The sequence below is a fragment of the Pseudomonas sp. LBUM1669 genome, from assembly GCF_059695705.1.
This window is the reverse complement of the sequence record NZ_CP166784.1, coordinates 3,056,344-3,112,615: the sequence shown is the minus strand read 5'-3', so window position 1 is coordinate 3,112,615 and position 56,272 is coordinate 3,056,344. Positions and strand designations below refer to the sequence as shown.

The window sequence follows — 56,272 nt, the reverse complement described above, 5'->3', positions numbered from 1 at the left end:
GACGTTCGGCACCACCGACAGGTTCATGTACAGCGTCTGCCCCTGACTATCCACCGCCAAGGTGTTGACCCACGGGATGCCCTGAAGCGTGTGCACCGAGGCCTGCAAATCCTTGAGGCTGGTGGCCTGATTCATGGCGAACCACTGCTGCAACACCCGGTCATTTTCCAGGTTGGCATCGCGCAGGCTGTAGGCGTACTGATTGTCCCAGTCGAGTTTGCCGGGCCACTGCACGATCGGACCGAACTGCGAGCTGTAGACCACATGGGACACTGCTTGGGTCTGGCCGTCGGGCTGTTTCACGTTCACCGTCACGGTCTGCTTGTTCATCGGCAGCGACTGGCCGTCGAGCAGATAACGGGTCGAATCCTTGGGATCAAGTTGCAGGCGATACAGGGTGAAGTGCTTGGACGTGTCCACCGTATGGGTCCACGCCAGGTGCTGGTTGAAACCGATATTGATCATCGGCAGCCCCGGCAACGCCGCGCCCATCACATCCAGCTTGCCGGGAATGGTCAGGTGCATCTGGTAGAAGCGCATCCCGCCGATCCACGGGAAATGCGGGTTGGCCAGCAGCATGCCGCGACCATTGAACGAACGCTCGCTGCCGACTGCCACTGCATTGCTGCCACGATCCAGCGCGAACCGCTGCATGCGCGTGGCCGCCAGCTGAAACGACGACCCTTCGCCCACTGCCTGAGCAACGGCCTTGGGTGGCGCAGCCCCCGCCAGCGCTTCGGCGAACTGCCCTACTCCACCTTCGACTAACAGGCGGCGGGTCAACTTGACCAGGTCCTGCGAGGTGATGTCACGTACCCATTCACCCTGGCACTGCTGCGGCAAACCTTGTGCACGGCGCTCGGCCAGCGCGCGGTTGTACCCGGCGACATAACCTTCGACCAGATCACGCACTGGCGGGGTTTGCGCCTTCCAGAACCCGGCAACGGCTTCAGGGGTATTGAGCCAGGTGAAAAACAGGTCGCTGACCTGATTTTCGCGTTCCTCGACCGTCAACTGGTCCGGGCCGAAATAGCGTGAGCGCTCGCCATTGACGGTGACAACCTCATTGGCCAGCAAGCACAGGTTGTCCTGAGCGTAGGCGTAACCGATGCCATAGCCGAGCCCACGCTCGTTTTCGGCACGAATATGCGGCACACCAAAACTGGTGCGGCGAATGTCGGCGCTGGCCTGCTCCGGCGCACTGCGTGCATTTGCCGCAAGACTCAGTCCCACCAACATGCCCGCAAGGCTCAACCTGGTTAATTGCCTGGAAATAATCACGCTCGCTCCTGATCGAAAAGACAAACACCCTGCGTCAAACACGCATCGCGCCTTCCCCTAGGAACGAAACCCACAACAAAAATTTAGGCCGCAAAAGGCACTTTATCCCGCCTTCTCACAGGGCGATGACATGACGGTGACGAATTTTCTACATTCGAGCCTTCATTATTTGCGGTGCTCATACGTCTTATTGAATGAGAGCACCCATCACATTTCCTGGCCGGCTCGGAAAAGGAGTTTTTGCATGTACAACTCGCAACTGCCAATGGACGGTAGTCACGCGCCAAAAGGCTCAGCCATGGGCTCTGGTGTTTTCAGTCAACGAGGCGAGCGCAATGGCAACGAGCGGATCAGATTGCTGCTCAAGAGCTATGGTCTGCGAACCAGCCTGATTCGCCTCAAGGTTATCGACGCCTTGCTGACCGCCGCCGAAAGTGAGCGCAGCCTGGGTGTTCGCGGCGTGCACAGCCATTTGCTGGACCTGGATATTCCCCTGTCCTTCCTCAGTGTGCGAGAAGTGTTGAAACGCCTGTGCAGTGAAGGCGTGATCACGCTCAATGCGGACAAAAGCTACAGCCTGCATCCGCACGCTGTAACCCTGCTTCACCGCGACTGATCAGCTCCAGGTGCGTCGTTCAAGGCTTGACCTTGCGACGCATCACGCCATTGATCACCACCACGATCACCGCCACGCCGATGGCGATGTACTGAAACAGCTTCTCACTGATGACGCCTGCGTTTTGCAGATACGAAAGGCCGAACATGATCCCCAATACCACCAGGGAGATCAGAATCGAGTATTTCAAACGTTGCGACTGAGTCATTGCGAATTCCTGAACCTGAAAAATGTGTCCGGTTTGTATCCGAAAGCATGCCAAGCCCCTACCTTTGTGCGGGAATGGGACGCTGCAAACGGGGTCTCATGTTACAGCCGATGAAGAGATTTGGCTTTATTGCGGCGATAACCATGAGGATCTTCAAATGTTCCGTCGAATCACACGGTTGATTCCCTTGCTCGCGCTGCTGACGCTGAGCGGCTGCATCGTTTTCCCCCACGGCGGCTGGCACGGCAACCACCATTATGATCGCGGCGGACCGGGTTATTACCAGCATCGATAACGTATGACGCGTAAGTAGTTGAACATCCACTTGTAGGAAAAACGCATATCCCGTTCACGGTTTAACCAATGCCCGCCCCGTCGCGGGCATTTTTCGTACATACACTTTCACTTATTTTTTACTGCCCGTACCCCATCGAAACCTGGCGAAAACTATTGAAGCTTTCAGTCTTAATAGACCGTTTGAGGTATTCATACTTGCTTGATTAAGCTTGGCGCATCGCAATAAGACCCGCTATTTAACTTCACGAAGAAGAACAGGGATGCCATGCACCAACCGCTCATAAACATCAGCCCCTATCAGGTATTAGGCTTTTGCTTTGCCATCACTTTTTTTGAACTTCTGACGTATATGGCCAGCGACATGATCATGCCGGCCATGTTGACCGTCACTCATGATTTGAATGCCAGCGGGAGACATGTCCCCTACGCCTTCAATCTCTATCTGGCGGGCGGCATACTTCTGCAATGGCTTATTGGTCCGCTGTCGGATCAGTTCGGTCGCCGGCCGATGTTGCTCATGGGTTGTGCGGTATTCGCCCTGGCCTGTGCCGCCATGTTCAGCGTGCAAAGCATCTATGCGTTCAACGGCTTGCGGCTGATTCAGGGCATGGGGCTGGGGTTTGTCATCGCGGTCAGCTATCCAGCCTTGCAAGAAGTGTTCTGCGAAGCCGACGCGGTAAAAATCATGGCGTTGCTGGGCAACGTTGCATTGCTCTCTCCACTGCTGGGGCCGTTGCTCGGCAGTCTGCTGCTGGAATGGCTCACTTGGCGGGAGCTGTTTTTACTGCTGGGCATTAGCGGTCTGTTGGTGTGGCTCGGGCTTTACCTGTTCATGCCGGAAACCGTGGGCACCTTGCGTCATGACGGCCAGCGACTGGCGGCGGTGCCGTTCGAATGGCGCGGCACCGTGCGCCGTTATGCCGCGTTGCTCGGCAACCCGCGATTCCTCAGCGCCTCTGTCGCGCTGGGGGTCATGAGCCTGCCATTGATTGCCTGGATCGGGCTGGCGCCGCTCCTGCTGATTCACAATCAGGGGCTTTCACCCTTGCAGTACGGCCTGTGGCAGATCCCGGTGTTTGCGGCCGTCATTCTCGGCAACCTGATACTCAATCGATTGATCGCCGACACTGAATTGCCGCAACTGATTCGATACGCGTTGTGGCCATTTTGCGGTGGGCTCATCGCCTTGCTCGCCAGCAGTTTCTACGGTGCGCCCACGCCTTTGCTGATCAGCGTCCTGGCCCTTTACGCCATTGGCCTTGGCATGAGCAACGCCGCACTGTACCGGCTTGCGCTGTTTTCAAGCGACGACAGCAAAGGCCTGGTCTCAGCCATGATCGGCATGATTTCAATCGCTGTCATGGGCGGTGGCGGCTCACTGATTGCGGCGGCTGGCGCCGGTGAAAGCCACGAATCCTTCGCCCTGATGGCGGGTATCGCAGGGCTCATGTGCCTGCTGCCCCTGCGCCTGTTTCTGCGGCGCTCCCACCTCCCGCTTGCTGCCTGACTCCACCCGATAGGTCCATTGATGATCCATTTACCCCACACCGATGCGCTTTGCGCGTTAACGCAACCCTATTGCCTGGATTCCGTGCCTGAAGGCCTGTTCGACAGGGCCATGGGGGAAATCAGCCTGTTTCATTGTCAGCACACGCCTGGCTACGAGCGCTGGCTCAACAGCAACGGGCTCGTCGCACAAGACCTGGAGACGCTGGATGACTGGTCAAGACTGCCACCGATTTTCGCTCACTATTTCAAACGTCACCCGTTGTTCGGCTCCACGGGTGAAGGTGCGCTGGAACTGACATCGTCCGGCACCAGCGGCCAGAAAAGTCGCCTGCGTTATGACCATCGCAGCATGGCCGCCGCCCAAGGCATGGTGAGCCACATTTTTCGCCATTACGGCTGGGACACTCCGGACAGTCCCTGCAACTACTTGCTGCTGAGCTATGAACCCAAGGCTGCGATCACCTTGGGCACCGCCTACACCGACCAGTTTCTGTGCAGCTATGCGCCGGTCAACCGCATCGCCTATGGATTACGCCTGACGGGCAACGGTCACGCGTTCGATGTGTTTGGGGTGATCCGCGCCTTGCAGGAATTCGCCGAAGAAGGTTTGCCGGTGCGAATTCTCGGCTTCCCGGCGTTCCTCTCCCACGCGTTGCAGCACATGGAAGACACCGGCGTCGCGAATCTCAAGCTACCGGCCGAGTCACTGGTGTTTCTCGGGGGCGGTTGGAAAACCCAGGCCGCACAGGAAATTCCTTTGTCGCAACTGTATGAACGCATCCACCGTCAATTGGGCATCGATCTATCCCGCTGCCGGGACGGTTACGGCGCTGTCGAGCATGCCGTGCCCTACATCCAGTGTGCCCGGCAGCATTTCCATGTGCCGGTTTACTCGAAGGTCTTCGTGCGCAATCCGTCCGATTTCTCTGTCCAGCCCTACGGCCGACGCGGCTTGCTGGAGTTCGTGTCGCCGTACATTTCTTCCAGTCCTGCGCACGCCGTGGTCATGGGGGACCTGGCAACGCTGCACCCCGGTGCCAGCTGCGGATGCGGCTTGCAGACTGACTGGTTTGAACTGCATGGACGCGCCGGTACGACCGCCAGCCGAAGCTGCGCAATGGCCGCGTCTGAACTGATTGGAGGAGCCTGATATGTACTTGATCAATGGTGAACTGCGAGACGATGTCACTCTCGAGACAGCCCTCGAGCAACTGCACCCACAATTGCCACGGCTGCTGAATGCACCGATCGACAGCGACACCGTCATCGACGCAGCGGCCCGATTTGCCCTGCAATTACAAGCTGGCAGGCTGGATGTGGCCCTCGACAACGATCAACGATTGGGGCTTGTGGACTTCTGCCAGCGCAGCAACCTCATCACCAAACTTGAACGTGAGCTGGGTGTGCAACCGCGTTCGTTGCGGCGTATCGATTACCGGCAAGCCTGTTTTGAAAGCTGGCATCCGCTGGGGCTGGTGGTACACATCACGCCGGGCAATGCGCCGATGCTCGCGTTCTGCGCGGTCCTGGAAAGCCTGTTGGCCGGCAACATCAACTGGTTGCGCCCCAGTTCCAGCGATGAAGGATTGACCGCCCGGTTACTCGCGGCGCTGGTGCATTGCGACACCAGTGGCAAGCTGACTGATTACATCGCGGTGCTGCCGGTCAGCACGGCTCAGATAGCGCAACTTTGCACCCGCGCAGATGGCGTCGCCGCTTGGGGCGGTGAACAAGCACTCAAGGCGATTCGTCAGCAGATCCCGGCCGGGTGTCGCTGGATCGATTGGGGCCACAGGATCAGCTTCGCCTACCTGTCGCCCGACGCGGCGAGTGCGTCGACGCTGGACTCTTTGGTGGATGAAGTGTGCAGTCTGGATCAACAAGCGTGTTCCAGCCCGCAATGGCTGTTGGTGGACAGCAACGATCCGGCGGTTTTGCTGGACCTGGGTGAACGTCTGGCCGAAGCCTTTACACGTCGCGCCTCACATTGGCCGGCGCTGGTTCCTACAGACCAGGAGGCTTCGGAAATCACCACCCGCACCGCCATGGCGAGGCTGGAACACAGCTTTGCACAGCAGACCGGTCAAGTCTGGACCGGCCCGGGATGGCGCGTCATCTGGGATCACCACCAGACGCTCGCGCCCTCGCCGCTGTTTCGTACACTGCTGCTCAAACCGGTGCCGCAACACCTGATCATCGAGACGCTATTGCCTTGGCGCACCGTCCTGCAAAGCTGCGCGTTGATGTGTTCTCCAGCGCAGACACCCGGGCTGGTGCGCACACTGGTCAATGCCGGCGTCACGCGTATTGCCCCGTGCGGGCTGATTCATGACGGCTACCCCGGGGAACCCCATGACGGCGTCTACGCGCTGTCGCGCTTCAGTCGCCGCCTCTCGGTGAGTCTGTCGCCTGAGGCAGTGCCTGGCCGGGCAACGCTCGACGCGCTGCCAACCGCTGCGGATACATGCCATGAGCCGATCATGGACAAAAACACCTTCATGACCCAGCCGATCAACGCCATGGCACAGCTGTTTTTCCGCTCTGGGGGAAGCAGTGGCACGCCGGCCCTGGCCGGGTTCAGCTATCAGGACTTTCAACGGCAGATGCGCGCGGCGGCTGACGGCCTTTTCGCCGCCGGTCTCGACCCGTCAACGGATCGGGTGATGAACCTGTTTTACGGCGGCAGCCTGTATGGGGGCTTCTCCAGCTTCACCAAGGTCCTGGAATTGATGGGCGTTACGCATTTCCCCATGGGGGCGCCGCACGATGATGACTTCAGCGAAATGGCCCGAATGATCGTGGATCATCGCGTCACCGTGCTAATCGGCATGCCGAGTACGTTGCATCGCTTGTTTTCCAACGAACAGAGCCAGCTTCGCGCGTACTCGGGCATCAGCAAAGTGTTCCTCGGCGGTGAGCACCCGGGCCAGGCCAGCCTGCGCCTGATGGAAAGCTGCGGAGTCTCGACGATTCGCTCCGCGATTTATGGTTCGGTCGACGCCGGCCCGCTGGGGCATGCCTGCACGGCAACGGCAGACGGCATCTTTCATTTGATGTGCGATACCCAGCATCTGGAAATCGTGCATCTCGAACACGATTTTCCGGTGCAAGCCAATGAGATCGGCCGGCTGCTGTTCACCTCCCGGGCCCGGCAAGGCCAGGCCGTGCGCCGGTATGACGTTGGAGACACCGGTCGCTGGATAACCGGAGCCTGCCCTTGCGGGCTCGACTCGCCGCGATTCGAATTGCTGCAGCGCCACGGCAAGTTGATACGGATGGGCACGGAATTCATTTCACCGTCGTCGCTGCGGGACAGCCTCGGCCTGCCTGTTCAATTTGTGCTGGACCACGCCTGTGATGGCAGCGAGCGGCTGAAGGTTTTAGTGAACCTGGAGGCCGAAAAGGCTTATGAAAAGTTATTGACCCACGCCGCACTGACCAATGCCGTGAACGCCGCGCTTATCACGGTAGAAGTTCACGAGTGTGCTGAATCCCGATTCACTAGAAACAAACACAGCGGAAAAACACCATTGGTTATCGACAACAGAAAATAAACATATCGATAGTCTTCAAACCGTAGAAACACCTGATAAAAAAGAGAACCCAGTGAACACAACTTATTCGCTTGAACAACTCTTGCCTTACATAAGGCAACACTCAAACTTTTATCGCAAACTCCTGCAACACTTACCGGCCGAAGGTATTACTTTAAAAGACCTGCCGCTGACCAACGCGGCCGACTATTGGGCTGACAGTAACGACCTGACTGAATGGCCCGTGCTGACGGGCCAGATCAATAACGGATTGGTGTTCAAGACCGGGGGATCGACCAGCCACGGCAAACTGTCGGTTTACTCCCAGAATGAATGGCAAACGCTGGTCAGTACCTTTGGAGCCAGTATTTCCTCTCAACTGGAGAACGGCGACCGCGTCGCCAACCTGTTCTTTTCAGGCGATCTCTATGCCAGCTTTCTGTTCATTCACGACTCGTTGGCGCACGTCAACCGGTCCATCTGTGAGTTTCCGTTCACCGGCGAAGTCAGCATGGATGTCCTGGCGGATGCGCTGGATCAACACCGGATCAACGTGCTGGTCGGCGTACCCGCGCAGTTGCTGCGCTTTGCAGCTTACCTGGCCCAGCATCGACGAGTGCTGTGTGGGGTTGATACGTTGCTGTACGGAGGCGAAAGCCTGTTCGGCCAGCAGTTGGCCATCCTTACGCAGGTATTTCCCAACGTGCGCATCGCCTCAATCGGCTACGCCAGTGTCGATGCGGGCTTGATCGGAGCGACCTGCCGAGACTGTGCCCTGGGAGAGCATCGGGTGTTTGAACCCCAAACCGTGCTGGAAATCGTCGATGAACTGACCGGTGAAGTCATCGAAGAGTGCGATCGCACCGGATTGTTGGTGGTGACCAACCTGACACGCCGTCTCATGCCACTGCTGCGCTATCCCGTAGGCGACCGCGCCTGCTGGCGTGAGCCGGGCACAACCCCGATGCGCAAATTCGCCCTCAAGGGACGTAGTGCCCATAGTCAGCGGGTTCGTGTGGGGTCGGCGTCGTTGTTGATCGATGAAATGCTGCAAATCGTCCAGCGCGTTGCGGGCACCGACCAATGGCAATTGCGCATCGAACATGACGGATACAAGGACATCGTCAGTGTTAAATGGGTGCCTGACGCTAACGCCGTGGCCACCGCACCGCTATGCCAGGCGCTGTATAAAGCGCTTGTGGCCCATTACCCTGAGCTCGAGCATCTGAATCGCGAAGGGCTGCTGGAGTTGCGAGTGCTGTCCTGCGCCGTTACCGACCTGAAGCTGCACCCGCGCTCTGGCAAACAGATGCGGGTCCTGGATTTGCGCACTTATGACGCGCAATCGCCGGAGACTGCGTGATGTCTCATCTTATTTTTCGTCGCTACCGCCCTTCCGACGCCCGCGCCGTGAGCCAGTTGTTTCGCGAGGTTTATGGCGATCATTACGTTCAACCGGATGTTTACCTGCCGCACATGATCAGCCAGCACACCGCCGACGGCCGCTGGAAGTCGATGCTGGCGGTGGATGATGTGCGCGTTCTGGGGCATGCCGCGTTGTGCCATGAATCGTCCTCGCAGAACGCGGAACTGGCCCTCAGCGTGGTGCATCCCGCCGCGCAGGGGCAAAGTATCGCGACCCGCCTGGGCCGGGAGTTACTGTTGCAGGCCGGGCCACTGGGCTTCAACAGCGTCTTGATCAAGCAAGTGACCCACCATCCGTACACGCAACGCATGGCCGCAAATATCGGCTTCCACAGCACGGGGGTGCTGCCCGACTACGTTCCTTCGCCCTTCGCCGAACCGCACCCGGAAACCATTGTGATGGGTTGCCACGTTGTCGAAGGGCATGCGCGCCCTCTCCCCGACATTCCCTGGCCCGAACGCTACCGGGGGTTTATGCAGCACCTGAGTTGGCTGTTTGGAACCCATCCGGAAATGGCCACACAACCGTCGATACCCTTGCAGATCAAGCAACACCATCACCGCTTCGACATGGTCATTCACCGCTTGACCAAACGTCTGCTCGAGCAGATCCGGCAATTGCCCGGTCACTGGATGATCTCTGCCCAACTTGCGTTGTCGCGAGACTTCGCCGAGGACTTGCGCAGTTTGACGACGCTTGGCTTCACCTTCACCGGGTTGATGCCCGCTCCCGGCAGTCATGGATGGTTCGCCCTGTTTCATCGAGGGGTGCGGCCTCGGTCTCTCAATCTGCATTGCCCCTACATGCAACAGTTGCACGACGACTTGCAGCGAAACACCGAAGTACTGGGCAACGCTCGCTCAGCCGCTTGAGTCTTTTCGGTAAAACTCATTGCCCGGCTGCGCGCAAAGCTCCACCAGCCAGTCGACAAATACCCTCACCCGCCGGGACAACTGGCGGTGTGGGGGATAGAGCGCCGTCAGCGGCATCCCGGGGGGCGGCGTCGCTTTCAATACTTCGCACAAACGCCCTTCCTTCAATTGGCGGGCGACGTGGTAGTACGGCGTCTGGATCAGTCCGTAACCCGCCTCACAAGCGGCCAGGTAACCGTCGGCACTGTTGACGGACACGTGCTTGGGCAGATCGATCAGTTGGACCTGCCCGTCGACCACGCACTCCAGCCCGTAGCGCTTACCGGTGGTGCTGGAGAAATACTCCACCATTTGATGGCTCTCAAGGTCAGCCAGATTTTGCGGGGTTCCATGACGCGCCAAGTATTCGGCGCTGGCGCAGGTGATCTGGTCGAGCATGACCAGCGGCCGCGCCACCAGTGAATCATCCAGCGCCGCCCCCCCGCGCAGCACACAATCGACGCCTTCACGAATCAGGTCGACAGGTTGGTCATTCAAACCGATATCCAGTTCGATCAACGGATAGCGGCGGGTGAACTGCGGCAATGCCGGGATCACGATCAAACGCCCGATCCCGGACGGCATGTCCACTCGCAGCAGGCCTTTGGGGTTGTGGCGGGCGGCGGAAAACACCGCTTCGGTTTCCTCCAGATCGGCCAGCAACCGCACGCAACGTGGGTAATAGGCTGCGCCGTCGAGGGTCAGGCTGATCTGCCGCGTGGTCCGTTGCAGCAGTTGCACGCCAAGGTGAGCCTCAAGTTGCTTGATCAGGATGGTCACCGAAGCGCGGGGCAATTGCAGGCTGTCCGCCGCTTTGGCAAAGCCGCCCAGTTCGACGATTCGGGTGAACACGCGCATGGCGTTAAAACGGTCCATTGTCAGGCGTTCCGGTTAATTATTTAGAAATTGCAAACAGTGATAGCAGTTTTAGCCGGTTTATCTTGGTTCTGTCGAGGTCAACACTAGGGCTTACACCACAGGGAGTTGATTTCATGCAAACACGTCAATTGGGCAAAAACGGTCCGCAGGTTTCTGCCATCGGTCTGGGCTGCATGGGCATGACCGATTTCTATACGACCGGTGTCGATACCCGCGAAGCCACCGCCACCCTGCATCGGGCGCTGGAGTTGGGGATCAACCTGCTCGACACTGCTGACATGTACGGTCCGCACACCAATGAAGAGCTGATCGGCAAGGCCATCGTCGGCAAGCGCAATCAGGTGTTCCTGGCCAGTAAATTCGGCATCGTCCGCGATCCGTCCAACCCCGGCGCCCGGGGCGTCAACGGCCGACCGGAGTACATTCGCGCGTCTATCGACGGCACGCTCAAGCGCCTGGGCGTTGAAACACTGGACTTGTATTACCAGCACCGGATCGATCCGCAGGTGGCCATCGAGGAAACCGTCGGCGCCATGGCCGAGTTGGTCAAAGCCGGCAAGGTGCGTTACCTGGGGCTGAGTGAGGCATCAGTGGCCACGCTGGAACGGGCGCACAAGGTTCATCCGATCAGCGCCCTGCAAAGTGAGTATTCGCTGTGGAGCCGCGACCAGGAAGAGAACGGTTGCCTGGCCGCGTGCCAGCGTCTGGGCATTGCCTTCGTCCCTTACAGCCCATTGGGTCGGGGCTTTCTGACGGGTGCACTGAAAAGCCCGGATGACTTTGCCGCCGACGATTACCGTCGCTTCAGCCCGCGCTTTGAAGGGGAAAATTTCGCGAAAAATCTGTTACTGGTGCAGCAGGTACAAGCCTTGGCAGCCGACAAAGGTATGACGGCGGGCCAATTGGCGTTGGCCTGGGTGTTGACGCAAGGTGACTACCTGATCCCGATTCCTGGGACCAAACAGCGTAAATACCTTGAAGAGAACGTTGCTGCACTGGAGGTCAAGCTGAGCCGCGACGAATTGCACACCCTGGAAGCGATCTTCCCGGCCAATGCGACCGCAGGCTTGCGTTACCCGGAGGAAGTCATGAAGTTGCTTCACCGGTAACCGAAGCCGGCCCACTCGGGACGTGAGTGGGCCAGCTAAAAACGTCAGGCCTTGGCGTTGACGCCCTTGTCGGTAGGCACCGACGTGCCATTGCCCTTGCCGTAAGTGTGCAGGTTCTGCAGAACGTAAATCGCCGTCTTGTATTCCGGGATCAGCCCTATGGCGTACTTGTCGCCCTTGATGCTGTTGTTCTGGATGGTGTCGAGTTGCGTGGCGAAATACTCCAGCGCATTGAATTTTGCATCCGGGTCGTTCTGCACCCCGAACCGGTTAAATTTGTCACCGGCATTCATCAGTGTCATCGCCGTAATATCGGAAATCAGACCTCGACCTCTGAGGAAGGCACTGAGATTGCCCAATTGTTTGGCCGAGACATTTTCCGGATCGAAACCTTTTACGTTTCGGTGGATTTTCTGCTCATCCATTTTCGCAGTATTAAGCGCGTTTGGATTGGTCCCCACCAGTGCCAGCATCTGCTTGACCCTGGCGCTGTGGGTGACAGGTTTGCCCCCGCCCGTATCCTGAACCAGCAACCCTGCCTTGGGCGTCCAGGCCCCTGTATAGCCGATAGTCATGAATGAACTCCCGACTGCGTGACCATAAAAAATTCCTTGTTTAGTCCAGTTTTAGAGCGGGCAAGTATCAGCGTGGCAACTAGCCATACCAACAATTATTTCCAGTTTTTACAATTTTTGTACATATTAGATACAAAGCACCAAGTGCCTTGTTTCATGGGTCTACACAGACTTTTTAAAAGTGGTTTAGACAACTAATCAGCCTCTTTGTACGTCTTGGTTAGTTTATTTGTATCAACATCGACACTGTTCGCCCCCTGACCGCTCGTCACCCCGCCCCTTTCTAGCACGCCAGTACCTAAAGCTCGCCCCTTGCAAGCCGATAGCTCTTCGAAGCGCCGATTTTCATACAGAAAAACCACAATAAGAACGCTGCACAAGGACCGGTACCATGCCCGCATTCCGCACCATCCAGGCTCGCTACACGCTGTTTCTGGTCCTGTTCATCCTGCTGTTATTCGTCCTGACAGTCGTCGGCATCAGCCAGTTGGTCGCCCCCAAGCTTCGTCACACCGAAGAACAGGTGGCCCTCAACCGCATCGCCGAAGTGGCCGAGCAAATTCAGGGCGAACTGAACAAGGTTCAGGCGCAACAGCGCAGCATCACCCAGACCATTCCGTTGCTCGACAGCGCCGCCATCGACACGGTGCTGCCAGGCCTGGTCGATCAGTACGGCGAGTTGAAAGTGTTCGGTGGCGGTATCTGGCCGTTACCCGGCCAGCGTGAGGCCGCACGCAACAAGTTCAGCACCTTCTGGCACCGCGACGCCTCGGGCAAGCTGGCGGTCAATACGTTCTGGAACAGCGATGCCGCCCCCAACTATTACGACCAGACCTGGTACAAGGGCGGCATGCAAACCCCGCGCGGCCAATGCGCCTGGGCGGCAGCCTATAAAGATGACGCCAGCGCCGAGCCACGGACCAACTGCGCCATGGCCATTCAGAAAAATGGCGCGGCGTATGGCGTCTCGACCATCGACGTGACGCTGGGCTTCTTCAATGACTTGATCGCGCGCAAGGAAAAAGACCTCGGCGCCGAAATGCTGATCGTTGAAGCCGACGGCAAGATCATCAGCAACAGCTCGCGGATCAGTGGGCCGATCGTGCTGAAGAACATCAGTGAACTGGCCGGCAACTCGCCATTTGCCAGTCAAGTGAAGGCCGGCCTGCAAAACCGTGATCAGTCGCAGCGGGTCGAGTTCGACAACAACGGTGAAGCCAACACCTTCTTCATGCGCCCGATCGAAGGCACACCGTGGTTCCTCGCCACGGCCCTTCCGACCAAGCTGATCACCGCCCAGCGTGACGATGTGCTCAGCACACTGAGCCTGCTGCAAATCCCGATGGTGATCCTGCTGGTGTTGCTGCAGATCTACGCGATTCGCCAATTGATTCAGCGGATGAAAATCCTCAAAGCCAACATCGACGCCCTGTCCGCGGGCGATGCCGACCTGACCAAGCGCATCACCATCCGCGCCGAAGACGAACTGGGCGCCATCGGGCACTCGGTCAACGCCTTCATCATTTACTTGCAGAACATGATCGGCGAAGTCACCCAGGCCACCGGCGCCATGGCATCCAGCCTGGACAACCTGCAACGGACCTCCGCCCACACCAGCCAGATTCTGGTGCGTCATGCGTCTGAAACCGATCAGACGGTCACGGCGATCACCGAGATGAGTTCGACCGCCGAAAGCGTCGCACAGAACGCCGCCGAAACGGCGGCCTTCACCCAGCGCGCCAACGAGAACGCCGACCGTTCACGGGTCGTGGTCGGTGAAGCGTCCAGCAGCGTGATCGCCCTGATCGATGAAGTGGCAAGCGCCACCCATAAGGTCGAAAGCATGCAGGAGGATGCGCAACGCATCACCGAGATTCTCGGGGTGATTGGCGCCATTGCCGGGCAAACCAACTTGCTGGCGCTCAACGCCGCGATCGAAGCGGCCCGGGCCGGTGAGCAAGGTCGCGGTTTCGCGGTCGTCGCCGATGAAGTCCGCGCCCTCGCCGCCCGCACGCAAGCCAGCACTTCGCAAATCAATGAAATGCTCAAGCGCCTGACCCAAGGCGTGAGTTCGTCAGTGACCGCCATGGAAAATACCCAGGCCAGTTGCCAGTCTGCCGCCGATGCCACGGCGCGGGTCAACACGGGCCTGGATGAAATGGCCGGCTCGGTCAGCCACATCAACAGCCTGAGCACGCAGATCGCCACCGCCGCCGAGCAGCAAAGTGCGGTGACCGAAGAGATCAACCGCAGCATGGTGCAGATCCGCCACATGGTGGATGAACTGGTGAAAAGCGGCCAGGCCAGCGAGCTCAATACCCAACAACTGCTGCAAGCCAATGCGCGTGTCAGCTCGATCATGGGGCGGTTCAAGGTTCGTTGACTGTTGCTGAATGACACAAACTCCCTGTGGCCGGGGAGTTTGGTCTGGTGAGGAGCTTTTGTGGCGAGGGGACTTGCCCCGTTCGGCCGCGCAGCAGTCGTCGATTGTTATGGGGCCGCTTCGCAGCCCAACGGGGGCAAGCCCCCTCGCCACAATGGTTCAGCGTTGGCAGTATTACTTCGAAACAATCTCTTGCCTAGACGTTAGCTAAACTGGTCAAAATGCATCTTTTTTTGGCCACAATCCAGAGACGAGCCCCCCATGCGAACCCACCTGCGTCTGGTCGCCCTGAGCGCCCTATTCATCTCTTCCCTGGCACAGGCCGCCGACCTGGTCCCGATCGAAGTCCACCGTGACGCCAACTGCGGTTGCTGCAAAAAATGGATCAGCCACCTGGAGGCCAACGGCTTCAAGGTTGAAGACCGCGTCGAATCCAACATGAGTGAATTCAAGCAACAGCACGGCGTGCCGCCGCGCCTGGCGTCCTGTCACACCGGTCTGATCAACGGCAAGTTCGTCGAAGGCCATGTTCCAGCAGATCAAGTCCTGGCCTTGAGCAAACGCGATGACTTGCTGGGTGTCGCGGCGCCGGGCATGCCCATGGGTTCGCCCGGCATGGAAATGGACGGCATGAGCGATGCCTATCAAGTGATCGGCCTGAAAAAGGACGGCACTGACGTGGTGGTGGCGGACTACCCGGCCCATTGATCGGCGGCGCCTACATCGGGCTGTTTTTCGCGGCATTCGGTGCCGCGACCCTGCTGCCGTTGCAATCCGAAGCACTGCTCGTCGGGCTGTTGCTCAGCGAGCAGTATTGGCTATGGTTGCTGCTGGCCGTCGCAACGCTGGGCAACGTCCTCGGTTCAGTGGTGAATTGGTGGCTTGGCTGTCGCATCGAGCGGTTTCGCGACCGGCGCTGGTTTCCGGTCAGCCCGCGCCATCTGGAACAGGCCCGAAAACACTATCAACGCTACGGTCATTGGTCATTGCTGCTGAGTTGGGTGCCGATCATCGGTGACCCGCTGACGCTGGTGGCCGGCGTCATGCGCGAGCCGCTGGGGCGGTTTTTGCTGATCGTGACCCTCGCCAAAGGTGCTCGTTATGGCGTGCTGACTCTGGCAACGCTGGGCTGGATCGGTTGAACGATCGGCGGCGGCGATTGCCTGTGTTTAATGTCGCCCTAATCATGTCGATCCAGCATCGGCGGGTTTCCTATGGAGTTCACCCATGTCCCTTGCCCTTTCCCGTTGGCTGTCCTGCCTGTTTCTGACCGCTGCACTGCCTGTTCTGGCGCATGCCGAAGGCCCGGAATACGGACCGGAACTCCAAGGGTTCGAGTACCCCTACACGGTCAAGCACTTCGCGTTCGAGTCCCAGGGCAAATCCCTGCAGATGGGTTACATGGACGTCGCCGCCCACGGCAAGGCCAACGGGCGCAGCGTGGTGTTGATGCACGGCAAAAACTTCTGCGGCGCCACCTGGGACAGTTCGATCAAAGCCCTGAGCGAAGCCGGTTACCGGGTCATCGCGCCGGACCAGATCGGTTTCTGCACCTCCAGTAAACCAGACAACTATCAGTACACGTTCCAGCAACTGGCGACCAATACCCAGCAACTGCTCAAAGCCCTTGGCATCCAGAAGTCCAGCGTGCTCGGGCACTCCACCGGCGGCATGCTTGCCACGCGCTATGCGCTGCAATACCCCGATCAGGTCGAGCAACTGGCGCTGGTCAATCCCATTGGCCTGGAAGACTGGAAAGCCCTCGGCGTGCCGTATCGCACTGTCGATCAATGGTACGAGCGCGAACTGAAGCTCAGCGCCGACGGCATCCGCACCTATGAACGCAACACCTATTACGGTGGCCGCTGGAAGCCTGAATTTGATCGCTGGGTCGATATGCTTGCCGGCCTGAACAAAGGCCCGGGGCACACGCAAGTGGCCTGGAACTCGGCGTTGATCTACGACATGATCTTCACCCAGCCGGTGTATTACGAATTCAAGGACCTGAAGATGCCGACGCTGTTGCTGATCGGCACGTCCGACACCACGGCCATCGGCAGTGACATTGCCTCCCCGGAGGTCAAGGCGAAGCTCGGTCATTACGACGTGCTCGGCAAGCAAGTGGCAAAACTGATTCCGCAGTCCACACTGGTTGAATTTCCCGGCATGGGTCACGCGCCGCAGATGGAAGAACCGGCGATATTCCACCAGGCATTGCTCGACTGGCTGAACAAAACCAATCCAGTGCGTTAATGAGGTAGCTGATGGCGGTGCAGATTGCGGTGATCGATGATTGGCAGGACGTGGCCCGTGACGTGGTCGACTGGTCCGTGCTGGACAGCCTCGGCGAGGTGAGTTTTATACATGATTACCCCGCCGACAACACAACCCTGGCCAAGCGTCTGGGCAAGTTCGAGGTGATCTGCGTGATGCGCGAACGCACTCGCTTCGATGAAGACCTTCTGCGCCAGTTGCCGACACTCAAACTGCTGGTCACCGGCGGCATGCGCAATGCCGCGCTGGACCTCAAGGCCGCTGCGGCACTGGGCATCCAGGTCAGTGGCACCGACAGCTACAAACACGCCGCTCCGGAACTGACCTGGGCGTTGATCATGGCGGCGACCCGCAACCTCGTGGTCGAAGCCAATGCCTTGCGCGCCGGAAAATGGCAGCAAGGCCTGGGTGGCGACTTGCACGGCAAGACGCTGGCAATCCTCGGCCTTGGCAGCATCGGCAAACGTGTCGCGCAGTTTGGTCAGGTGTTCGGGATGCGGGTGATCGCGTGGAGCGAAAACCTGACAGCTGAACGTGCCGCTGAAGTGGGCGTGACCTATGTCAGCAAGCAGGAACTGTTCGAGCAGGCCGATGTGCTGTCGGTTCATCTGGTGCTCAGTGATCGCAGCCGGGGGCTGGTCGACGCCCGGGCGCTGGACTGGATGAAACCCTCGGCGCTGCTGGTCAACACCGCCCGCGGGCCGATTGTCGATGAAGCTGCGCTGATCAAGGCGTTGCAGAAGAACCGGCTGGCGGGGGCGGCGCTGGATGTGTTCGACGTGGAGCCATTGCCGGTGAATCATCCGTTCAGAACGCTGGACAATGTGTTGGCGACGCCGCATGTCGGGTATGTCAGTCAACAGAACTACCATCAGTTCTTTTCACAGATGATCGAGAACATTCAAGCGTGGTCGGCGGGTGAGCCGATTCGTCTTCTGAGCTAGGACCGCAGCGCCGTTCTCGCACTCGATCGATATTGATCTGTTAGTCAATACTGAACGCGAAAACCACGTATCCTCTGCGCCCGTTTCACGTCCAACCTCGCGAGGGCAGTTTGTCTAAAGGTATCGCTTTATCGGTCTCGGCCTCAGTGCTATTTGCCGTCATGTATTACTACACCTCGCTGCTCACGCCCTTGAGCGGCGTGGAGATTTTCGGCTGGCGCATGCTGCTGACTGTGCCGTGCATGACCGTGTTCATGGTGGTTTCCGGCGAATGGAAACGAGTGCTCGAGATTTTTCGGCGCATCGCCGGGAATCGGAAACTGATCGCCGGCCTGATCGCCTCCTCGGCCTTGCTCGGCGTGCAGCTTTGGCTGTTCATGTGGGCGCCGCTCAACGGCTACAGCCTGGATGTGTCGCTCGGCTATTTCCTGTTGCCGCTGACCATGGTGCTGACCGGGCGGATCGCCTATGGCGAGCGCCTCTCGTATCTGCAAAAAATCGCCGTGGTGCTGGCCTGCCTCGGTGTGATCAACGAGGTGTATCAGGTCGGGGGTTTTTCCTGGGCAACCTTGCTGGTCTGCATCGGCTATCCCCTGTATTTCATCCTGCGCAAGCGCCTGGCCGCCGACAACCTTGGTGGTTTATGGCTGGACATGGCGTTGACGCTGCCGGTGGCGTTCTGGTTTGTGCAGAGTGGCGAACAGGGTTTCGGCGTGTTTGATCAACACCCGTGGTTGTCGCTGCTGATCCCGATACTCGGGGTGATCAGCGCGTCGGCGCTGGTGGTCTACATCATCGCCAGCCGGTTGTTGCCGTTCAGTCTGTTCGGGCTGTTGAGTTATGTAGAACCGGTGTTGCTGCTGGGCGTTGCGTTGCTGCTTGGGGAAAGCATCAAGCCCGGGGAGTGGCTGACCTACATTCCGATCTGGCTGGCGGTGGTGGTGCTGGTGTTTGAAGGGTTCAAACACCTGGTTCGGCATCGCAAACCTTAAGCCCCACACAAAACCAAATGTAGGAGTGAGCCTGCTCGCGATAGCGCCTTCACATTCAACATCAATGTTGACTGAAAGGTAGCTATCGCGAGCAGGCTCACTCCTACAGGTTTAGCGGTGTAGCGGCTTACTCGGTAGCGAGTACGCCACGACGAACCTGATCCCGCTCGATAGATTCGAACAGTGCCTTGAAGTTGCCTTCGCCGAAACCATCGTCGCCTTTACGCTGGATGAATTCGAAGAATACCGGGCCCATCAGGGTTTCCGAGAAAATCTGCAGCAGCAGACGCTTGTCGCCCGACTCGGACGAACCGTCCAGCAGAATCCCCCGCGATTGCAGTTGATCGACCGGCTCGCCGTGGTTCGGCAGGCGGCCTTCGAGCATTTCGTAGTAGGTTTCCGGTGGCGCGGTCATGAAGCGCATACCGATGCTTTTCAGGTGATCCCAGGTCTTGATCAGGTCATCGCTGAGGAAGGCCACGTGCTGGATGCCCTCACCGTTGAACTGCATCAGGAACTCTTCGATCTGCCCGGCGCCCTTGGACGATTCTTCGTTCAGCGGGATACGGATCATGCCGTCCGGGGCGGTCATGGCCTTGGAGGTCAGGCCGGTGTATTCGCCCTTGATGTCGAAGTAACGGATCTCACGGAAGTTGAACAGCTTCTCGTAGAAGTTGGCCCAGTACGCCATGCGACCGCGATACACGTTGTGGGTCAGGTGATCAATGATTTTCAGACCGGCGCCGACCGGATTGCGGTCAACACCTTCGATGAACACGAAATCGATGTCGTAGATGGAGCTGCCTTCACCAAAACGGTCGATCAGGTACAGCGGTGCGCCACCGATGCCTTTGATCGCCGGCAGGTTCAGTTCCATCGGGCCGGTTTCGATGTGGATCGGCTGGGCACCGATTTCCAGCGCACGCTTGTAGGCCAGTTGCGAATCCTTGACGCGGAACGCCATGCCGCACACCGACGGGCCGTGCTCGGCCGCGAAGTACGAAGCAACACTGTGCGGTTCGTTGTTGAGGATCAGGTTGATCTGGCCCTGGCGATACAGGTGCACATCTTTTGAACGGTGGGTCGCGACCTTGGTGAAGCCCATGATCTCGAAGATCGGCTCCAGGGTGTTCGGGGTCGGCGATGCGAGCTCGATGAACTCAAAGCCCATCAGGCCCATTGGGTTTTCGTATAAATCTGCCATTTTGGCGCCTCATCATTTTTTAGAATTAACGGATCGTTAGTTGCTAAGAATGCTGAAGCCGGCGGGTGGCGCGCAGGAGATGCCCCGCACGCTGCGGGCGAGGAAGTCACCGTAGATCAATTGAAACCCAAAACTTTTCATTGTCGACCCAAGGCTGATGCGGGCGAGGCTTCTGCTGACAGAAGACGATTATTATTGTATGCGTAACCCGATTCTACACAGCGTAAATAGGTTTGTCCGCCTTCTGTATCAAATCCCCTTTTTCCCTGCTCGCGCAAGGGGTTTGTTGCACAGGTAAATCCCTGAAAGAATCAGCCCTCCTCCCAGGCACATCACCAGCGTCAACTGCTCGTCCAACAACAACGCGCCGAGGATCACCGCGGTCAGCGGATTCAGGGCAATAAACACCCCCGAACGCGTTGCCCCGATGCGGCGAATGCCATCGTAATAACCGATGTAGGCCAGCGCCGAGCCCAATACGCCCAGGTACATCAGGCTCAACCATTGCTGCGGACCGAGACTGATGAGCGCGCTGACACTAAGTTCACCCCGTACTGCACTGGTCACCCACAGCATCAGCGTGCCGAGCAGAATCGAATACGTCACGGTCTGCACCGGCCCCAGAGAGTGATTCAGCTCTTTGGAGAATAACGAGTAAATCCCCCAGCCGAGCACGCAGCCGAAAATCAGCAGGTCGCCGACCCAGGCGTCGGCATTGTCGGCCAGCAGCTGCGGATTTCGACTGACGATCACCAGACTCGCCCCGACGATGCACACCGCAATTCCGATAACCTTTGCCCGACTCAAGCGCTCCTTGAACAGCAGCCACGACGCCAGTCCGATCACGGCGGGGTTCAGCGCCACAATCAATGACGCACGCGATGCATTGATGTAATGCAGTCCATAAAAGAAGCACAAGTTGTAGAAGAAAATGCCGAAGAACCCCAGCAGCGCCAGTTGCAGCCACTGCCTGGCGCTCGGTTTCGCCAGTGGCACGCGGGCCAGCAGCAAAAACAGCAGCAATGCCACGCTGGCCAGAAGGAATCTCAGGCTGGCGGCGAACAATGGGCTGAGGCTGTCCGCGAGAAACCGGCCGGCCACAAACGTCCCGCCCCAGATCATGGTGACAGCAGCGAGTTTCAGGTAAACCGGCACGTCCGAAGAGGTTGTTTGCGCATAAGCAGTCATAAGGCGTCAGGGCTTCAATCCAGAAAAGATGACGTATCATTCGACTAATGCATGATCATCGTAAAATGAGTAATGACTCATGACCCTGACACAACTCGAGATTTTCTCGCTGGTCGCCGAACTGCGAGGTTTCACGGCGGCGGCCAACCGGCTGGGGATTACCCAATCGGCGGTGTCTCACGCCCTGAAGTCGCTGGAACAGGAATTGGGTGTCGAGTTATTCCGGCGCCATCAGTCACAAGTCGAACCGAGCGACATCGGTCTACAGCTCTTATCGCGCGCCCGGGCAATGCTCGGGCTGGCCAACACCTTGCGCCAGGAAGCGGCCGATGCTCGCGGGATGAAGCGTGGCACCCTGCGCATCGGCTCGTTCGGCCCGACCTCGTCGATCAAACTGCTGCCACAGATCCTGCAGCACTACCGCGCCACTCACCCCGGTATCGAAGTGCACATCGACGAAGGTCCGGACCGGCAGATTATCCAGTGGCTGGAAGAGCGACGAATCGATATCGGCTTCGTGGTGCTGCCTGAAGAACGCTTCGATACCTTCACGCTGATCGAAGACCGGATGGTCGCGCTGCTGCCCTCCGATCATCTGCTGGCGGGTCGCGACAGCTTGAGCCTGAGCGACTTGTGTCACGACCCGTTCGTGCTGACCGAAGCCGGGTCTTCGGAGCTGGTTTCACGGCTGTTCAGTGCGGCCCGGCTGACACCGAACATCCGTTATCGCTGCTCGCAGTTGCTCAGCACCCTCGACACCGTAGGCCGTGGTGACGCCGTGACCGTGGTCGCCGAAGGCTCATTGCCCGACGACAACGACAGCCGCTATGTGAAAAAACCGCTGTCACCCGCCGTCAATCGGCAGGTCGGTCTGGCAGTGCTCGACCAGCGTCAATCGTCGCCCGCAACGCTGGCGTTTATCCAGCTGGCTACAAGCCTTGATTATCGTTGAGCGGCATAAGTATCAACGGCCATCTATCATGCCCACTACTTGAACTCTTTTTGGGAGGCGTGCCGTTGTCCTCCCAGCATTTGAGAGCCGTATCCCATCGTCACAGGCTTTGCGAATGCCACTGAACGCCAAAACCCGCCACAAACGCGGTAAACGAATGGCAATAACCGTTTTGAGCGGGTTACTCCCGGTGCTGCTGGGAGTTGTCATCCTCTATATGCAGGCTGAGCGTGCGCTCAAGCAAAGCACTGAGCTGACGTCCGAAGAAGCCATCCGCCAATTCGAACTGATGCTCGACAATACCGCCCAGGCCGCACGCGAACTGCTGCCGCTGGCCGGCCAGACCTGTTACAACGTCAAACTGGCCTTGCGCGAACAGGTCACACGCCGACCGTTCGTGCGCTCGACGAACCTGGTATGGGATAACAACCTCTATTGCAGTTCGCTGTTCGGTGATTTTCAGGAGACGGTCAATCCGGGCGACTACACCCAGGGCAAGTTGTGGTTGATGAACGGCAACCCAGTGACGCCCGGCACCGCGTTGCTAGTGTATCGGCTAAGTGAAGGCAATCGGGGGGCGCTGACCACCCTGGACGGTTATCACTTAAGCAACGTGTTGCGACTGATTGGGCGCAAGACATGGCTGTTGCTGCAAGTCGGCCCTGTCTGGTTATCGGCCGACGGCAAGGTTCACGAAGGCTCCCTGCCTACCCTTCCCGTGGCCGAAAGCACGCAGACGTCCACGCGCTATGCCTTTACGGTCGCGGCCGGTTTCCCCGAGGGTGAAACCTGGCGCTACATGAGCAGCGAATACCCGTCGCTGTTCAGTTTGCTGATCTTCTTCGGAGTGGTCTCGGGCGCAATCGGACATGTCCTGCAAATGCGCTCGTCGTCCCCCAGCCATGAAATGCAGCGCGCACTGGAGGCCGCCGAGTTCATTCCGTATTTTCAGCCCGTGGTGCACGGCGATACCAAAACGTGGTCCGGGGCCGAGGTGTTGATGCGCTGGAATCATCCAAAGGAAGGCCTGGTGCGCCCGGACCTGTTCATTCCTTTTGCCGAGCATTCCGGGTTGATCGTGCCGATGACCCGCGCCCTGATGCGGCAGACCTCTGCGCTGTTGGCGCCTGCCGCTGCCTCGTTCGACGGACCGTTTCACATCGGCATCAACATCACCGCCAGCCATTGCAAGGACCTGGACCTGGTCCAGGACTGCCGGGAGTTTCTCAGTGCCTTCGCGCCCGGTGCCATCCACCTGGTGCTGGAGTTGACCGAGCGTGAACTGATCGAGCCGACGGCCATCACGCACCAATTGTTCGAGCAGCTCCACGCCTTGGGCGTGATGATCGCTATCGATGACTTTGGCACGGGTCACTCAAGCCTCGGTTACCTGCGCCAGTTCAATGTGGACTTCCTGAAAATCGATCAGAGCTTTGTCGCTATGATCGGCGTTGACGCACTTTCCCGGCACATTCTGGACAGCATTATCGAACTCTCGGCCAAGCTTGATCTGGGGATCGTGGCTGAAGGCGTGGAAACCGAGGAGCAAAGTGACTATCTGGCTGCCCAGGGTGTGAACTTCCTGCAAGGTTATTTATTTGGTCGACCGATGCCCGGCGCAGAGTTCATTAATGCATTAAGGCACCATTAACCAGCGGTTTTAAGCGCCGAGGCAACGAAGCGGCGCACCAAATTGAATCAAAAGACTACTGTAGTTACATGAAGAAAAAGACAGGATTTACTCTTGGCCAATTAACTACTACAATTTTTCATGCCTGTGCACAATTGGCAGGTGAGCCACTATCACCGAGTCGCTTCAAGGCTCTTGGCTTATAGCTTTGTTTGCGGTTGGTATCAGCCAAACACACTATTGGAGTAATGAATTTGTCCAGACTCGCTGAATTTCGTGCCGCTGAAAAGGCCCTTCAAGAACAGCTCAAGCAGCTGGAATCGCTGAAGAATGATGCCGGGCTCAAGAAAGAAATCGAATTCGAAGAAAAGCTCCAGGGGCTGATGAAAACCTACGGCAAAAGCCTGCGCGACATCATCGCCATCCTCGATCCGAACCCGGCAAAATCCGGTCTGTCGGCAGCAGCTCCTAAAACCCGCCGCGCTCGCGTGGTCAAGGTTTATCACAACCCGCACACTGGTGAGCTGATTGAAACCAAGGGCGGCAACCACCGTGGCCTGAAAGCCTGGAAGGAACAGTACGGTGCCGCTACCGTAGATTCCTGGCTGCGAGGCTAAGCAATCGCGGTGATAAAACAAGCCCTGCCAACGCAGGGCTTTTTTATGGACGACCTCTAAATGCAACCAGGGGAGTCGTTTAATTCGCTACTTGTCGACTAAACTTTATGCTTAATCCGTTTGGGTATCTAAAGACTTCAGATCGCGCTGAAATCTGCAGTCACGTAAACCCTCAACTAAAGTTTTAAGCTGTTACGAGCCGCCACAATTTCATCCTCACTTGCCTTATAAGCCTCAGCCTGCCCCGCGTAGGAAAAAACATAAGCCTTATCGGCGTCCACCGCCGCGACCAATGTTTGCGACAGCACATGTCGACCATTCTGTGTAATCGTGCAGGTAGTTTCCAATCCTGATAAGCGGCTCAAGGTCGCCGGATGAATTTTGTTGCAGACACTTTGATAGCCTCCTTGAAAAAAGTCCTTCTGCACCGACTTGCGCATCTCCAGCAACACGCCCTCCAGATTGACCTGATGACCGCTTTCTACTTGAGTCATGGTCAACTCCATCACCATTACCGGCGTGCCACCCTGGTCGACTTTCACCGCGCGCTGCCGGGATACCCCTGGTTTGGCATCATCTTGCGGAACGGCTTCGACCTCCCAGCCATTCGGCCAGGTCACCACCGGTGCATCAGCATGGGCGCTGGTAACAACTGACAGCAGATAGAACAGCAGGAAAGTCGATTTACAGAATCGGATCATTGCAATGAGCACTCACGGATTGAACCGTAAAGTCTGAGCCTCACCCGCCCGTCAGGCAATAGCCCACTCTTTGCGTTTGGTGATGTCCCAGCCCTTGCGTATCATTGTCGCCATTCGTTAGCCCCACTTATTTTCCGGAGGGCCCATGAGCCTGCACGAATTGAACACTTTCCCCGGCGTGACTGCTCAACCTGACACCGCCACCCAGAAGTTCGTCTTCAACCACACCATGCTGCGGGTCAAGGACATCACCAAGTCCCTGGATTTCTACACGCGCATCCTGGGTTTCTCGCTGGTGGAAAAACGCGACTTCCCGGAAGCTGAATTCAGTCTGTATTTTCTGGCGCTGGTGGATAAAAACCAGATTCCGGCCGATGCTGCCGCCCGTACCGAATGGATGAATTCGATCCCTGGCATTCTCGAACTGACCCACAACCACGGCACCGAAAACGACGCGGATTTCGCCTATCACAACGGCAACACCGACCCGCGCGGCTTCGGCCATATCTGCATCTCCGTGCCGGACATCCGTGCGGCTTGCGAACGTTTCGAAGCGTTGGGCTGCGATTTCCAGAAGCGCCTGAACGACGGGCGCATGAAGAGCCTGGCGTTCATCAAGGACCCGGATGCTTACTGGGTTGAAATCATTCAGCCAGCTCCGCTCTAACTCCACCACTAATCCCCCTTGTGGGAGCGAGCCTGCTCGCGATGGTTTCGGTAAATTCAAAATGGATGTGACTGACCGTCCGCTATCGCGAGCAGGCTCGCTCCCACACTGGGAATTTGTGAAGCACAAAAAACCCCATGATCGCTCATGGGTTTTTTGTGTTTTCAGCGTTGGCGTTTAAGCCGGCGCGGAGGTGCGGATCAGGTGATCGAATGCGCTCAGCGAAGCCTTGGCGCCCTCGCCTACTGCAATCACGATCTGCTTGTACGGCACGGTGGTGACGTCACCGGCAGCGAACACGCCCGGCATCGACGTTTCACCCCGGGCATCGACGATGATCTCGCCGCGAGGCGACAGCTCGATGGTGCCTTTGAGCCAATCGGTGTTGGGCAGCAAACCGATCTGCACGAAGATCCCTTCCAGCTCTACGTTACGCAGCTCATCAGACTGACGATCCTTGTAGCGCAGGCCATTGACCTTCTGACCGTCGCCCAACACTTCAGTGGTTTGCGCACTGGCGATCACGGTGACGTTCGGCAGGCTGTGCAACTTGCGTTGCAAGACCGCATCGGCGCGCAACTGCACGTCGAACTCCAGCAGCGTGACGTGGGACACGATGCCCGCCAGATCGATGGCCGCTTCGACGCCGGAGTTGCCACCGCCAATCACCGCCACGCGCTTGCCTTTGAACAGCGGGCCGTCACAGTGCGGGCAGTACGCCACGCCTTTGTTGCGGTATTGCTGCTCGCCCGGGACGTTCATTTCACGCCACCGCGCACCGGTCGCGAGGATCACGGTTTTGGCTTTCAGGGTCGCGCCGCTGGCGAAGTGAATCTCGTGAAGCTCGCCGCGCTTGCCCGGCACCAATTTGTCGGCGCGCTGCAGGTTCATGATGTCGACGTCGTATTGCTTGACGTGTTCTTCCAGCGCCACCGCCAGTTTCGGGCCTTCGGTTTCCTGCACGGAGATGAAGTTCTCGATGGCCATGGTGTCGAGCACCTGCCCACCAAAACGTTCAGCTGCCACACCGGTGCGAATGCCTTTACGAGCAGCGTAGATCGCTGCCGAAGCACCGGCCGGGCCACCACCGACGACCAATACGTCAAAAGCTTCCTTGGCGCTGATTTTCTCGGCTTGACGCTCGATGCCGCTGGTGTCGATCTTGGCGAGGATTTCTTCAAGGCCCATGCGGCCCTGGCCGAAGTTCACGCCGTTAAGGTAAATGCTTGGCACGGCCATGATCTGACGATCATCGACTTCGGCCTGGAACAACGCGCCGTCGATGGCGACGTGGCGGATGTTCGGGTTCAGCACCGCCATCAGGTTCAGCGCCTGGACTACGTCCGGGCAGTTCTGGCAGGACAGCGAGAAGTACGTCTCGAAGCTGAACTCGCCCTTGAGAGAACGGATCTGTTCGATCACTTCAGCACTGGCCTTCGAAGGGTGGCCGCCCACTTGCAGCAGGGCCAGCACCAACGAAGTGAATTCATGGCCCATCGGGATGCCAGCAAAACGCAGGCTGATAGCGGCACCCGGGCGGTTGATCGAGAACGATGGTTTACGTGCATCGTCACCGTTATCGAGCAACGTAATCTGGTTGGAAAGACTGGCAACGTCTTTGAGTAACGCGAGCATTTCCTGGGATTTCGCACCGTCGTCGAGGGAGGCAATGATCTCGATCGGCTGGGTGACCCGTTCCAGGTATGACTTCAACTGGGCTTTAAGATTGGCGTCCAACATACGGGCGATTTCCTTTTTGAATTCGTAAAAAAAACGCCCGAGCGAATCTCGCCCGGGCGTTTTTGAGGGCGGTTGCAGCTTACTGAGGTGCGGAAACCCGCCCTGATGATGCTTTCACAGACTTAGATCTTGCCGACCAGGTCCAGGGACGGAGCCAGAGTGGCCTCGCCTTCTTTCCACTTGGCTGGGCACACCTGGCCTGGGTGAGCAGCGACGTACTGGGCAGCCTTGATTTTGCGCAGCAGCTCGGAAGCGTCACGGCCAACGCCGCCATCGTTCAGTTCAACGATTTTGATCTGGCCTTCTGGGTTGATCACGAAGGTGCCACGGTCTGCCAGGCCAGCGTCTTCAATCAGCACGTCGAAGTTGCGGGAGATCGCGTGAGTCGGGTCGCCGATCATGGTGTACTGGATTTTGCCGATGGCTGGCGAAGTGTTGTGCCAGGCAGCGTGGGCAAAGTGGGTGTCGGTGGAAACGCTGTAGATCTCGACGCCCAGTTTCTGGAACGCGTCGTAGTTGTCAGCCAGGTCTTCCAGTTCGGTCGGGCAAACGAAGGTGAAGTCGGCCGGGTAGAAGAACACGACAGACCACTTGCCTTTCAGATCAGCGTCCGACACTTTTACGAAGTCGCCATTTTTGAAGGCGTCAGCTTTGAACGGTTTAACTTGGCTGTTGATGATAGGCATCGATGACTCTCCGTCAGGGTTGAAAAGTTTGGTTGAGAAGTTGATGGGGTGAATCCTACCCACTCGATCGCCGCCTGGCTCATTGGCAAAGCTCATGCTGCTGATTGGTTTTCGCTATTAGCGGACAGTATTAATAGAAGAAAACGTTATCTAGCGCGCCAAAGGCTTTTCAGCGACTCGGGCCATCCCGAGAAACGGGCTCACTTCAACATAGCGCATGGCAGACTTCACATCCTTCCAACCCACATAACTCATCAACGATTTCAGGTCCCAACCACTCTGATGAGCCCAACTGGCAAAACCGCGTCGCAGGGAATGGCTGGTGTAGTGGTCGGCCGAAATGCCGGCACGTTCCAGGGCCTGGCGCAGCAAAGGGATCACGCTATTGGCGTGCAATCCCTCCTCGCTTAAATGACCCCAGCGGTCGATTCCGCGAAACACCGGCCCACGGACCAGCGCAGCTTCCGTGATCCATTGGATGTAGGCGTTCACCGGGCAGAGGCGCTGCAGGGCGGGAGTCTGGTAAGTCTTGCCGAGGTTCTCGCGATCGCTCTTGCTGCGTGGCAGGTAGAGGGTGATGCCCGAGCCGGCGCTCGCCTGCACGTGTTCGATCTGCACGCGACACAACTCATCGCTGCGAAAGCCACGCCAGAAGCCCAGCAAGATGAGCGCAGTGTCACGTCTGGCGCGAAGCAATCCCGGCTGATCGTTTTTCTCCCTGGCTGTTTGCGCCTCCTGCTCCAGCCACGCAACCACTTGCTCCAGATGCTGCAGTTGCAATGGCTCGGCCTGTTTCTCCTGGGCCGGGTGCAGCGCACGGATGCCCTTGAAGACCTTGCGCACCACCGGCGACTTGGTGGGATCGGCGAAACCCTGGCTGTTATGCCACTGCGCCAGCGCTGACAAACGCAGCTTCAGCGTATTGATCGCCAGCACGCCCGCATGGGCCACCAGGTAACGCGCCACGCTGTCACTCGTCGCAGGCAGGAAACCACCCCAATTGACTTCGAAATGCTCGATGGCCGCCCGGTAGCTGCGACGCGTGTTGTCGCGGGTGGCGGCTTGCAGGTAGCGATCCAGATCGGTCATGGGCTTATCTCTCGAAAATGTACCTCTTTGGTGAAGTAAAACCTGTAACACGGCGTATCACGCGGGGTAATACCAGTATATCCCGCATCAACAATTTACATTTTTTATCTTCCTATTCATGATGGTACACTGCGTACTTTTGTGGCATGTACCACAGTACGAAATCGTAGGAGAACACATGGCTCGTGGCGGCGTAAATAAAGCGGTAGTGCAGGCGGCACGTTTGGCAATCCTTGCCCGTGGCGAAAACCCCAGCATCGATGCAGTACGGATCGAGATGGGCAATACCGGCTCAAAAACCACCATTCACCGCTATCTGAAGGAGCTGGATGACGGCAGCGAACGCGCCGAAGCGCCTTCAGAACCCATTGATGACGAGCTGGCAGGCTTGGTCTCGCGTCTGGCGCAGCGCCTCAAGGAGCAAGCGCAAGAACCCATCGACCAGGCACGTGCGCAGTTCGATCAGCAACGAAAGGCGCTGGAAATCCAGCTGACCGAAGCCCGGCAAGCCAACACTGAACTGCACCAGCAATACGAGATTCAAAGCCTGGCACTCACCCAGGAGTCCGAAGCGCTGCAAGAAACTCGCTCCATCCTGCAAGCCGAGCAAACCCGCAACGCCGGACTGAACCAGGCATTGGCCGATTTCGAATTACGCTTGCAAGACAAGGATGAGCAGATCCGCTCACTGGAAGAAAAGCACCTGCACGCGCGCGATGCCCTGGAACACTACCGCAACGCAGTCAAAGAACAACGCGAGCAGGAGCACAGCCGCCACGAAGGTCAGGTGCAGCAGATTCAGATGGAATTGCGCCAGGCCCAGCAAAGCGCATTGGTTCGTCAGGACGAAATCACTCAATTGCACCGCGACAACGAGCGCTTGCTCACCGAAAACCGTGGAACACTGCGTGAACTGGGACTATTGCAAGAGCAACTCAAACACACCCACAGCCGCCAGGATCAACTGCTGGAGCAGGTCAACCGCATCGACAGCGAACGCACCCTCCTCCAGGAGCGTTTACGTGCCGCGCTGCTGGAAAGTCAGTCGCTCAAGCAAAGCGTCGACGAGCAGTCGCAGTTAAACAAAGCGCTGGAAATCGATTTGCTCAAGACTCAGGCGAACCTCGATGAAAGCCTGCGCCTGGCCGCTGTCATTGCAACAGCGCCAGACGCATCAGAGAGCGAAAAGAACGATTAACCGGCTACCGGTGTGCGCATGGTGACGAACTCTTCGGCGGCTGTAGGATGCACGCCGATGGTTTCGTCGAAATCGCGCTTGGTCGCGCCAGCCTTCAAGGCAATCGCCAGGCCCTGAACGATCTCACCGGCATCCGGCCCGACCATGTGGCAACCCAAAACCTTGTCGGTCTTCGCATCAACCACGAGCTTCATCAGCGTGCGCTCCTGGCACTCGGTCAGGGTCAGCTTCATCGGGCGGAAACGGCTTTCGAAAATCTGCACCTCGTGGCCAGCTTCGCGCGCCTCTTCCTCGCTCAAACCGACAGTGCCAATGTTCGGCAGGCTGAACACGGCAGTCGGGATCATCTTGTAATCCACCGGACGATATTGCTCCGGCTTGAACAAGCGGCGCGCCACTGCCATACCTTCAGCCAGAGCGACGGGGGTCAGTTGGACACGGCCGATCACATCGCCAAGCGCCAGGATCGACGGCTCCGCAGTCTGATACTGATCATCGACCTCGACGAAACCTTTCTTGTCGAGTTTGACGCCGGTGTTTTCCAGCCCGAGGTTGTCAAGCATCGGCCGGCGCCCGGTGGCGTAGAACACACAATCCGCCTCCAGTTCGCGACCGTCCTTGAGTGTCACCTTCAAGCTGCCATCGGACTGTTTGTCGATACGCTCAATGTCGGCGTTAAATTGCAGGTTCATGCCGCGCTTGGTCAGCTCTTCCTGCAAATGCTTGCGCACCGCACCGTCGAAGCCGCGCAGGAACAGTTCGCCGCGATACAACAGCGTGGTGTCGGCGCCCAGCCCGTGAAAGATCCCGGCGAACTCGACAGCGATGTAACCGCCGCCCACCACCAGAACGCGCTTGGGCAGCTCTTTGAGGAAGAACGCCTGGTTGGAACTGATCGCGTGTTCATGCCCCGGAATCTCCGGAATCTGCGGCCAGCCGCCGGTAGCAATCAGGATGTTCTTGGCTGTGTGGCGCTCGCCATTGATTTCGACCGTGTTCGGGTCGACGATTTTGGCGTGGCCTTCATGCAAGGTCACACCGCTGTTGACCAGCAAGTTGCGGTAAATGCCATTCAGGCGATTGATCTCGCGATCCTTGTTGGCAATCAGCGTTGCCCAATCAAACTTCGCTTCACCCAACGTCCAGCCAAAGCCGGAAGACTGCTCGAAGTCTTCGGCGAAGTGCGCGCCGTAGACCAGCAACTTCTTCGGCACGCAGCCGACGTTCACGCACGTACCACCCAGGTAACGACTTTCAGCCACAGCCACTTTCGCGCCAAAACCGGCAGCGAAACGCGCAGCCCGTACACCGCCGGAACCGGCGCCAATCACATAAAGGTCAAAATCGTAGGCCATTTTCAATCTCCTCGGCAGGCAACCAGCATACCCGCAGACGCTTATTGAGCAAGCTTCTGCCGTTATACAGATGGACAACACCAACCGTTCGAGCCTTACGCTTTCGATCAATGACATTCTGCCGGCTGAGCTTTTGGTAACCGCAACGTGCGCCAGGCGATCAGAATCGCCATGAACGCCAGGCCGAAAGCGACCCACGAAACCAACGCAATTCCACCTTCAAATGCACCTCCTGCCTGCTGCATCAACTGTTGTGCCTGATCACCCGCCAGACCTGACGCCACATGATGAGCACCAGACAGCGTCTCACTTGCCAGCGTCGTCTGAATGTCGCTCAAAAACGTCGGAAGCTGCAGGCCTGCGCGGTAGTAGGCCGTGACCAGACCGCCAAGCACGGTCGTTCCCAGCACCACGCCTACTTCATAAGCGGTTTCACTGATGGCGGAAGCAGCGCCCGCCTTTGCCGGTGGTGCTGCCGACAAGATCACGTCATTGGAAACCGTCGCGATAGCGCCTACTCCGATGTTCAGCAACGCGAACGCCGCTACCAACACCGCGAGGCTGCTGCCCATGCTGGCCACCAGCAAAAACGCCGCGCCGGCAAAGGCCATCAGAACCGGTATCAACACATGCACGGGTACCCGCTGCGCGACCGGCACGACCGCCATCCCGACCACGATAGCCATGATTTGCCCCGGCACCAACGCCAGACTCGCACTCAAGGGCGACATCTGAAGGACAATCTGCAAGAACTGCGTGGTGAAGAAAACGAAGCCGACGAGGAACGCAAGACTTATCAGGTTGATCAGAACAGACCCGCTGAAGGTGCCGTTGCGAAACAGGGTCATGTCCATCAGGGGTACAGGAAGACGCAACTGCCGCCGAACGAACATCCAGCCCGCCAATGCACCGACCACAAAGGTGCCCAGCATGACCCCGTCAACACCCTCACTGGCGCCATGTTTGATACCGTAAACGATGCCACCCAGTGCGACCATCGACTGGAGAATGCTGATCGGATCCAGTGGACCCGACGCATCACGCTCCGACTCCGGGAGCAATAACGGCCCCAACACCAACAACGGAATCAGGACTGGAACCGCCAACAGAAAAATCGCGCCCCAATCAAAGAACTGCAGCAACACCCCGCCCACCAAAGGCCCGAGTGCCGAGCCGACCGTCAACGTCGTTGCCCAGATCGCGACTGCTACTCTGCGTTCTTCTCGATCCTCGAACACCGAACGTATCAACGCCAACGTTGAGGGCATCAGCATCGCCCCGAAAATCCCCATACAAGCTCGCCCGACAATCAGTTGAGTGGCTGTATCGGAATATGCGGTTAGCACCGACACAATGGCAAAACCCAAGGACCCAGCCAGCAACAACTTACGATGACCAACTCGATCTCCCAGGCTACCCATCGACACCAGCACTCCCGCCAATACCAGCGAATACGCATCGATCATCCACAACTGCTGACTAGCACTCGGACGCAGGGCCTCAGCAATCTTTGGTAACGCGAATCCAAGCACCGTGTTGTCAACGGTTACCAGCAAGACGGGCAGCATCAGCACGCTTAGGCCTAACCAGCGTTTTGATCTTGCTCCGCTATGAATCGCCGCATCTATCGTCATTAGCCCAACTCCCTGTTACCAGCGAAAAATTCACGAAGCGTTCAACAATGCTGCGCGGACTAACCCTTGAACACTCCCTTGCCAAGGTTTAGTCAGTTTCATTAATGACAATGCGTAATCGATCGGGCAACAGGAAAAGTATTTCCTGGCGGAAATGATTTGCTTTTAAGCGATCAAAAAAAACCCCGAACAAGTCGGGGTTTTTCCAATACAAGTGAGTCAAACGCTATCAGTAAGCCTTGCCAGTCTTGTAGAAGTTCTCGAAGCAGAAGTTCGTCGCGTCGATGTAGCCTTCAGCGCCACCGCAGTCGAAACGCTTGCCTTTGAACTTGTAGGCCATGACGCAGCCGTTCTGGGCTTGCTTCATCAGGGCGTCGGTAATCTGGATCTCACCACCTTTGCCTGGCTCGGTTTGTTCGATCAGGTCGAAGATGTCCGGGGTCAGGATGTAACGACCGATGATCGCCAGGTTCGACGGTGCATCTTCAGGTTTTGGCTTCTCGACCATGCTGTGAACACGGTAGATGTCGTCGCGGATCATCTCACCGGCAATCACGCCGTACTTGTGAGTTTCTTGCGGATCGACTTCCTGGATGGCAACGATCGAGCAGCGGAACTGCTTGTACAGCTTGACCATCTGGGTCAGGACGCCGTCGCCTTCGAGGTTGACGCACAAGTCATCCGCCAGCACCACGGCGAACGGTTCGTCGCCGATCAGTGGGCGACCGGTCAGAATCGCGTGGCCCAGGCCTTTCATTTCGGTCTGGCGCGTGTAGGAGAACGAGCAGTTGTCGAGCAGCTTGCGGATACCGACCAGGTATTTCTCTTTGTCGGTGCCTTTGATCTGGTTTTCCAGCTCGTAGCTGATGTCGAAGTGGTCTTCCAGGGCGCGTTTGCCGCGACCGGTGACGATGGAGATTTCAGTCAAACCAGCGTCCAGTGCTTCTTCGACGCCGTACTGGATCAGTGGCTTGTTTACCACCGGCAGCATTTCTTTGGGCATGGCTTTAGTCGCTGGCAGGAAGCGAGTACCGTAACCGGCTGCTGGGAACAAGCATTTCTTGATCATATAAGTCCTTGAAAGGGCTGTGTGTACGAGTTTCGGCGCAGTCTAATCAGGCGGCGTGCACCTTACAATGCCCCGCGCTGGCTAACCGATGCCATCATAGAGAAATATTCCCGCGGATAGTTCCATCCGCATTTTCACGCGGTCAAATCAGCGTAGCTCAAAGAGGCCGACAAACTGGACCACCATACGCTTATCGCCCCCCAATGCGAGCATTTGCCGGTATCATGGCGACTTTGAACCAGTGAACGAGACAGACTAGATGACCGTAGCAAAAATCATCAACGGGTACACGGTCGACAAAGGAAAAGATGGCCAGTGGCACATTACCGCCGCAAATGGCGAAGATGTTTCCGGGCCGTTACCCAGCGAAGCGATGGCGATTGAAGTGGCGTCGGTGCTCGACTACACCCCCCCCGCGCCGAAGCGACGCGGCAAGAGTCAGGACTGATCTCCTGCGGCATTCGCAGAGCCCTGCCATCCAGCAGGGCTTTTTTGTGGCCGGGTGCAAACAAGTGGCCATTCGCTATAACCTTTTGATGCCAGCGCTGTCACAGCGCTTAGCCCCATCATCCTGACGACGACAACGACATGACTAAATTTTTGCCCCTGATTGCGATCCTGGCTTTGACCGGTTGCGCCACTTCCGAAACGACTTACCTGAACAACGGCGAGCAAGGTCTGGCAATCGACTGCTCCGGCGAAGCCAATTCCTGGGCCACCTGTTACGAAAAAGCCGATGCCTCTTGTGCGGGCACCGGCTACCGGATCGTCGGTACCGACGGAACGCCTTCCACCAAGGAAAGCGACAAGACCCTGGGTGTCGATGTCGGTAACTTCAAGAACCGCAGCGTCGTGGTGGTCTGCAAGTAAGGCGCCCTGCCCTACATGTGAATTTCGGCGAATTTGATCCCGAGGCTGCGCACAGTCTCGATCAAATCGTCGAGACGGCCAAACGATTCGACCTCATCATTATCATCCACCAGGAAATAACTGCGCCCGGCGCTTTTCTTGAAAAACACGATCCACTCCCCGGGGTTCGCCGGATTTTGAATGACGTGGGTGGCAGAGATCAGTCCCTCTGCATGGCGTTCCCGTATCTGCTCTCGCTTCATGCTCGGCTCCAGAAATGACAATGCCGCCAAAGCATCGCTTTGACGGCATCAGTATCGACAGTGACCAGTCTATCAGCCAGAAATACACGCATTGGCGGCTTTCTGAACGTCCTTTGGACGCACCGGCACATTGGACATACGCTCGTGCAGCTTAATACCGCTGCCACCCGAGCGGTCTTCTATGTCGAATACGGCTGCCGGGGCCGACGAAAATTTCGCCGGCACGATGACGCGCATCCCGTCCTTGGTTGACTCCAGTTGCAGGGCGCCACGACTGTCGGCCAGTTTTTCAACCAGGCATTGCGCGTATTCATTGGGCTTTTTGCCTGAGATGACGTTCATGGTTGGCAGCGTCTGGTTGATTTCCGAAACACTCGCACAGCCACTCACTACCAATGCCAACGGCAAGACCCACACACCCCACTTCATACAAAACCTCCGATAAAGACCCTCCGACAGCACAAATGCTGATTTTCTCCGAGGCTCGCAGCGTTTATCGCTCATTAAATTCCGAATAACTGTTTTTAATTGTCAAAGCGAACCTCGACGACCGGATAATAACCTGTTCGGGCTGATAAACTGCGCCAATCGCCCATGCTATCGTTTTGATTTTGTAGAAAAAGCCCTTCTGGAGGCGCCTCATGAAATTTATCCACCAGCGCGAGCACCTCAACGAAGACGACATCGTCGTCATCCAGTGCTCCCAAACATGCAACATCCGCTTGATGAACGACGCCAACTTCCGCAGCTTCAAGAACGGCGGCCGTCACACTTATCACGGCGGTGCGTTCGATACTTTCCCGGCCCGGATTACAGCGCCGAGCACCGGTTTCTGGAACATCACCATCGACACGGTCAACCGCCGGCCGATCAGCGTGACCCGCAAACCGACCCTGACACACTCGATCAAGATCATCCGTCGTTCCAGCACGAAACTGAGCTGAGCCACGTTCCCACACGAATAAAAGCAGGTATGACCGTGGCCCAAACGACCAAGTACGTCATCAAATACAAACTCAACGGCGAACGCCGCTTCGAATTTGCCCAGCTCGAAAAAGGCACTGAAGAAGAAGCCAAGGCCGCGCTGGACGCCATTCATGGTTCGAGCGAAGACGTCATCAGCGACATCGCCGTCAGCAAAGCGCTGTAGCCCGACCCGGCACCCGGAGCGACAACAAGGACGTCATGCTCCGCGCCCGTTTTGAATTCGACCGCAAACGCCGGAGTGTTCACTCCCTTGGCGCTCCCTAGACTGGCCACCTCGACCTTTGGTTAAGGAGTCAGAACATGTCTACTTCCCCGATTCGCTATCTCAGCGGCACTTCCAGCCTTGGCGTCTTGTTGCTGGCGTTCAGCACCGAGGGCCTGTGCGCATTGCTACTCGGCGACGACTTGATCACGCTCGAACGCGATCTGGCGCGGCGTTTCCCTGCCCCGCCACCCCCGCAGCGCGATGAGGGTTTGATGCCAGCCCTGGAGCAAACCCTGCGCCACCTCGAAGACCCACACACCGCACTCAATCTCCCGCTGCACCTGAGCGGCAGCGTATTTCAACGGCGAGTCTGGGAAGTCCTGCGGCAAATCCCTGTCGGCGAAACCGCCAGCTACCGTTATATCGCCCAATGCCTCGGTCAGCCCAGCGCTTGTCGGGCGGTGGCGAACGCCTGTGGAGCCAACCCGGTGGCCGTTATCGTGCCTTGCCATCGGGTGTTGCGCCAGGACGGCAGTCTTGGTGGTTATCGCTGGGGACTGGAGCGCAAACGGCAATTGCTCGATCGTGAGGCTCAACGATGATCGAGCAAACCCTCGATGCGCTGGACTGGGCAACCCTGGAGCAACAGCTCGATCGGGATGGCTGCGCCGTCATCAGGTCGGTGCTGAGTGTGGAGGCCTGCGACGAGGTCAGCGGCCTCTACGCCCAGTCAATGCCCTTTCGCTCTCAAGTGATCATGGCGCGTCACGGTTTTGGCCGTGGCGAATACAAGTATTTCAACTACCCCTTGCCGGGCACGGTCGCCCGCTTGCGCAGTGCGCTCTACCCTCGACTGGTGCCGATCGCCAATCGCTGGTACGAATGCATGGACCTGCCGACCCGTTTCCCAGGAACCCACGAAGCATTTCTGCAACGCTGCCATGCCGCCGGTCAGGAGCGCCCGACTCCGTTGTTGCTGCAATATGGCCCGCAGGACTACAACTGTTTGCACCAGGACCTGTACGGCGAACACCTGTTCCCGCTGCAGGTGGCGATTCTTCTGTCAGAACCGGACGAAGATTTTACCGGCGGCGAGTTTGTGCTGACCGAACAACGCCCGCGTATGCAGTCACGCCCGCAGGTGATCGGCCTGAAGAAAGGCGATGGTGTGATCTTTGCCGTGAGCCAGCGCCCGGTCAAAGGCATTCGCGGCTATTACCGAGTGACGATGCGTCACGGCGTGAGTCGCCTGCATAGTGGAAAACGGCATACCCTTGGAATCATCTTTCACGATGCGTTATGACCCCATGAGCCCGACCACCTTCGATCTGTTTGCCGATGCCGAACCCGAGCAGGAGCCCAGGCGCGAGCAGATCGGTGAACAGTCCTGCGTCTTGCGCGGCTTTGCCCTGCCCCGGCTGGAGCAGTTGCTGCCGGCACTGGAAGCGGTTCTCGCGGCCGCACCGTTCCGGCAGATGGTCACGCCCGGCGGCTTTACTATGTCGGTGGCCTTGAGCAGTTGCGGCACCTGGGGTTGGACCACTGACCGCAGCGGTTATCAGTACACGCGCAATGACCCACAGACCGGACAACCCTGGCCCGAGATGCCTGACGTGTTTTTCGAACTGGCACAAGCGGCGGCACGGGAAGCGGGGTTTGCAGATTTTATCCCTGATTCCTGCCTGATCAACCGCTATGTTCCCGGCGCCAAGATGTCATTGCACCAGGACAAGAACGAAGGTACCTACGCCGCACCGATCGTGTCGGTGTCATTGGGACTGTCTGCCATGTTCCTGTTCGGCGGGTTTGAACGTAGCGATAAAAGCCAGCGCATACCGTTGCTGCACGGCGATATCGTGGTCTGGGGCGGCGTCGATCGTTTGCGTTATCACGGCGTCTTGCCGATCAAGGACGGCCATCACCCGCGACTGGGCGAGCAACGGATCAACTTCACCTTTCGCACTGCCGGATGACACCCTCGAATTCAACCGCAAGACTCGGAGTGCGGCGGCGTTGCGGGCTGGTTAATCTGAAAAAAACGGGTCAACGGACATGAAGCCATGACAACTCATTCGACAAACATTGCCGCCGAGGACGATCCTCGCTGGGCCGCCGTCGTTGCACGGGATCCCGCTGCCGACGGGCAGTTTGTCTATGCCGTGAAAACCACCGGAATCTATTGCCGCCCCAGCAGCCTGGCGCGCTTGCCGAAACCGCAGAATGTCGAATTTTTCGACACGGCGGAACAAGCCCGGGCGGCGGGTTATCGTCCGAGCAAACGGGCCACAAAAGATCAAAGCGACGTCGCCGCACAACACGCGGCAACCGTAGCTGCCGCCTGCCGCCACATCGAATCCGCCGAAAATCCGCCTGCGCTAAATGAACTGGCGCAGGCAGCAGGCCTGAGCAGCTTCCACTTCCATCGCGTATTCAAAGCAGTGACCGGGCTGACACCCAAGGGGTACGCCACAGCCCATCGCTCGCGCAAGGTTCGCGAGCGCCTGGCCGATGGCGGCTCGGTGACCGATGCCCTGTATGACGCCGGTTTCAACTCCAACAGTCGCTTCTACGAGTCGGCAGACCAACTGCTAGGCATGAAACCGGGTGATTACCGCGCGGCGGGCCAGAACAACGACATCCGTTTTGCCGTTGGCCAGTGTTCCCTGGGGGCGATCCTGGTGGCGCAAAGTGAACGCGGCGTTTGCGCGATTCTGTTGGGGGATGATCCGCATCAACTGGTCTGCGACCTGCAGGACAAGTTTCGGCGTGCGAATCTGATTGGCGCCGATCACGCGTTCGAGCACTTGATTGCCAAGGTGGTCGGTTTTATCGAAACCCCGGCGATTGGTCTGGACTTGCCGCTGGACGTGCGCGGCACCGCTTTTCAAGAGCGGGTCTGGCAGGCGTTGCGGGAGATTCCTGCGGGCGGCACCGCCAGCTACGCCGATATCGCTCAACGTATCGGCGCCCCCAAATCCGTGCGCGCCGTGGCACAGGCCTGCGGCGCGAACAGTATTGCAGTGGCGATCCCGTGCCACCGCGTGGTGCGCAGCGACGGCAACCTCTCAGGCTATCGCTGGGGTGTCGAGCGCAAGCGTCAGTTGCTTGAACGCGAGACCCTGTAATCAGCGATTCACATCGACCACCACCCGCCCGCGCAATTGCCCGGCGAGCAAGCGCGGCGCGGCGTCGATGGCTTCGCTCAAGCCGATTTCATGGCTGATCAGTGGCAGCAACGCAAAGTCCAGGTCCTTGGCCAGCCGATTCCAGGCTTCCACCCGCTTGGCTTTGGGCTGGGTCACGCTGTTGATCCCGGCCAGTGTCACGCCACGCAAAATGAACGGCGCGACGGAGGCCGGAAAGTCCATGCCTTGTGCCAGACCGCAGGCGGCGACTGTGCCGTTGGCCTTGGTGCTGGCACAGGCGTTGGCCAGCGTGTGGCTGCCGACTGAGTCAATCACCGCCGCCCAGCGCTCCTTGGCCAGCGGTTTGCCCGGCTCGGACAGCGTCGCGCGATCAATGATCTCGCTGGCACCCAGTTGCTTGAGGTAATCGTGTTCGGAGGTGCGGCCCGTGGACGCTACGACTTTATAGCCAAGCTTGCTCAGCAGCGCGATGGCGAAACTGCCCACGCCACCGTTGGCACCGGTGACCAGCACTTCGCCCTGCTCAGGCGTTACACCGTTATGTTCCAGCGCCAGGATGCACAGCATCGCCGTGTAACCGGCCGTGCCGATTGCCATGGCTTGAGCCGCGGTGAATTCCTTGGGTAGCGCAATCAGCCAGTCGCCCTTCAGGCGTGCTTTTTGCGCCAATCCGCCCCAGTGCCCTTCGCCGACGCCCCAACCATTGAGCAGGACCTGGTCACCGACCTTATAGTCCGGATGATCACTGACTTCGACCGTACCGGCCAGATCGATCCCCGGCACCATCGGGAATTTCCTGACCACCGGGCTGCTGCCGGTGATCGCCAGGCCATCCTTGAAGTTCAGTGTGCTGTACGCCACGCGCACCGTCACATCGCCTTCGGGCAGTTGATCGTCATTGATATCTTGCAGCGTGGCCCGGTAACCGCTGTCGTCTTTGTCGATCAAAATACCTTTGAACATCATTGCCTCTCAATGGAATCAATCCGGTGGTGGGAGCATTGAAATACCACAAAGAAACATCTCGCCGTACAAGACTTTAGCCAAACGAACGAAGCGCCGAGCGTTTCCATGACGTGCGGCTATCATTTTTTTTTGGTTCTCCACGGATTACCGGAAAACGTCCCGGATACAAAAGTCGACTGGCCCTGCGTCAGCCATTGCTGGTAAAAAACCGGTTCTACCCGTCGGAGAATCATTGAAATGAGCCAATGGCCAGACACCCGCATTCTTGACCTGCTCGGCATTGAACTGCCGATCATCCAGGCTCCCATGGCCGGCGCTACCGGCTCGGCCATGGTCATCGCCGCGAGTAACGCCGGCGGCCTGGGTTCGATGCCCGCAGCACTGCTGAGCATCGAGCAGTTGCGCGAAGAGGTGAAAGCGATCCGCCAACATAGCCAGCGACCGTTCAACATTAACTATTTTTGCCACCAGACGCCGGCCGCCGATGAGCCGCGGGCTCGGGACTGGAAGCATTTGCTGGAACCGTACTATCGAGAACTGGGCGTCGATTTCGAAGCGCCCACACCGGTATCCAATCGCGCGCCTTTTGATAACGCCGCTTGCGAAGTGCTCGAAGAATTCCGCCCCGAAGTCGTGAGTTTTCACTTCGGCCTGCCGGAAAAATCGCTGCTTGATCGTGTAAAAGCCACCGGGGCGAAAATTCTCTCATCGGCGACCACGGTCGAAGAAGCCATCTGGCTGGAACAACATGGCTGCGACGCGATCATCGCCATGGGATACGAGGCAGGCGGACATCGTGGGATGTTCCTCAGCGATGACTTGAGTAGCCAGGTGGGCACATTCGCCCTCGTGCCTCAGGTCGTCGATGCAGTGAAAGTGCCAGTGATTGCAGCGGGCGGGATCAGTGATGCGCGGGGGGTGGCGGCAGCTTTTCTGCTGGGCGCTTCGGCGGTGCAGGTGGGGACGGCTTACCTGTTCACGCCGGAAGCCAAGGTCAGCGCGTCTCACCACAAGGCGTTGCGCACGGCCAAGGAAAGCGAGACGGCGATGACCAATCTTTTCACCGGCCGCCCGGCACGAGGAATCCTCAATCGGGTGATGCGCGAACTCGGGCCAATGAGCGATAAAGCCCCGGCATTCCCTTTGGCCGGTGGTGCATTGATGCCGTTGCGGGCGAAGGGTGAAGCGGATTTCAGCAATCTCTGGGCTGGGCAGGCATTCACGCTGGGCATTGAAATGAGCACGGCGGAGCTGACTCGGCGTTTGGCGGAGGAAGGTTTGGCCAAGTTGCTTCATCGGTAAGGCACGCTGTTGTAGCAGCAGCCTTGTGGCGAGCAATCTCAGTACCGACACATTCCGTTTACAGGCATTTCGCTATATATTCCGATATATAGCGTTTCATCCCCTCATTGCATTTGCCTGTCACGGAGCCGTTTCATGACCCTGCGTGCCTCACGTTTTGCCCCGACCTGCCTCGCAAGCCTGCTCGCCGTCTTCGCTTTCGGTTCCGCCCAGGCGGACGAAGTCCAGGTGGCCGTCGCCGCCAACTTCACCGCGCCGATCCAGGCCATCGCCGCCGATTTCGAAAAAGACACCGGACACAAACTGGTCACCTCCTTCGGTGCAACCGGCCAGTTCTACACCCAGATCAAGAATGGCGCGCCGTTCGAAGTGTTCCTCTCGGCCGACGACACCACCCCGCAAAAACTCGAAGCTGAAGGCGACACCGTCAAGGGTTCGCGCTTCACCTACGCCATCGGCACGCTCGCACTGTGGTCAGCCAAGGAGGGTTACGTCGATGCCAAGGGCGAAGTGCTGAAAAAGAACGAATACAAGCACCTCTCCCTCGCCAACCCGAAATCTGCGCCCTATGGCCTGGCAGCCACTCAGGTGCTGGCCAAACTGGGCCTGACTGACAAGGTCAAGGGCAAGATCGTTGAAGGCCAGAACATCACCCAGGCCTATCAGTTCGTTTCCACCGGCAATGCTGAACTGGGCTTCGTGGCCTTGTCGCAGATCTACAAAGACGGCAAAGTCACCGGCGGTTCGGCCTGGATCGTTCCGGCCGACATGCACGACCCGATCAAACAAGACGCGGTGATCCTCAACAAGGGCAAGGACAACCCGGCCGCCAAGGCGCTGGTTGACTACCTCAAGGGGCCGAAAGCCGCCGCCGTTATCAAGTCCTACGGTTATCAACTCTAAATGACGCTGACGAGTGCCGATTTTTCCGCCATCTGGCTGACCCTGAAACTGGCGTCCCTGACGACGGTTATCCTGTTGATCATCGGCACTCCGATTGCGTTATGGCTGTCGCGTACCCGCTCGTGGTTGCGCGGCCCGGTCGGGGCGATCGTCGCCCTGCCTCTGGTCCTGCCGCCCACGGTGATTGGCTTTTATTTGTTGTTGGCGCTCGGCCCTAACGGCTTTGTCGGCCAATTCACCCAGTCACTGGGGCTCGGCACGCTCACCTTCAGTTTTGCGGGTTTGGTGATCGGTTCGGTGCTGTACTCGATGCCGTTTGTTGTCCAGCCGTTGCAAAACGCCTTTTCCGCCATTGGCACTCGCCCACTGGAAGTGGCCGCCACCTTGCGCGCCAATCCCTGGGATACCTTTTTCAGCGTGATTCTGCCGCTGGCCAGGCCCGGCTTCATCACCGCGGCCATTCTCGGTTTCGCCCACACCGTCGGCGAGTTCGGTGTGGTGCTGATGATCGGCGGCAACATTCCAGACAAGACCCGCGTGGTCTCGGTGCAGATCTACGATCACGTGGAAGCCATGGAATATGCCCAGGCCCATTGGCTGGCCGGGGCGATGCTGGTGTTCTCCTTTGCCGTGTTGCTGGCGCTCTATTCCAGCCGTAAAACCAAAATGGGCTGGAGCTGATCGATGATTCATACGCGCCTGAAACTGCGTTATTCGGGATTCGCCCTTGAGGTGGATCTGCAATTGCCCGGCCGCGGGGTGACGGCACTTTACGGTCATTCCGGTTCAGGCAAGACCACGTGCCTGCGCTGTATTGCCGGTCTGGAGCAGGCCGAACAGGGCTTTATTCAGGTCAACGATGAAGTCTGGCAGGACAGTGACAAGAAGATTTTCGTACCGCCGCATAAACGTGCGCTGGGGTATGTTTTTCAGGAGGCCAGCCTGTTTCCTCACCTCTCGGTGCTGGCCAATCTGGAGTTCGGGCTCAAGCGCATCCCCAAGCGGCAACGCCGGGTCGACATGGCGCATGCCACTGAATTGCTGGGCATTGGTCATCTGTTGGACCGCCATCCGCAGCACCTTTCCGGCGGCGAACGGCAACGAATCGGCATCGCTCGTGCGCTGCTCACCAGCCCGAAACTGTTGCTGATGGACGAGCCGTTGGCGGCGCTGGATAGCCAGCGCAAAAACGAAATCCTGCCTTACCTGCAACGCCTGCACGATGAGCTCGATATCCCGGTGCTGTACGTCAGCCACTCACAGGATGAGGTCGCCCGACTGGCCGACCACCTCGTCCTGCTCAGCGACGGCAAGGCGCTGGCCAGCGGACCTATCGGCGAAACCCTGGCGCGTCTCGATTTGCCCCTGGCGCTGGGCGACGATGCGGGCGTGGTGATTGAAGGCCATGTCAGCGCCTATGACCCGCACTATCAGTTGCTGACGCTGCAACTGCCCAATACCGACCTGAGCATTCGGGTGACGCACGCTCCGATGACCCAAGGCCAGGCACTGCGTTGCAAGGTCCAGGCACGGGATGTCAGCCTGAGTCTGCAAGGCGACGAGCACAGCAGCATCCTCAATCGCTTGCCGGTCACGGTGATCAGTGAAATCGGCGCCGATAACGCCGCCCACGTGCTGATCCGACTAAATGCTGCCGGCACGCCGCTGCTGGCACGCATCACCCGCTACTCCCGGGACCAACTGGGCGTGCACCCCGGCCAGCAACTCTGGGCGCAGATCAAAGCGGTGGCCGTGCTGGCGTAAATTCGTCGGCACCACGGCGACCGAGCGTGGTCAATGGCTGTACAGGCCCCCTGACTTCGTCGCCAAGGATTTCTTGCCATGTCCGATACCACGCTGCCCGATGTGCTGCCACCCGACCTGCACTATGTCGATGACACGCAGCCTGGAATCACCCGCAAACTCTTGCGTGGCAAATTCTGCTACTTCGATCCAGCAGGCCAGCGCATTACCGATCCTGACGAAATCAAACGCCTCAACGCCCTTGCCGTGCCGCCGGCCTATACCAATGTGTGGATCTGCGCCGACCCACGTGGCCATTTGCAAGCCACCGGACGTGACGCTCGCGGTCGCAAGCAATACCGTTATCACGCGCGTTGGCGCGAAGTGCGCGATGCCGACAAATACTCGCGCCTGCGGGACTTTGGCCTGGCGCTGCCGAAACTGCGCAAACAGCTTGAAGCACTGCTGGACGCTCCGGGTTTCAGCCGAGATAAAGTCATGGCCACCGTGATTACTTTGCTCGATGCGACGCTGATCCGGGTCGGCAACACGCAGTACGCCCGGGAAAATCGCTCCTATGGCCTGACCACCCTGCGCAGCCGTCACGTCGAGGTCAACGGCAGCGCGATCCTGTTCCAGTTTCGCGGCAAGAGTGGTGTCGAGCACCAGATCACCGTGAAAGACCGACGCCTGGCGCGCATCATCAAGCGCTGCCTGGAGATTCCCGGGCAAGACCTCTTCCAATACCTGGACGAAAATGGCGAGCGACACACCGTCAGCTCCTCAGACGTCAATGCCTACCTGCAAACTCTCACCGGCGCCGACTTCACGGCCAAGGATTACCGCACTTGGGCAGGTAGCGCTCTGGCGTTGTCGGTGTTGCGCGAGTTGCAGTGGGAGCCTGAGTCGGACGCGAAACGGCATGTGGTGGAGATGGTCAAGAACGTTGCCAGGCAACTCGGCAACACCCCGGCGGTGTGCCGCAAGTGCTACATCCACCCGGCTGTGCTCGAAGGTTTTATGCTTGGCGCATTGGCCGAACTGCCTCGGCCGAGGCTGCGAAAAGGCCTCAGGGCGGAGGAAGTCGGACTGGCCATGTTTCTGGAGAAGATGATCGCGGCGGCCGAACCGACGAACTGACTGGCCATTTTTTGCACGATCACAAAGAACTTCTATAGTTGATGTGGACATGAATCAGCTGCGGTGACGCCATGGAAGACATTTTCGTTGTGACGCGATGCAACAAGATCATCATTCATGGCCGTCGAGCCGGAGAAACCGGCCACCCGCCACCCGACGCGGAAGTCTGGTTTCGAATTGCCGATACCCGCACTCTTGGTTTCATCGGTGATGGCTTCGATCTTGAAGAAGAAGCCCAACGTGAATGCCAGCTGCTCAATGCCAGGTCACAAGTGACGGCCCGACAAGCCTGAAGTCCGGGTCTATACTGAAAACAGCTGACGGACCAGCGACCCCATCGGCAGAAAGCTCGCACCCAGCGGGCTTTTTGCTGCTATTTGTCAGGTTTCTTGAACGGAGGTGTTTGCCATGTCCGAAAAAGAGTCCATCACCACCCTGCTTACCCTGCTCGACTCCCGTCAGGCTCGACTTGCCGCAGCCTGCAAGGAGATTGCCGACTGGGTAGATCATCAAGGAGGGCATCCGACAGCCCTCAGAATTCGTGACCGCCTGAACGACATTGAAAAAGACGCGCCACTGATTCGAAACACCCTGTCTTCGTTAAAACCGGTCGAACCGCCTCTTCCTCGGTTCAGATGATTCGATCTGGACCCGCGATTCGCGAACAGGGCCTGATTCAGGACGCATGAACGGTGACTTCATCGTCGCCGTACCCGTGCCTGTCTGATAATTCTGCGCTTCACACCCCACCCGGCCTGGCGCTGGGCTTTTTTTTGCGACCCTCTTTTCACGTAACGTTCACAACACACGCCTTACAGTGAGCTACTCCTTTGAAGTAATCCCCTGGTCTGCCCGCATGCAGACCTTTTTTTTGCCCGTCGGACAGCCAACGAACGTCGTCGTTAGCTGGAGGTCAAACGATCACACGTCGCGAAGGAGACGCTCCATGGTCACTCACTTCAAAGTCAGCGGGCATCTGGCCTGCGGTCACAAAGGCAGTAATCTCACATCAACCAGCGAATTGACCCGCGTAAAGTGCAGAAGCTGCCGAAACACGGACGCGTTCAAGGACGCGCGCAAAGCCGAACGCAACGCAGCACGCCGTGCTGCACGCAAGGCCAAAGTCACTCACACCGCCAATGACTGGCGAGCAGCCTGGGTAGAACGGCTTACCGCCATGGCCGGGTTGCAACGGTTACCCCGTGGTTTTACCGGCCAGCCTTTTGTTTAGAGGGCTGACTCGATAGCTGGGTCGACTTTGCTCGACCCAGTCCTGTCGATGACTCGGGCGTATTCATGCTCGCGGGCTCCATGATTTCAGCGAGCGACATACGCTTGAACGCTTCAAACAACCGCCGCCCCTCTTCAGGCGCACACGAAATGGCCAGGCGCATGGTCGCCTCACCCAGCTGCCAGATCAGAAAGGCAGAATCAGCAACCCGCCGCGCATCGCTGCCTGGAAACACCCGCAGCATCGCATCGGCCAGCAAGCCGCCCGCCACACGACTCTCCTCCAACTCCAACGCCAGCAGTTGCTTGTCTGCCTGCATGCCTGACCAGATATCACGCATCGCAGGTTCGGCCTGAACGATCTCGTAATACTGATCCAGCAGGTCCGAATAGGCATCCGCCAACCCTTGCGCATCCTGCACCGTCAACAGCGCCTCTTCGATACAACGACGGCTTGCGGCGTTATAGCGCTCGGCTAGCGTGCGAATGACCGAGCTTTTGTCAGGGAAGTACTGATAAAGCGACCCGATCGAGATCTCGGAGCGTTCGGCTATTTCGCTCATTTTTACCTGGTCGCTGCCCTTGGTCGCGATCAGTTGAGTCGCCACCGCCAGGATTCGCTCCTGCCGCTCGCGACTGCGTTGTTGCGTGGGATTGCGGCGGGTCGGCTCTGCAACAGATTGCTCGAGCCCGGAGGCGGCCTTCTTTCGCACTGGCGTGATTCCTGATCAATAACATGACAAGCACTCACCTTAGCACCACCCACGAACGCCCCCAAGTGGTTGCATCCGTATGTCGGATTCCTCTCTAACGTTGGTTGACGGCAAAACATGAGCGATTATCATCTTTTTAACGTGAGCATCACTCACATTAACCCGATGGAGTTGAACGCGATGAAAACCACTCAAGAAACCTTCCTGGTTCTCGGTGCGACCGGCAAAACAGGGCGCAGGATTACCCAGCATCTCAAAGCAGGGGGATTGGCCGTGCGCCTCGGTTCTCGCGAGGCGAATCCACCCTTCGACTGGGAAGACCGGACGACCTGGGATGCAGCACTTGATGGCGTTCACGCTGTTTACATTTCTTATCAACCGGACCTCGCCGTCCCTGGCGCCCTCGAGACAGTCCAGGCGTTTACCGACCAGGCCGTCAAAAGCGGCGTTGGCAAACTGGTTCTGCTGTCCGGGCGCGGGGAGGTTGAAGCGGAGCAAGCCGAAAGCGTCATAAAGAACAGCGGGGTCGACTGGACGATCCTTCGGGCCAGTTGGTTCTTCCAGAACTTCAGCGAGGCGCATTTTCTGGAGCCCATTCTTGAAGGAGAACTGGCCCTCCCCGTCGGCAATATCGCGGAACCCTTCGTCGATGTGGAGGACATTGCCGAAATTGCTGTCAAGGCGCTGACCCAACCGGGGCACTCACGCCAACTCTATGAGTTGACCGGGCCACGGGCACTGACTTTTGCCCAAGCGGTCGATGAGATCGCTCAAGGGACCGGGCGCGAGATCAGTTTCATCGCCGTACCGCCGGATGCCTATCGTCAGGCCCTGGAACAGGCACAACTTCCAGCCGGGTTGATCAACCTGGTGCTGTACCTCTTCACGACGGTACTCGACGGTCGCAACACTCCACTGGCCGATGGCGTTCAGCGCGCACTTGGCCGACCCGCGCGCGACTTTAGCGATTACGTTCGGCGCACCGCTGCTACGGGAGTCTGGCAGAACCAGGTTTGAGGTCGGCGAGGTTCTTCTGTCAAAAATTGCGAAGCAGAAACGACAAAGGCCTGCGTGAGTGTCCTCATGCAGGCCTTTGATAGATATGGTGCCCGAAGCCGGAATCGAACCGGCACGCCCTTACGAGCGGGGGATTTTAAGTCCCATGCGTCTACCAGTTTCGCCATTCGGGCGGTAGCGCGGTGAAGTTGTCTGGCTTGTGCAACAGAGGACGAAATATATACATCCCGTCCCGGTGAAGCAAGTTCGCAGATACCCTTTTCAAGACAAAATCTTGCAAGGCTGCGCAAATAAAAAAGCTCCGTAAATCATAGATCTACGGAGCTTGTTTATAGTGGAGGCCGAGGTCGGAATCGAACCGGCGTAGGTGGATTTGCAATCCACTGCATAACCATTTTGCTACTCGGCCTCAAACATTTGCTGTCATGTAGCGCGACATCAAATGCGTACAAACTTGGAGCGGGAAACGAGACTCGAACTCGCGACCCCGACCTTGGCAAGGTCGTGCTCTACCAACTGAGCTATTCCCGCGTCTTGGTGTGGCGCATTCTATAGAATCCAGAAGCCCCGTCAACCCTTTGATTCAAAAAAGTTTTATTTCTTTTCCACGTCGGTCTTCAGATGCGGCCAGGCAACCCGCAGGTATTGGACCATGGACCACAATGTCAGGCCGGCAGACACCAACAGCAAGGCATAACCGATCAAGACCCAGAAGGTGAAGTCCGAGGGATTGGCCAGCAGGATCACCAGCGCCAGCATTTGCGCGGCGGTTTTCCATTTGCCCAGGTTCGACACGGCGACGTGAGCGCGTGCACCCAGCTCGGCCATCCATTCACGCAGTGCCGAGACGACTATCTCGCGACCGATGATGACCGCAGCGGGCAGCGTGAGCCAGAGGTTGCCGTGCTCTTGCACCAGCAGCACCAGCGCAACGGCCACCATCAGTTTGTCCGCTACGGGATCAAGGAAAGCCCCGAACGGTGTACTTTGTTCCAGACGACGGGCCAGATAACCGTCCAGCCAGTCTGTGGCGGCGGCAAATGCGAAGACCGAGGCGGAGGCCAGGTAGCTCCATTGGTAAGGCAGGTAGAACAGTAAAATGAAGATTGGGATGAGCAGGACGCGTAGAACGGTAATCAGATTAGGGATATTCATCGGCACAACTGGCTACGAGGTGAGGTGGCATTCTACTCGCTGTGCAGATTTGCATAAATCAACTCTGCGAGCTTTTTACTGATCCCGGGTGCTTTGGCGATCTCTTCGATGCTGGCACGAGATAGCTCCTGCAATCCACCAAAATGTTTCAACAAATCGCGACGGCGTGTCGGCCCGACGCCTGCAACACCCTCAAGCGTCGATGTGCGCCGGGTTTTGCCACGGCGCGCACGGTGCCCGGTAATGGCGAAACGGTGGGCTTCATCGCGTATCTGTTGAATCAGATGCAGCGCGGGGGAATCACCGCGCAAGGTAAATTCGTGGGCCGCGTCGTTGAGGTACAGGGTTTCAAAGCCGGCCTTGCGCGTCGCGCCCTTGGCCACGCCCAGCAGAATCAGATCAGGCACCGCCAGCTCATTGAGCACGTCGCGGGCCATCGACAGCTGACCCTTGCCACCGTCCACCAACAGGATGTCCGGCAGCTTGCCCTCACCATCTTTCAGTTTGCTGAAGCGCCGCGTCAGGGCCTGATGCATGGCCGCATAGTCGTCGCCCGGGGTGACGCCTTCGATGTTATAACGACGATAGTCGGACTTGATCGGGCCTTCCGGACCGAACACCACGCACGACGCAACGGTGGCTTCGCCGCTTGAGTGGCTGATGTCGTAGCACTCAAGTCGCTGTGGCGGCTCGTCCAGGTTCAACACTTCTGCCAGTGCATCGAAACGCGCGGCGACGTGTTGACGGTTGGCCAGCCTCGCGCCCAACGCCTGCTCGGCATTAGTGACCGCCAATTGTTGCCAGCGCGCTCGCGTACCGCGCACCCGGTGGCTGATCGTCAACTCGCGACCGCGCAGCTCTTCGATGGCCGCAATCAGGGTCGGAAAGTCTTCGTGAACCACGTTGACGATCAGTTCGCTCGGCAGGTCGCGCTCAGGACTGGTAATGAAGTAGTGGCCGAGAAAGGCAGCCATGACCTCGGAAACGTCTTCGTCGATGCCGACCTGAGGGAAGAAGTTCTTGCTGCCCAGCACCCGCCCACCGCGCACGCTGATCAAGTGAACGCAGGCGCCGCCCGGATTGACGAACGCAGCGATCACATCGATATCACCGGTGCCCCCTTCCATGCTTTGCTGATCCTGAACCCGACGCAGCAGTGAAATCTGGTCACGCAACTCGGCGGCGCGCTCGAACTCGAGGTTGATCGCCGCTTCTTCCATGCCCGCGGACAACTCGTCCGCCAGCGCATTGCTGCGGCCTTCAAGGAACATGACCGAATGACGAACGTCCTCGGCATACACCTCAGGCTCCACCAGCCCGACGCACGGGGCCTTGCAGCGCTTGATCTGGTATTGCAGACAAGGGCGCGTTCGGTTCTTGTAATAGCTGTCTTCGCACTGGCGAACAAAAAACGTTTTTTGCAGCAGACTCAGGCTTTCACGAATGGCGCCCGCGCTGGGATACGGACCGAAATACTTGCCCTTGGCCTTTTTCGCACCACGATGGATGCTCAGGCGAGGGAACTGGCCATCCGAGAGAAAGACGTAAGGGTAGGATTTGTCGTCGCGCAGCAGGATGTTATACGGCGGACGCCACTCCTTGATCAGCGTCTGTTCAAGCAGCAAGGCTTCCGTTTCGTTGGCCGTGATGGTGGTCTCGACCTGGGCGATGCGGGCGACCAACGCAGCTGTCTTGGGCGCGAGACCGGATTTACGGAAGTAGCTCGACAGGCGATTTTTTAGATTCTTGGCCTTACCGACATACAGCAGGCGAGCATCGCTGTCGAACATGCGGTAGACGCCGGGGCGCCCACTGACGGTCGACAAAAAAGCGCCTGGATCGAAGACTTCGGTCATTTCAGAGGCTGGCATCGACCATGCCGTGACGCACCGCCAACAGCGTCAACTCGACATCACTGCTGATCGAGAGCTTCTCGAAAATGCGGTAACGGTAAGTGTTGACCGTTTTTGGCGACAGGCAGAGCTTGTCGGAAATGATCTGGACTTTCTGACAGCCGACAATCATTAATGCGATCTGGATCTCGCGTTCCGACAGAGCGTCGAAGGGCGAATCGTTGGTCGGCTGAAAAGACTTGATTGCCAGTTGCTGTGCAATCTGCGGGCTGATGTAGCGTTGCCCGGCAAACACCAGGCGAATGGCCTGGACCATTTCTGGCAACCCGGCGCCCTTGGTCAGATAACCCGCGGCACCGGCCTGCAGCAGCCGCGTAGGAAACGGATCTTCCTCACACACGGTGACCGCGACGACTTTGATATCCGGATGACTGCGCAATAACTTGCGCGTGGCTTCAAGACCGCCGATCCCGGGCATCTTGACATCCATCAGCACCACATCGGGTTTCAACTCACGCGCTTTAAGCAGGGATTCCTCCCCCGACTCAGCCTGGCCGACTACTTGCAGGCCATCGATGTCAGCCAGCATTCGTGTAATGCCTGTACGAACGAGATCATGGTCATCGACTACTAGCACCCTAATCAAGCAGACACCTCGCGATATGGTCTTATTGGGTTGCCGGACACCTTAGCAAAAAGCGACTGGCAGACCTAGCGGCAAGCACTATATAAAAAGTTTCAATACATCTTGAAAGGCTTGGCGCCAGCGTGTTTCAGCGATGGAGCTCATCGACATCGCGCTGCATTCTCAGGAAACACTCGTCTTGGCCGACTACCCTCAGCCCTTTTCTCTCGTACAGCGCTTTGGCCGGATTCGTTTCAAAAACTGTCAGGCGTAAGGCCGGACGCCGTTCCTTGCATGCCATGGCGAATACCTGATCGATCGCCCAGGAACCGGCACCCCGCCCCTGAAACGCTTCCAGCACGTGCAACTCGCGGATATAAAGGGCTTTTGCATCACGACTCAGGCTCACATAGCCCTGCAAGACATCGTCACGAAAGATCAACCAGTTCTCACGCCCCGCCCAGGCAACATCAAAGGCTTCGTCCTGCCATAACAGATCATGCCGAATGTAATAGCCGAGCATGGTTCGGCAGGTCAGGTCGCGCGCGAAATCCAGATCCTGGGAGGTTGCCGGACGCAATTCGAACCCCATCAAGCCTCCACGACCGTCACTACGTGCCCCCTCCAACGGTCAGCGTCTCGGCGCGCAACGACCAACAGACTTCCCGTGCCGGGTGCCGCTGCAATCAGCGAACCGTCCGACGCCCAGATCGCACTGCGCCCTGCCGACACCCAGCCACCGGTCGCACCGCCATGGTTTGCCATTAAAACGGTCATCGAATGGGTACCGGCATAACCTTGCAAGATTTCGGTATCCGGCGCGTAACCGTTTTCGGTGATGAGTACGCCTGCGGCATAAAGGTCAGCGCCTTGTTCCGCCGCCGCTGCCGCGTGACTGGCGTGACAAAAATCCGCGCACACCGCCAACGCGACTGTGTCGGTACCGATCTTCAACGTCGAACCACCCGTTCCCGGCGCAAACGCCACCTCCTCGCCCGGATGCAAATGCTGTTTGCTGTACACCCCGAGCGAACCATCGGCGCGCAGGACCAACGCACCGATCAGAACCGGCGAATCATCCGACAGACGAATCGGCATTCCGACCACACTTGTCACACCCACTTCCCGCGCGAAATCCCGCAGCGGTTTCAGCACCTCGGCATTCGGGTCAATTGCCAGCTCAGCCGCCAGCCCTCGCTCGTACCCGGTCAGCGACAATTCGGGAAAAATGAGCAACTGGACGCCCTGCTCCGCGGCAACCAGCATGAAACGCCGATGCCAGGCCATATTGGCGGCGAGATCACCCGCGATGGAGATCGACTGTGCAGCGGCGATGGTCAGTGTCGTCATGTTTCGTCCTTGTGAGGTGACAGGTTGGGCGGAACACGAAGTGTGTCATAAACCCTGATGCGCTCAAGCGATAGAAAACGCCGCCGGGGCTCGATAGCATTTTCTGATTGAAACCGCGCACCGGCCTCTAGTAAGCTCGGCTCATCCATCGGAGACAGACCATGTTCAACGCCCTCTCACAGCTTCGTACCGCCAGCGCCTCGCGCTCGGTTGCGGCTGCCCGGGCGGCTGACGTTTGTGCTCCGGTCAGCTTTTATTTTGGGTATTGGTTTAGCCACTGGCGCGCCTGATACCCACACGGCGCCCACTTTAAACGGGTCGCCACCAGAGAATTCTCAACCCCCGGTCGGCTTCCCGACCGGGGGTTTTGTTTTTTCAGCCCCGGATTTTTTAGCGACACACCAGACAACCAGAGGATTCACGAAATGAACTACGCCACTTATTACCGTTACGACAGTTTTACCGCCTGGCGATTTAGCAGCCTCCGCTCGGGACAGCCTGCCGCCTCCGATCGGTCACCCACAGGTGGCAAGCACACACACGCAGCCAATCCGGCCAATTGTCGAACACCCCAGTAGGGCCGAGCGCGCGGGAACGAACCCGCCGCCAGCCCAGGAAGCCTGAATATGAACTCGTCCGTCTCTGCTCTGCCGCTGTCCACCTTGAGTCCCGCCAATGAAGCGCTGACCCTGCGTCTGCCCAGCTCGTTGCAACTCAAGCAGCAACTGCCCCTCAACAACGCCCTGACCCGACAAGTCGCCGCCCACCGTGACGCGGTCCGCGCGATCCTCAACGGTGAAGATTCCCGTCTGCTGGTCATCGTCGGCCCTTGCTCGATTCACGATCCACAGTCCGCCCTCGAATACGCGACCAACCTCGCTCGCCTCGCCGCCGAAGTCAGCGACGAGATGCTGTTGGTAATGCGCGCCTACGTCGAAAAACCCCGCACAACGGTCGGCTGGAAAGGCCTGGCCTACGACCCGCGGCTTGACGGCAGCGATGACATGGCCGGCGGTTTGACGCTGTCGCGTGAACTGATGCGCGAAATGCTGCGCCTCGGTTTGCCGATTGCCACCGAGCTGTTGCAACCGATGGCGGCCGGCTACTTCGACGACCTGCTGAGCTGGGTTGCCATCGGCGCCCGCACCACCGAGTCGCAAATCCATCGGGAAATGGCCAGCGGCCTAGGCATGCCGGTCGGCTTCAAGAACGGCACCGATGGCGGCGTGGCCGTTGCCAGCGACGCCATGCGCTCGGCCGCCCACCCGCATCGCCATTTCGGCGTCGACGGCCAGGGACATCCAGCGGTCATTCAAACCCCAGGCAATCTTGACACCCATCTGGTATTGCGCGGCGGTCATCGCGGACCGAACTATGATCGCGACAGCGTCGCTCAGGTGAACAACGACTTGACCCGACTCAAGATCCCGGCACGGATCATGGTCGACTGCAGCCACGCCAACAGCGGCAAAGACCCGGCCCGCCAGCCCGCCGTGTTCAACGATGTGCTTGAGCAACGCCTGCAAGGTGATAGATCACTAATCGGCATGATGATCGAGAGCCATTTGTTCGAAGGCTGCCAGCCATTGAGTCCATCGCTGCGCTACGGCGTATCGGTAACAGATGGCTGCCTTGGCTGGGCCGCAACCGAACAACTGTTGCGCCAGGCAGCGGACCGGCTTCGGGCACAGATCGGCGTTCAACAACCGGCATAACCACTGCCAACCTTCCAGCCCTCGAATGAGGGCTGGGCGTCTGAAAAGCGAATCAGTTGACAGGTAAACGGCGTAAGTACAGTAGGCCGTTGCATTGATGTGCCCCGCGAACGACAAAAAGATGTCCAAATATTCCGAACCGGACCTCACGCTCTTTCGAACTTTCCTACGTTTTCTATACCTTTTTCATCAGCTTACAGCGGAGTCCTCATACATCGCCGAGCAGCTGGTGTGCTTTAGAGTGAGCCCATATTCACATCTCTGAACCACCGCGAAAAAGGAATGAACATGCTACGGAATGCAACCACCCAGTATCCAATCCTGCTGATCCACGGGCTCTTCGGCTTTGATCGCATTGGCAAAGTCGAACTCTTCCATGACGTCAAGCAGGCCCTCAGAAGTGCCGGCGCAAGAGTGTTTATCCCCCACCTCTCGGCTACCCA

The 56,272-nt window shown here is 58.2% G+C and carries 59 protein-coding genes, 3 tRNA genes and 2 pseudogenes (2 of these 64 running past the window's edge); 39 read left to right on the top strand and 25 right to left on the bottom strand.

Features of this window, described 5'->3' with window-relative positions; translation table 11 throughout:
- Positions 1–1,281, bottom strand: partial view of a bifunctional acylase PvdQ gene (gene pvdQ / locus ACA051_RS14600; RefSeq protein WP_497375400.1) — the 5' portion only. Its footprint begins 1,065 nt before the window's first position; only the first 1,281 of its 2,346 coding nucleotides appear in the window; it begins with the start codon at positions 1,279–1,281; its stop codon lies beyond the left edge, outside the window.
- Between the two features lie 244 nt (positions 1,282–1,525).
- On the opposite strand from pvdQ, the gene ACA051_RS14595 reads away from it, so the two are divergent.
- On the top strand, positions 1,526–1,897 hold the full coding sequence (locus ACA051_RS14595) for a fe2+ zn2+ uptake regulation protein (RefSeq protein WP_497310420.1): 372 nt from the start codon (positions 1,526–1,528) through the stop codon (positions 1,895–1,897).
- A gap of 19 nt (positions 1,898–1,916) precedes the next feature.
- On the opposite strand, the gene ACA051_RS14590 is transcribed toward ACA051_RS14595, so the two are convergent.
- Positions 1,917–2,105 carry a hypothetical protein gene (locus ACA051_RS14590; RefSeq protein WP_008024801.1) on the bottom strand — a complete coding sequence of 63 codons (189 nt, stop codon included), beginning with the start codon at positions 2,103–2,105 and terminating at the stop codon, positions 1,917–1,919.
- 157 nt (positions 2,106–2,262) lie between these two features.
- Here ACA051_RS14590 and ACA051_RS14585 point away from each other — a divergent pair, with 157 nt between their 5' ends.
- From ACA051_RS14585 to ACA051_RS14560, 6 genes are all read left to right on the top strand, one after another.
- Complete coding sequence (locus ACA051_RS14585) at positions 2,263–2,400, top strand: hypothetical protein (RefSeq protein WP_497375398.1); 138 nt, start codon at positions 2,263–2,265, stop codon at positions 2,398–2,400.
- Between the two features lie 267 nt (positions 2,401–2,667).
- The gene (locus ACA051_RS14580; RefSeq protein ID WP_497375396.1) at positions 2,668–3,909 is read left to right on the top strand and encodes an MFS transporter; all 1,242 of its coding nucleotides are present in this window, start codon (positions 2,668–2,670) and stop codon (positions 3,907–3,909) included.
- Between the two features lie 21 nt (positions 3,910–3,930).
- Entirely contained in the window at positions 3,931–5,061 is a 1,131-nt protein-coding gene (locus ACA051_RS14575; RefSeq protein WP_497375394.1) for a LuxE/PaaK family acyltransferase, read from the top strand.
- Between the two features lies 1 nt (position 5,062).
- Positions 5,063–7,465 carry an aldehyde dehydrogenase family protein gene (locus ACA051_RS14570; RefSeq protein WP_497375392.1) on the top strand — a complete coding sequence of 801 codons (2,403 nt, stop codon included), beginning with the start codon at positions 5,063–5,065 and terminating at the stop codon, positions 7,463–7,465.
- 52 nt (positions 7,466–7,517) lie between these two features.
- Complete coding sequence (locus ACA051_RS14565; RefSeq protein ID WP_497375390.1) at positions 7,518–8,807, top strand: phenylacetate--CoA ligase family protein; 1,290 nt, start codon at positions 7,518–7,520, stop codon at positions 8,805–8,807.
- A complete protein-coding gene (locus ACA051_RS14560) occupies positions 8,807–9,742 on the top strand; it encodes a GNAT family N-acetyltransferase (RefSeq protein WP_497310415.1) in 936 nt (311 codons plus the stop codon). The genes ACA051_RS14565 and ACA051_RS14560 overlap by 1 nt, the downstream gene beginning before the upstream one ends.
- On the opposite strand, the gene ACA051_RS14555 is transcribed toward ACA051_RS14560, so the two are convergent.
- On the bottom strand, positions 9,731–10,657 hold the full coding sequence (locus ACA051_RS14555) for a LysR family transcriptional regulator (RefSeq protein ID WP_497375388.1): 927 nt from the start codon (positions 10,655–10,657) through the stop codon (positions 9,731–9,733). The genes ACA051_RS14560 and ACA051_RS14555 overlap by 12 nt on opposite strands.
- 116 nt (positions 10,658–10,773) lie before the next feature.
- Here ACA051_RS14555 and ACA051_RS14550 point away from each other — a divergent pair, with 116 nt between their 5' ends.
- On the top strand, positions 10,774–11,769 hold the full coding sequence (locus ACA051_RS14550; RefSeq protein ID WP_497375386.1) for an aldo/keto reductase: 996 nt from the start codon (positions 10,774–10,776) through the stop codon (positions 11,767–11,769).
- A gap of 44 nt (positions 11,770–11,813) precedes the next feature.
- On the opposite strand, the gene ACA051_RS14545 is transcribed toward ACA051_RS14550, so the two are convergent.
- Positions 11,814–12,344: a hypothetical protein gene (locus ACA051_RS14545; protein WP_497310412.1), complete on the bottom strand. Its 531-nt coding sequence runs from the start codon at positions 12,342–12,344 to the stop codon at positions 11,814–11,816.
- A 391-nt stretch (positions 12,345–12,735) separates the two neighbouring features.
- Here ACA051_RS14545 and ACA051_RS14540 point away from each other — a divergent pair.
- The 7 genes and pseudogenes from ACA051_RS14540 to rarD all read left to right on the top strand — a co-directional run.
- Positions 12,736–13,815, top strand: a pseudogene (locus tag ACA051_RS14540) (cache domain-containing protein); the annotation flags it as partial.
- 387 nt (positions 13,816–14,202) lie between these two features.
- A pseudogene (locus tag ACA051_RS14535) lies at positions 14,203–14,727 on the top strand (methyl-accepting chemotaxis protein); the annotation flags it as partial.
- Positions 14,728–14,988: 261 nt separating this feature from the next.
- A complete protein-coding gene (locus ACA051_RS14530) occupies positions 14,989–15,435 on the top strand; it encodes a DUF411 domain-containing protein (RefSeq protein WP_497310411.1) in 447 nt (148 codons plus the stop codon).
- Entirely contained in the window at positions 15,435–15,869 is a 435-nt protein-coding gene (locus tag ACA051_RS14525; protein WP_497375561.1) for a YqaA family protein, read from the top strand. The genes ACA051_RS14530 and ACA051_RS14525 overlap by 1 nt, the downstream gene beginning before the upstream one ends.
- Before the next feature lie 85 nt (positions 15,870–15,954).
- The gene (locus ACA051_RS14520; RefSeq protein ID WP_497375384.1) at positions 15,955–16,980 is read left to right on the top strand and encodes an alpha/beta fold hydrolase; all 1,026 of its coding nucleotides are present in this window, start codon (positions 15,955–15,957) and stop codon (positions 16,978–16,980) included.
- A gap of 11 nt (positions 16,981–16,991) precedes the next feature.
- Positions 16,992–17,945 carry a D-2-hydroxyacid dehydrogenase family protein gene (locus ACA051_RS14515; RefSeq protein ID WP_497375382.1) on the top strand — a complete coding sequence of 318 codons (954 nt, stop codon included), beginning with the start codon at positions 16,992–16,994 and terminating at the stop codon, positions 17,943–17,945.
- 110 nt (positions 17,946–18,055) lie between these two features.
- A complete protein-coding gene (gene rarD / locus ACA051_RS14510; RefSeq protein WP_497310408.1) occupies positions 18,056–18,937 on the top strand; it encodes an EamA family transporter RarD in 882 nt (293 codons plus the stop codon).
- A 127-nt stretch (positions 18,938–19,064) separates the two neighbouring features.
- Here the strand turns inward: rarD and hppD are convergent, their stop codons facing one another.
- Positions 19,065–20,141, bottom strand: coding sequence for a 4-hydroxyphenylpyruvate dioxygenase (hppD, locus tag ACA051_RS14505; protein WP_219093983.1), 1,077 nt, complete (start codon positions 20,139–20,141; stop codon positions 19,065–19,067).
- A gap of 249 nt (positions 20,142–20,390) precedes the next feature.
- Entirely contained in the window at positions 20,391–21,329 is a 939-nt protein-coding gene (locus tag ACA051_RS14500) for a DMT family transporter (protein WP_497375380.1), read from the bottom strand.
- A 79-nt stretch (positions 21,330–21,408) separates the two neighbouring features.
- Here ACA051_RS14500 and ACA051_RS14495 point away from each other — a divergent pair, with 79 nt between their 5' ends.
- The 3 genes from ACA051_RS14495 (at position 21,409) to ACA051_RS14485 (ending at position 24,528) form a co-directional block, all read left to right on the top strand.
- Entirely contained in the window at positions 21,409–22,281 is an 873-nt protein-coding gene (locus ACA051_RS14495; RefSeq protein ID WP_497310406.1) for a LysR family transcriptional regulator, read from the top strand.
- A gap of 115 nt (positions 22,282–22,396) precedes the next feature.
- Positions 22,397–23,932, top strand: coding sequence for an EAL domain-containing protein (locus ACA051_RS14490; RefSeq protein WP_497375378.1), 1,536 nt, complete (start codon positions 22,397–22,399; stop codon positions 23,930–23,932).
- A 233-nt stretch (positions 23,933–24,165) separates the two neighbouring features.
- A complete protein-coding gene (locus tag ACA051_RS14485) occupies positions 24,166–24,528 on the top strand; it encodes a histone-like nucleoid-structuring protein, MvaT/MvaU family (protein WP_497310404.1) in 363 nt (120 codons plus the stop codon).
- Positions 24,529–24,704: 176 nt separating this feature from the next.
- On the opposite strand, the gene ACA051_RS14480 is transcribed toward ACA051_RS14485, so the two are convergent.
- Positions 24,705–25,229 carry a DUF4946 domain-containing protein gene (locus ACA051_RS14480; RefSeq protein ID WP_497375559.1) on the bottom strand — a complete coding sequence of 175 codons (525 nt, stop codon included), beginning with the start codon at positions 25,227–25,229 and terminating at the stop codon, positions 24,705–24,707.
- A 145-nt stretch (positions 25,230–25,374) separates the two neighbouring features.
- Between ACA051_RS14480 and gloA the strand changes: the two genes are divergently transcribed.
- Entirely contained in the window at positions 25,375–25,896 is a 522-nt protein-coding gene (gene gloA / locus ACA051_RS14475) for a lactoylglutathione lyase (protein ID WP_497375376.1), read from the top strand.
- Positions 25,897–26,073: 177 nt separating this feature from the next.
- On the opposite strand, the gene ahpF is transcribed toward gloA, so the two are convergent.
- From ahpF to ACA051_RS14460, 3 genes are all read right to left on the bottom strand, one after another.
- Entirely contained in the window at positions 26,074–27,636 is a 1,563-nt protein-coding gene (ahpF, locus tag ACA051_RS14470; RefSeq protein WP_497375374.1) for an alkyl hydroperoxide reductase subunit F, read from the bottom strand.
- 122 nt (positions 27,637–27,758) lie between these two features.
- Positions 27,759–28,322 (bottom strand): alkyl hydroperoxide reductase subunit C, encoded by a 564-nt coding sequence (gene ahpC / locus ACA051_RS14465; RefSeq protein WP_010460707.1) that lies wholly within the window; start codon positions 28,320–28,322, stop codon positions 27,759–27,761.
- Between the two features lie 150 nt (positions 28,323–28,472).
- On the bottom strand, positions 28,473–29,411 hold the full coding sequence (locus ACA051_RS14460) for a site-specific integrase (protein ID WP_497310402.1): 939 nt from the start codon (positions 29,409–29,411) through the stop codon (positions 28,473–28,475).
- A gap of 178 nt (positions 29,412–29,589) precedes the next feature.
- Here ACA051_RS14460 and ACA051_RS14455 point away from each other — a divergent pair, with 178 nt between their 5' ends.
- A complete protein-coding gene (locus ACA051_RS14455; protein WP_497310401.1) occupies positions 29,590–30,609 on the top strand; it encodes a DNA-binding protein in 1,020 nt (339 codons plus the stop codon).
- Here the strand turns inward: ACA051_RS14455 and gorA are convergent.
- From gorA to galU, 3 genes are all read right to left on the bottom strand, one after another.
- Entirely contained in the window at positions 30,606–31,964 is a 1,359-nt protein-coding gene (gene gorA / locus ACA051_RS14450) for a glutathione-disulfide reductase (RefSeq protein WP_497298919.1), read from the bottom strand. The genes ACA051_RS14455 and gorA overlap by 4 nt on opposite strands.
- Before the next feature lie 107 nt (positions 31,965–32,071).
- A complete protein-coding gene (locus ACA051_RS14445; protein WP_497310400.1) occupies positions 32,072–33,598 on the bottom strand; it encodes an MFS transporter in 1,527 nt (508 codons plus the stop codon).
- A 229-nt stretch (positions 33,599–33,827) separates the two neighbouring features.
- Positions 33,828–34,667: a UTP--glucose-1-phosphate uridylyltransferase GalU gene (gene galU / locus ACA051_RS14440; RefSeq protein ID WP_010460715.1), complete on the bottom strand. Its 840-nt coding sequence runs from the start codon at positions 34,665–34,667 to the stop codon at positions 33,828–33,830.
- Positions 34,668–34,926: 259 nt separating this feature from the next.
- Between galU and ACA051_RS14435 the strand changes: the two genes are divergently transcribed.
- On the top strand, positions 34,927–35,115 hold the full coding sequence (locus ACA051_RS14435) for a hypothetical protein (protein WP_094467303.1): 189 nt from the start codon (positions 34,927–34,929) through the stop codon (positions 35,113–35,115).
- 140 nt (positions 35,116–35,255) lie between these two features.
- Positions 35,256–35,537: a hypothetical protein gene (locus ACA051_RS14430; protein ID WP_497310399.1), complete on the top strand. Its 282-nt coding sequence runs from the start codon at positions 35,256–35,258 to the stop codon at positions 35,535–35,537.
- Between the two features lie 11 nt (positions 35,538–35,548).
- Here the strand turns inward: ACA051_RS14430 and ACA051_RS14425 are convergent, their stop codons facing one another.
- Complete coding sequence (locus ACA051_RS14425; RefSeq protein WP_497310398.1) at positions 35,549–35,779, bottom strand: hypothetical protein; 231 nt, start codon at positions 35,777–35,779, stop codon at positions 35,549–35,551.
- 72 nt (positions 35,780–35,851) lie between these two features.
- Positions 35,852–36,208 carry a hypothetical protein gene (locus ACA051_RS14420; RefSeq protein WP_497310397.1) on the bottom strand — a complete coding sequence of 119 codons (357 nt, stop codon included), beginning with the start codon at positions 36,206–36,208 and terminating at the stop codon, positions 35,852–35,854.
- Positions 36,209–36,420: 212 nt separating this feature from the next.
- Here ACA051_RS14420 and ACA051_RS14415 point away from each other — a divergent pair, with 212 nt between their 5' ends.
- The 6 genes from ACA051_RS14415 to ada all read left to right on the top strand — a co-directional run bounded on the left by ACA051_RS14415 (position 36,421) and on the right by ada (position 40,096).
- A complete protein-coding gene (locus tag ACA051_RS14415; protein WP_007946189.1) occupies positions 36,421–36,723 on the top strand; it encodes a DUF1883 domain-containing protein in 303 nt (100 codons plus the stop codon).
- A 29-nt stretch (positions 36,724–36,752) separates the two neighbouring features.
- Entirely contained in the window at positions 36,753–36,929 is a 177-nt protein-coding gene (locus ACA051_RS14410) for a hypothetical protein (protein ID WP_094467298.1), read from the top strand.
- Positions 36,930–37,066: 137 nt separating this feature from the next.
- Positions 37,067–37,573 carry a methylated-DNA--[protein]-cysteine S-methyltransferase gene (locus ACA051_RS14405; protein ID WP_497375372.1) on the top strand — a complete coding sequence of 169 codons (507 nt, stop codon included), beginning with the start codon at positions 37,067–37,069 and terminating at the stop codon, positions 37,571–37,573.
- On the top strand, positions 37,570–38,274 hold the full coding sequence (locus tag ACA051_RS14400) for a 2OG-Fe(II) oxygenase (RefSeq protein WP_497375370.1): 705 nt from the start codon (positions 37,570–37,572) through the stop codon (positions 38,272–38,274). Before ACA051_RS14405 ends, ACA051_RS14400 begins: the two co-directional genes overlap by 4 nt.
- Positions 38,264–38,944: a DNA oxidative demethylase AlkB gene (gene alkB / locus ACA051_RS14395; protein WP_497375368.1), complete on the top strand. Its 681-nt coding sequence runs from the start codon at positions 38,264–38,266 to the stop codon at positions 38,942–38,944. The genes ACA051_RS14400 and alkB overlap by 11 nt, the downstream gene beginning before the upstream one ends.
- A gap of 87 nt (positions 38,945–39,031) precedes the next feature.
- Positions 39,032–40,096 carry a bifunctional DNA-binding transcriptional regulator/O6-methylguanine-DNA methyltransferase Ada gene (gene ada, locus ACA051_RS14390; protein WP_497375366.1) on the top strand — a complete coding sequence of 355 codons (1,065 nt, stop codon included), beginning with the start codon at positions 39,032–39,034 and terminating at the stop codon, positions 40,094–40,096.
- Here the strand turns inward: ada and acuI are convergent, their stop codons facing one another.
- Complete coding sequence (acuI, locus tag ACA051_RS14385) at positions 40,097–41,080, bottom strand: acrylyl-CoA reductase (NADPH) (RefSeq protein WP_497375557.1); 984 nt, start codon at positions 41,078–41,080, stop codon at positions 40,097–40,099.
- 240 nt (positions 41,081–41,320) lie between these two features.
- On the opposite strand from acuI, the gene ACA051_RS14380 reads away from it, so the two are divergent.
- The 8 genes from ACA051_RS14380 (at position 41,321) to ACA051_RS14345 (ending at position 47,402) form a co-directional block, all read left to right on the top strand.
- On the top strand, positions 41,321–42,385 hold the full coding sequence (locus ACA051_RS14380) for an NAD(P)H-dependent flavin oxidoreductase (RefSeq protein WP_497375364.1): 1,065 nt from the start codon (positions 41,321–41,323) through the stop codon (positions 42,383–42,385).
- A gap of 135 nt (positions 42,386–42,520) precedes the next feature.
- Positions 42,521–43,288 carry a molybdate ABC transporter substrate-binding protein gene (gene modA / locus ACA051_RS14375; protein ID WP_497310390.1) on the top strand — a complete coding sequence of 256 codons (768 nt, stop codon included), beginning with the start codon at positions 42,521–42,523 and terminating at the stop codon, positions 43,286–43,288.
- A complete protein-coding gene (modB, locus tag ACA051_RS14370) occupies positions 43,289–43,969 on the top strand; it encodes a molybdate ABC transporter permease subunit (RefSeq protein ID WP_497310389.1) in 681 nt (226 codons plus the stop codon). It abuts the gene before it with no gap.
- Between the two features lie 3 nt (positions 43,970–43,972).
- Positions 43,973–45,052, top strand: a complete 1,080-nt coding sequence (gene modC / locus ACA051_RS14365; protein WP_497375362.1) for a molybdenum ABC transporter ATP-binding protein — start codon at positions 43,973–43,975, stop codon at positions 45,050–45,052.
- Between the two features lie 78 nt (positions 45,053–45,130).
- The gene (locus ACA051_RS14360) at positions 45,131–46,171 is read left to right on the top strand and encodes a DNA topoisomerase IB (RefSeq protein WP_497310387.1); all 1,041 of its coding nucleotides are present in this window, start codon (positions 45,131–45,133) and stop codon (positions 46,169–46,171) included.
- Positions 46,172–46,242: 71 nt separating this feature from the next.
- Complete coding sequence (locus tag ACA051_RS14355; protein WP_497375360.1) at positions 46,243–46,464, top strand: hypothetical protein; 222 nt, start codon at positions 46,243–46,245, stop codon at positions 46,462–46,464.
- A gap of 115 nt (positions 46,465–46,579) precedes the next feature.
- A complete protein-coding gene (locus ACA051_RS14350) occupies positions 46,580–46,810 on the top strand; it encodes a hypothetical protein (RefSeq protein ID WP_150629883.1) in 231 nt (76 codons plus the stop codon).
- 307 nt (positions 46,811–47,117) lie between these two features.
- Positions 47,118–47,402 carry a hypothetical protein gene (locus ACA051_RS14345; protein WP_497310385.1) on the top strand — a complete coding sequence of 95 codons (285 nt, stop codon included), beginning with the start codon at positions 47,118–47,120 and terminating at the stop codon, positions 47,400–47,402.
- Here the strand turns inward: ACA051_RS14345 and ACA051_RS14340 are convergent.
- Positions 47,380–48,114: a TetR/AcrR family transcriptional regulator gene (locus ACA051_RS14340; RefSeq protein WP_497375358.1), complete on the bottom strand. Its 735-nt coding sequence runs from the start codon at positions 48,112–48,114 to the stop codon at positions 47,380–47,382. The genes ACA051_RS14345 and ACA051_RS14340 overlap by 23 nt on opposite strands.
- Before the next feature lie 180 nt (positions 48,115–48,294).
- On the opposite strand from ACA051_RS14340, the gene ACA051_RS14335 reads away from it, so the two are divergent.
- Positions 48,295–49,131, top strand: a complete 837-nt coding sequence (locus ACA051_RS14335; protein WP_497310595.1) for an NAD(P)H-binding protein — start codon at positions 48,295–48,297, stop codon at positions 49,129–49,131.
- An 86-nt stretch (positions 49,132–49,217) separates the two neighbouring features.
- Here ACA051_RS14335 and ACA051_RS14330 read toward each other — a convergent pair.
- From ACA051_RS14330 to ACA051_RS14295, 8 genes are all read right to left on the bottom strand, one after another.
- Positions 49,218–49,304 (bottom strand) — tRNA-Leu (locus tag ACA051_RS14330).
- 162 nt (positions 49,305–49,466) lie between these two features.
- Positions 49,467–49,540, bottom strand: a tRNA-Cys gene (locus tag ACA051_RS14325).
- A gap of 46 nt (positions 49,541–49,586) precedes the next feature.
- Positions 49,587–49,662 (bottom strand) — tRNA-Gly (locus ACA051_RS14320).
- 63 nt (positions 49,663–49,725) lie between these two features.
- Positions 49,726–50,286 carry a CDP-diacylglycerol--glycerol-3-phosphate 3-phosphatidyltransferase gene (pgsA, locus tag ACA051_RS14315; protein ID WP_497375356.1) on the bottom strand — a complete coding sequence of 187 codons (561 nt, stop codon included), beginning with the start codon at positions 50,284–50,286 and terminating at the stop codon, positions 49,726–49,728.
- A 32-nt stretch (positions 50,287–50,318) separates the two neighbouring features.
- Entirely contained in the window at positions 50,319–52,142 is a 1,824-nt protein-coding gene (gene uvrC / locus ACA051_RS14310) for an excinuclease ABC subunit UvrC (protein WP_497375555.1), read from the bottom strand.
- Position 52,143: 1 nt separating this feature from the next.
- A complete protein-coding gene (gacA, locus tag ACA051_RS14305) occupies positions 52,144–52,785 on the bottom strand; it encodes a response regulator transcription factor GacA (RefSeq protein ID WP_008015884.1) in 642 nt (213 codons plus the stop codon).
- A 127-nt stretch (positions 52,786–52,912) separates the two neighbouring features.
- On the bottom strand, positions 52,913–53,356 hold the full coding sequence (locus ACA051_RS14300) for a GNAT family N-acetyltransferase (protein WP_497310383.1): 444 nt from the start codon (positions 53,354–53,356) through the stop codon (positions 52,913–52,915).
- Positions 53,356–54,114 (bottom strand): carbon-nitrogen hydrolase family protein, encoded by a 759-nt coding sequence (locus tag ACA051_RS14295; RefSeq protein ID WP_497310382.1) that lies wholly within the window; start codon positions 54,112–54,114, stop codon positions 53,356–53,358. Before ACA051_RS14295 ends, ACA051_RS14300 begins: the two co-directional genes overlap by 1 nt.
- A gap of 626 nt (positions 54,115–54,740) precedes the next feature.
- Between ACA051_RS14295 and ACA051_RS14290 the strand changes: the two genes are divergently transcribed.
- A complete protein-coding gene (locus tag ACA051_RS14290) occupies positions 54,741–55,829 on the top strand; it encodes a 3-deoxy-7-phosphoheptulonate synthase (RefSeq protein WP_497375354.1) in 1,089 nt (362 codons plus the stop codon).
- Between the two features lie 288 nt (positions 55,830–56,117).
- Positions 56,118–56,272 carry the start of an esterase/lipase family protein gene (locus ACA051_RS14285; RefSeq protein WP_497310380.1) on the top strand. 727 nt of this gene lie beyond the right edge of the window, so 155 of the gene's 882 nt are visible here — the first part of the coding sequence; the start codon lies at positions 56,118–56,120; its stop codon lies off the right edge, out of view.

Coding starts and splice junctions, on each gene's coding strand:
- ACA051_RS14555 (WP_497375388.1), bottom strand. CDS start 10,657: ATGGACCGTTTTAACGCCATGCGCGTGTTCACCCGAATCGTCGAACTG.
- modA (WP_497310390.1), top strand. CDS start 42,521: ATGACCCTGCGTGCCTCACGTTTTGCCCCGACCTGCCTCGCAAGCCTG.
- ahpF (WP_497375374.1), bottom strand. CDS start 27,636: ATGTTGGACGCCAATCTTAAAGCCCAGTTGAAGTCATACCTGGAACGG.
- ACA051_RS14585 (WP_497375398.1), top strand. CDS start 2,263: ATGTTCCGTCGAATCACACGGTTGATTCCCTTGCTCGCGCTGCTGACG.
- ACA051_RS14575 (WP_497375394.1), top strand. CDS start 3,931: ATGATCCATTTACCCCACACCGATGCGCTTTGCGCGTTAACGCAACCC.
- ACA051_RS14490 (WP_497375378.1), top strand. CDS start 22,397: ATGCCACTGAACGCCAAAACCCGCCACAAACGCGGTAAACGAATGGCA.
- ACA051_RS14355 (WP_497375360.1), top strand. CDS start 46,243: ATGGAAGACATTTTCGTTGTGACGCGATGCAACAAGATCATCATTCAT.
- modB (WP_497310389.1), top strand. CDS start 43,289: ATGACGCTGACGAGTGCCGATTTTTCCGCCATCTGGCTGACCCTGAAA.
- ahpC (WP_010460707.1), bottom strand. CDS start 28,322: ATGCCTATCATCAACAGCCAAGTTAAACCGTTCAAAGCTGACGCCTTC.
- uvrC (WP_497375555.1), bottom strand. CDS start 52,142: ATGACCGAAGTCTTCGATCCAGGCGCTTTTTTGTCGACCGTCAGTGGG.
- ACA051_RS14445 (WP_497310400.1), bottom strand. CDS start 33,598: ATGACGATAGATGCGGCGATTCATAGCGGAGCAAGATCAAAACGCTGG.
- ACA051_RS14590 (WP_008024801.1), bottom strand. CDS start 2,105: ATGACTCAGTCGCAACGTTTGAAATACTCGATTCTGATCTCCCTGGTG.
- gorA (WP_497298919.1), bottom strand. CDS start 31,964: ATGGCCTACGATTTTGACCTTTATGTGATTGGCGCCGGTTCCGGCGGT.
- ACA051_RS14560 (WP_497310415.1), top strand. CDS start 8,807: ATGTCTCATCTTATTTTTCGTCGCTACCGCCCTTCCGACGCCCGCGCC.
- ACA051_RS14595 (WP_497310420.1), top strand. CDS start 1,526: ATGTACAACTCGCAACTGCCAATGGACGGTAGTCACGCGCCAAAAGGC.
- ACA051_RS14410 (WP_094467298.1), top strand. CDS start 36,753: ATGACCGTGGCCCAAACGACCAAGTACGTCATCAAATACAAACTCAAC.
- ACA051_RS14295 (WP_497310382.1), bottom strand. CDS start 54,114: ATGACGACACTGACCATCGCCGCTGCACAGTCGATCTCCATCGCGGGT.
- gloA (WP_497375376.1), top strand. CDS start 25,375: ATGAGCCTGCACGAATTGAACACTTTCCCCGGCGTGACTGCTCAACCT.
- ACA051_RS14515 (WP_497375382.1), top strand. CDS start 16,992: ATGGCGGTGCAGATTGCGGTGATCGATGATTGGCAGGACGTGGCCCGT.
- ACA051_RS14345 (WP_497310385.1), top strand. CDS start 47,118: ATGGTCACTCACTTCAAAGTCAGCGGGCATCTGGCCTGCGGTCACAAA.
- ACA051_RS14290 (WP_497375354.1), top strand. CDS start 54,741: ATGAACTCGTCCGTCTCTGCTCTGCCGCTGTCCACCTTGAGTCCCGCC.
- ACA051_RS14530 (WP_497310411.1), top strand. CDS start 14,989: ATGCGAACCCACCTGCGTCTGGTCGCCCTGAGCGCCCTATTCATCTCT.
- ada (WP_497375366.1), top strand. CDS start 39,032: ATGACAACTCATTCGACAAACATTGCCGCCGAGGACGATCCTCGCTGG.
- acuI (WP_497375557.1), bottom strand. CDS start 41,080: ATGTTCAAAGGTATTTTGATCGACAAAGACGACAGCGGTTACCGGGCC.
- ACA051_RS14425 (WP_497310398.1), bottom strand. CDS start 35,779: ATGAAGCGAGAGCAGATACGGGAACGCCATGCAGAGGGACTGATCTCT.
- galU (WP_010460715.1), bottom strand. CDS start 34,667: ATGATCAAGAAATGCTTGTTCCCAGCAGCCGGTTACGGTACTCGCTTC.
- ACA051_RS14455 (WP_497310401.1), top strand. CDS start 29,590: ATGGCTCGTGGCGGCGTAAATAAAGCGGTAGTGCAGGCGGCACGTTTG.
- ACA051_RS14360 (WP_497310387.1), top strand. CDS start 45,131: ATGTCCGATACCACGCTGCCCGATGTGCTGCCACCCGACCTGCACTAT.
- ACA051_RS14580 (WP_497375396.1), top strand. CDS start 2,668: ATGCACCAACCGCTCATAAACATCAGCCCCTATCAGGTATTAGGCTTT.
- pgsA (WP_497375356.1), bottom strand. CDS start 50,286: ATGAATATCCCTAATCTGATTACCGTTCTACGCGTCCTGCTCATCCCA.
- ACA051_RS14380 (WP_497375364.1), top strand. CDS start 41,321: ATGAGCCAATGGCCAGACACCCGCATTCTTGACCTGCTCGGCATTGAA.
- ACA051_RS14520 (WP_497375384.1), top strand. CDS start 15,955: ATGTCCCTTGCCCTTTCCCGTTGGCTGTCCTGCCTGTTTCTGACCGCT.
- ACA051_RS14405 (WP_497375372.1), top strand. CDS start 37,067: ATGTCTACTTCCCCGATTCGCTATCTCAGCGGCACTTCCAGCCTTGGC.
- ACA051_RS14480 (WP_497375559.1), bottom strand. CDS start 25,229: ATGATCCGATTCTGTAAATCGACTTTCCTGCTGTTCTATCTGCTGTCA.
- ACA051_RS14550 (WP_497375386.1), top strand. CDS start 10,774: ATGCAAACACGTCAATTGGGCAAAAACGGTCCGCAGGTTTCTGCCATC.
- ACA051_RS14570 (WP_497375392.1), top strand. CDS start 5,063: ATGTACTTGATCAATGGTGAACTGCGAGACGATGTCACTCTCGAGACA.
- ACA051_RS14415 (WP_007946189.1), top strand. CDS start 36,421: ATGAAATTTATCCACCAGCGCGAGCACCTCAACGAAGACGACATCGTC.
- alkB (WP_497375368.1), top strand. CDS start 38,264: ATGCGTTATGACCCCATGAGCCCGACCACCTTCGATCTGTTTGCCGAT.
- ACA051_RS14545 (WP_497310412.1), bottom strand. CDS start 12,344: ATGACTATCGGCTATACAGGGGCCTGGACGCCCAAGGCAGGGTTGCTG.
- ACA051_RS14500 (WP_497375380.1), bottom strand. CDS start 21,329: ATGACTGCTTATGCGCAAACAACCTCTTCGGACGTGCCGGTTTACCTG.
- ACA051_RS14460 (WP_497310402.1), bottom strand. CDS start 29,411: ATGACCGATCTGGATCGCTACCTGCAAGCCGCCACCCGCGACAACACG.
- ACA051_RS14420 (WP_497310397.1), bottom strand. CDS start 36,208: ATGAAGTGGGGTGTGTGGGTCTTGCCGTTGGCATTGGTAGTGAGTGGC.
- ACA051_RS14495 (WP_497310406.1), top strand. CDS start 21,409: ATGACCCTGACACAACTCGAGATTTTCTCGCTGGTCGCCGAACTGCGA.
- ACA051_RS14430 (WP_497310399.1), top strand. CDS start 35,256: ATGACTAAATTTTTGCCCCTGATTGCGATCCTGGCTTTGACCGGTTGC.
- ACA051_RS14350 (WP_150629883.1), top strand. CDS start 46,580: ATGTCCGAAAAAGAGTCCATCACCACCCTGCTTACCCTGCTCGACTCC.
- ACA051_RS14335 (WP_497310595.1), top strand. CDS start 48,295: ATGAAAACCACTCAAGAAACCTTCCTGGTTCTCGGTGCGACCGGCAAA.
- ACA051_RS14435 (WP_094467303.1), top strand. CDS start 34,927: ATGACCGTAGCAAAAATCATCAACGGGTACACGGTCGACAAAGGAAAA.
- modC (WP_497375362.1), top strand. CDS start 43,973: ATGATTCATACGCGCCTGAAACTGCGTTATTCGGGATTCGCCCTTGAG.
- ACA051_RS14400 (WP_497375370.1), top strand. CDS start 37,570: ATGATCGAGCAAACCCTCGATGCGCTGGACTGGGCAACCCTGGAGCAA.
- hppD (WP_219093983.1), bottom strand. CDS start 20,141: ATGGCAGATTTATACGAAAACCCAATGGGCCTGATGGGCTTTGAGTTC.
- ACA051_RS14300 (WP_497310383.1), bottom strand. CDS start 53,356: ATGGGGTTCGAATTGCGTCCGGCAACCTCCCAGGATCTGGATTTCGCG.